Genomic DNA, 56,816 nt, shown 5'->3' on the forward strand with positions numbered 1-56,816 from the left:
CAAGAGGGTGTCGAGGTCTTGCGTCACAACATGATCATCGGCACCCTCCCTTCATGCCCAGACATCGACCCCTGACATCGGAACTACTCGTCTAGACCCGCACCCCAACATGGGTCGACGGGCCCCTCTGACAGCTCTACGAACAGGTGCTCAGCACGCTGGCCGGCTCAGCGTCCGAGCCTGATCCGGACGATCGTCCCCTCGGGGGCGGCCCGCACGGTCACCTCGTCGCAGACCTGCTCGACGATGGCCAGTCCGCGGCCCCGTACGGCGTTGGCGGCGGGCATGTCCCGGCCGAGCGCCCGTGCCGAGCCCTGGTCGACGACGTCGCAGAACACCTGGTCGCCCTCGGCCCAGAGCCGGACCCGGCCACCGTCGACGGTGTGCTGCAAGGTGTTGGTCGCCAGCTCGCTGACCGCGAGCACCAGCAGCTCCACCCGCTCGGCCGACAGGCCCCGCGCGGTGGCGGCGTCCCAGACGAAGGCGCGCAACGCCCGCAGGTCGGATGCCACCTCGTACGTCATCGTGTCGGTGCGCGAGGCGAACGCGGGCTCCTCGGCCACCGCGTGGGTCTCCCGACGGTCGGTCGCCATCAGCCCGCCAGCCACGGGTCGTCGGCGGGCGGACGCAGCAGGTTGCCGATGCCGGTGATGTCGAGGACGGTCGCGACCGGGCCGGACGCGTTGACCGCGTACAGACGACGGCCGGTCGCGCGTGCCGCCTGGTGGGCGGTCACCAGGCCGTGCAGGCCCGTCGAGTCCATGAACCGCAGCCCGCCCACGTCGACCACCACCACCGACGCGGCGCGCACCGCCGCGGACAGCACGGTCATCAGCTCGGGCTGGGCCGCCAGGTCGCACTCACCGGTCAGCGTGACCACGATCCGCCCGGGTGTCGTGGACGTGCGGGCCTCGAAGTGCGCCATCGGACAGCAGCATCCTTCCTCGTAGCGTCAGCCGTTGTCGGGACATCATGTCATCCGACAGCCGCCCAGCCGTGTCCTCCGTTCGGCGGTTGATCAAGAAGGCGCGGCCACTGTGCGGCGGCGGACGGGTCAGGACCCCGCGTCGAACGCGACGGGCGGTCGCTACGGGCGGATGTCCAGGGCGCCGATCAGGCCGTCGCGCAGGGTGAACCGGTACCGCAGCTCGATCGGGCTGCCGGGGAAGTCGCCGGACACCCGCGTGAGGACCAGGTACGAGTCGCCGGCCTGGGGCGTGACCCGCACCGGCTCGGCGGTGTACGAGTACTCCGACATCGACCGTTCCCGCCAGGATCGGATGGAGGGCCGGCCGTCGTACAGGCGGTCCTCGTCGGCCACGCTCGCGGTGTCCGCGAAGCAGGCGACGAAGGCGTCCAGGTCACCGTCGCCGACCGCCCGGAAGTACCTGTCGATCACGTCGGGCAGGTCGACCGTCATCTGCTCCTCCTGCGGCATGGGCCGCCGTCGGGCGGCCGCCGTGGTCCCGGTCCGACCTCACCGTACGAGACGGCGTCGGTGGGACGCGGCGCAACCGACAGAACCACCGGCGGGATGACCCGGGTTTGCCGCCGTCCGGCCCGGGTAGCCACGCGTTCCGGCGACGGAAGGGGCGGGACCATGGCCGAACTGGCGTTCGTCGACAAGGTCGCGGCACGGGCGGGCATCCCGCCGGAAGAGGCACGCCCGCTGACCGAGGCGGTCCTGCGGACACTCACCGAGCGCCTCAGCGGCGGCGAGGCGTCCGCGCTCGCTCCGCACGTGGCCGCCGAGCTGAGCCCGCTGCTGGTGAAGGCCGCCGAACCGGCCGAGACATTCGGGTACGACGAGTTCCTGCGCCGCGTCGCCGACCGTGCCGGCACGGATCGGTCCGGCGCCGAGCGGGGCGCACGGGCGGTTCTCCAGACGATGCACCGGGTGGTCGGCCACCGGGAGTTCACCGACGCCCTGGCGCAACTCCCGGCCGACCTGCGGGCGCTGGCCCAGCCGCTGCCGCACGGCCCCTGACCGACGCGCGCCTGATGCGTCGGTGACCGTTCGGTCCCTGGCGTGCCACCACGACACCGGATCTACTGTGCGTAACCGATCGAACGCGCAGTGGCGGTTGTCCCGCGCCCGTCCGCTGGGTCGTCGCCGCTCCGATCCGGAGGAGCGTCCCCCTTGGCGTCCTTGGTGTTCCCGCGTCCCCTGCTGACCGCAGTGACGACCGTCGTCGCGATGATCACCCTCGCTCCCGCTCCCGCCGTCGCGTCGCCGCACAGCTATCGGGTCGTCGACCTCGGCACCCTGAGCGGGGGTGACGGCGCTGCGACGGCGATGAACGACCGCGGCGACATCGTCGGCTGGAGCACCGTCGCCGGCGGCGCCCGGCACGCCGTGCTCTGGCGACACGGCGTCATCACCGATCTGGGCGTGCTGCCCGGTGACACGGATTCCAGCGCCGTGGACGTCAACGAGTTCGGTGACGTGGCGATCACCTCGTTCGGCTCGGACTACCTGACCCGCGCGGTGCTCTGGCGCGACGGCCACCTCCGTGACCTTGGCACCCTGGGCGGGGAGAACAGTGTGGCGATCGGCGTCAACGACCGGCGGCAGGTGCTCGGCACCAGCGATCCGGCCGACGACATGCGGCACCGTTTCCTGTGGCGTGACGGGGTCTTCACCGACCTGGGTCGGGAGTACTTCTACGAGTTCACCAGCGACTTCAACAACGCGGGCGACGTGGTGGGTGGGTTCAACGTGCCGCCGCAGGACTACCCGTGCACCTGCGTCGGTGGCCGGTTGCGCGACGGCGTCCTCACCCAGATCGGCAGCGAGGCGCTCGGGGTCAACAACCGGGGTCAGGTGGTGGGCGCGGCGAACGGCCGGGCGTTCCGCTGGCAGAACGGGACACTCACCGACCTCGGCACGCTCGGCGGCGACCGGAGCCACGCCACAGCGGTGAACGACCGGGGGGTGGTGGTGGGCCGGAGCGCCACCACCACCGCCGCGTGGCACCCGTTCCTCTGGCGCAACGGTGTGATGACCGACCTGACCACCCGGGGCGTGTGGGAGACCGACTGGATCGAGGACATCAACATCAGCGGCCACCTCGTCGGCGCGCGGGGGAACCGGCCGGTGCTGTTCCGCTGAGCGTCGGTTCCCACACGGCTCACGAGACGGGGCGTGGCCCGACCCGCCGGTCTGACCACGCCCCCTCGTCCGAGGTCAGCCGGTTACCCCGCTGCTGACCACCCACTTCTGGTGTGCGCCGCCCGCGTACGTGCCGAGCTGGATCTGGGTGCCGTCGCCGGTGTTACCGCCGGCGGCCTCCATGATCTTGCCAGACTGCGGGTTGCGGATGGATCCGTCGCTCTGTGGCTGCCAGACCTGCGCGCCGGTGCCGTTGCAGGTCCAGAGCTGGATCTTCGTACCGTTCGTGGTGCCCGCGTTGTCCACGTCCAGGCACTTGCCGAGCACCCGGTACGTGTCGCCGACCCGGGTCCACGACTGGGCGGCGGTGCCGTTGCAGGTCCAGAGCTGGATCTTCGTACCGTCGGCGGTGCCCGAGTTGTCGACGTCCAGGCACTTGCCGCCGACGCCGGTGATGGTGCCGCCGATCGGCGGCGGCGGGCTGCCCGGGATGGAGTTGAGCGTGTACCACGCCTCGGTGCTCCACAGTGACTGGCCGCTGGTGGAGGTGAACGGGCGCGGTGAGCGCAGGTGCACCACCCGACCGGCCTTGCGGCCGGCCACCGCCAGGCTCACCTTCTTTCCGTCCGACGAGAGGGTGGCCGAGGTGACGGTGAGGGTCTCCTCGTCGATCTTCGGCCCGCCGTAGGCCGAGGTTGCCACGTACCGCCATTGCTTGATCTTGTAGTGGGACGCGAGGTTGGCGGCGGTCGCTGCCGAGACGGGCTGGGTGTACTCCACCTCGAAACCGGTGGTGGTGGCACGCATCGCCAGCATCTCGAAGGTGCTGGCGCTGTTCGGGGTGAGCTTCTGCAACCCGTACGTCAGCTTGCCGGTCTGCCCCCAGTTGCCGCCCGCGCCGAGCCCGCCGACGTAGATCGCGCCGTCCGGGCCGAGGTTCACCTCGGAGACGCCCGCCTCCAAACCCTGGGTGAGTCGGAACAGCGCGCCCTGGTACTCGCCGTTGACCTTCTCCACGGAGGCGCGTTGGAGACCGCCGTAGGTGACGTCGCCGATGACGAACTGGCCGGCGTACCGCCCGCTGGTGAGGTAGAGCGGCGTGCTCGGCGAGTTGGCGATCTCGTTCTGCGGCATCCAGAGCACCGGCGGGGTGACCGGGTTGGTGTCGAACGGACCGGCCGGGGTCGTGTAATGGTTGAAGAAGCGGCCCTGCTTGATGTGCACCAGCTTCGACGACGGCAGCCAGCCGCCCTGGTTGTCGGTGACGAAGATGCCGCCCTCCGGCCCCCAACCGATGCCGTGTGGTGTCCGCAGGCCGCCCGCGACGTAACTGACCGCGCCGGTGTCTTTGTTGACCTTGATGGTGGTGCCCCGGTTGGCGGCGGGCTGCGGCACGGTGGTCGCGCCGCCGTAGTCGATCGACACTGACAGGTTCACGTAGAAGAACCCGTCCTGGTAGAGCAGACCGAACGCGAACTCGTGGAACTTGCCGCCGTAAGGCCAGGTGGCGACGGTGTCGAGACGGTCGGCCACCTCGTCGCCGGTGGTGTCCACGAGCCGGGTCAGCCGCTGCTTCTCCGACACGTAGACCACGCCGTCGACGACCTTGAGCCCCATCGGCTCCTTGAGCCCACCGGCGATCTTCTTGGTGGTCACCGCCCCGGGACTTGTCGCGCCGCCGGTGCCGCCCATGATGTACACCTCGCCGTCCTGGGAGGTGCCGGACTGGTCGCTGCCACCCCAGGTGCTGATGACCAGCCGTCCGTCGGGCAGCCAGTCCATCCCGGTGACCTTCGGCTGGAAGCCGCTGGGTCGCAGGTTCGTGAGCGTGTAACCGGGGTGCACACCGGTCAGCGGCAGTCCGTCACCGGGAGTGTCGCTGACGCCCTCGCACTCCTTGCGTCCCGGTGCGGTGACCCGGACGACCCCGGCGTCGGTGCTCAACGCCGAGTTCGGTACGACCACGAAGGACGACGAGCCGGGCGTACGCCACTCCAGGGTGATCTGCTGGTCACCACCGCGCTCGAAGTGGTCGATGCGCAGGGGATGCAGGCCGGCGGCGAGGGTGACAGTGCCCTCCTTGGGTGGGGTGGCGCCGTGCAGACCGTCGTGGTTGACGACGGCTGTGTTGTCGATCGTGAGCTTGGACCCGTCGTCGCTGCTGAGCCGGAAGGTGTAGCTGCCGGCCTGGGTGACGGTGATGTTGCCGAGCACCTGCGAGACGAAGTTGTCGTCGAAGCCGAAGTCGGCCGCCGACGTCCAGTTGATCGTGGACATGAGCTTGTCGACGTTCGGGGTCTGCGCGGGCTTGAGCGTGCAGATCTCGGAGAGCGGCACCTGCACGTCGTAGACGCGCAGGGTGACGCCCGGTTCCTGCTCTGCGGCGGCGTCGGCCGGGTCGGCCCAGAAGCCGACGGTGAGGACGAGCGCGAGCGCGCCCAGGACGGGACTGCGGAATCGGCGAGGCAGCCGTGTACCCATCGTTCCTCCAACGAGGATGGGGAGTGACCGGCGGCCGGCATGCAGCGATGGTGAGGTGGGCGGCCGCCGGCCCGGTCCGTAACGTCCTCGACGCCGACGAGTGACGATCCGGAAACACCGGGTTGATGGGTCGAGACATTAAGGGGTTTCGATCAGGGTGTCCATGCCTTTGCATCGATGCATCAAAAGTTCCCGATGTCCGTGCGAAAGCTCGCGGCACTGATCCCGAATGTCCAGGGATGTGACCGGCCTCAGCGGCGTCCGCGACGAGCCGGCCGGCGGTTCGTTCCGCCGCGTGGACGCGGGACGCTGCCGCCTGTTGGACGTGAGGCGCCGCCGCGCGGGCGGGCAGCCTTACCCGCCGGCCGGGACGCGGGGCGACGGCGGGCCGCCACGACGATGAGCGTGCCCACGACGGCGACGATGGCCGCGGGTACCACCCACGAGGGAAGTCCCCCGTCCTTCGAGGGCGCCGGCGGCGCGGCGGCGGGGGTGATCGCCGGGTCGAGTGTCGCGGCCGGTACGGCCGACGGCGACGTGCCGCCCTCGGCCTGGGCGAGCAGGGCGGGATCGGGACCGTCCGTCGGGGTCGTCCAGCCGGCCGGGGCGGCCGTGCTCGGCCCCTGGTAGTCGAACGTGACGGTGCCGCGCACCGCCTCGCCGTCGGAGGCGACCGTGAGGTAACTGGCGGTGTACCTGCCCTTCGCCGGCCAGTGCGCGACGGCCACCATCGCGGGGAAGCCGGTGTGGTACAGCCGCGGCTCGAAGACGCCGTTGACCATGAAGTACTCCTGGACCGGCTTGTCCAACCGCTTCGGCTCGCCGTGCGACCAGCCGCTGTCCACCCGCGACCCGTTCGGGCCGGTGAGGGTGAAGTGCGCGTTGGCGGCCGGCTTCTCCGTGAAGTACAACCCCAGCTGGGCGAGAGGCTGGCGCACCACGGTGCCGGTCAGCGGGGTGGAGGTCGCCAACTGGCCGTGCGCGGACGCCGGGGCGGCGGGCAGCGCCAGTGACGCCACCAGCAGCGCGGCCAGCACCGCGAGGGTACGACTCACGGTGTTACCGACAGTGGCGAGCCTCGATCGCATTCGTTCATCATGGTCATTTCCCCGTCGCCGAACAAGACGTAGAGTTCACCCTCCGACGATCATCTCGACACCCCGTCCCCCCGCGTCGTTCGGAGTCCGCCGTGCCCGTCCCCGGTTCGCGCCCCACCGCCCGCCCCGTCGCCCTCGTGGTCACCGGTCTGCTCACCGCCCTGCTCGCCACGGGCTGCGGCCAGGATGACGACCCGTCCGTCGCCACACCCTCGACGGCCCCGACGTCGGCCGCCGCGCCGACCACGTCCGCCGCGTCGGCCACGCCGGGCAGCCCCACTCCCGCCGCGACGCCCAGCACGACCGCGGTCGACCGGGAGATCACCGTGACCGTCGCCAAGCGACGGGTCACCCCGCCGACCGGCCGGGTGACGGTGACCAAGGGCCAGTTGGTCCGGATCACGGTCACCTCGGACGTCGCCGACGAACTGCACGTGCACGGCTACGACCTGGGCGCCCGCCTGCCGGCCGGCGCGCCGGGCATGGTCGAGTTCCGGGCCGACAGGACCGGGCTGTTCGAGGTCGAGACGCACGAGACCGAGCTGGTGCTGTTCCAGCTCGTCGTCCGCTGATCTCCGATGTCCGCCGCTCCCACGCTGCTGGCGCACGGCGTCGGCGGCCGCCAGGACCTTCCGATCACGCTGCCCGAACTCGTCGTCGCCGCCGCCCTGACCCTGGTCGTCACGTTCCTCGCGTTGGGCCTGCTCTGGCGCGAACCGCGCCTGGACCGGGACGCCGCCGGTGGCCGGCCCGTGCCGGACCGGCTGGCCCGCCTCCTCGACGCCCCGACGTTCCGGTGGGTGCTGCGCGGACTGGGGTTGCTCGCCACCGGCTGGTTCTGCGTCGGCCTGCTCGCCGGGCCGGACACCCCGGACAATCCCACGGCCGGCGCGCTCTACGTGCTCCTCTGGGTCGGCCTGGTGCCCGTCTCGCTGCTGTTCGGCCCGGTCTGGCGGGTGGTCAACCCGCTGCGTACCGTGCATCTGCTCGGCGCGCTCGCGGCCCGGCGCGATCCGGCGCGCGGCATCCGCGAACTGCCGGGCGGTGTGGGCCTCTGGCCCGGCGCGGTCACCCTCTTCGCATTCGTCTGGCTCGAACTGGTCGCGCCGGACCGGGCCACCCTGCCGGTCATCACCGCGTGGCTGGCCGGGTACGCCGTGGTGATGCTGGCCGGCGCGGTGCTGTTCGGCGCGGAATGGTTCGACCGGGCCGACCCGTTCGAGGTCTACAGCACGCTCGTCGGCCGGCTCGCTCCGATCGGCAGGGCCGCCGACGGTGTACTGGTGTGGCGCAACCCGCTCGACGGGATCGCCGGTCTGCGACCCCGTCCCGGGCTGGTCGCCGTGGTCATCGTGCTGCTCGGCTCGACCATGTTCGACAGCCTCTCCAACGCGCCGGCATGGCTGCGCTTCGCGCAGGAGAACGGGCTGCACCCGGCGGTCACCGGCAGCGCCGGACTGGTCCTGGTCATCGGGGCGGTCGCTGTGGCGTACCTCGCCGCCACCGGGGTCGCGGCCCGCGTCGGTCGCACCGAGCGGGCGGACGCTGGCGCGGTCGCCGCGCGGCGGGTGCCGGGCGAGATCGCGCACTCGATCGTGCCGATCGCGGTGGGCTACGTGGTGGCGCACTACTACTCGCTGCTGATCCTGGAGGGTCAGCGCACCGTCGCCCTGCTCTCCGACCCCCGCGACACCGGAGCGGACGTCTTCGGCACCGCGGGCTGGGAACCGCACACCGCGCTGGTCACGCCGTCCGGGGTGGCCAACCTCCAGATCACCGTCATCATCGTCGGGCACCTGCTCGGCACCCTGCTCGCCCACGACCGCGCCCTGTACCTGTTTCCCCGCGCGCGGGCGGTCGTCGGTCAGCTCCCGCTGCTCGCGCTGATGGTCGCCTACACCGTCGCCGGCCTGCTGCTGCTCTACGCCGGTTAGCTCTGGGTGAGGATGGGGGTGTGGACTCCGCTCTGACGCGCTACCTCGACGATCTCGTGGACGCCGCCCGGGACGTGCTCGGCGACGATCTCGTCGGCGCGTACGCGGCCGGTTCGGTGGGGCTCGGCGCGTACCAGGCCGGACGCAGTGACGTGGACGTCGCGCTGGTCTGCGTCGACCCGCTCCCCGAGACCGTCAAGCGGACGCTCGTGGCACGGCTGCGACACGAGGCGCTGCCCTGTCCGGCGCGCGGGCTGGAACTGGTCGTGTACCGGCGGGCGGTGGCCGCCGCCGGCAGCCCCGAGCCCGGCTTCGAGGTCGAGCTGAACACCGGACGCGCCATGCCGTTCCGCCGCACCCTCGACCCGGCCGACCGCCCGGACGTCGACGGCCGGTTCTGGTACGGGCTGGACCGCAGCATCCTGCACCAGAGCGGACTGCCGCTTGCCGGTCCTCCGGCGGCGGAGGTCTTCGCCGACCTTCCCCCGGACGCTCTGCGTCGGCTGCTGGTGGAGGCGCTTACCTGGTGGCTGGCCCTGCCGACGCCACCGGACGACCGGCCCGCGCCCGGGGCGGAGGACGCGGTGCTCGGCGCATGCCGCTCCCTGGTGCGCCACCGCGACGGCGTCTGGCTGTCCAAGGTGGCCGCTGGTCAGCGACTCGTCGACTCCGGCGACCCGGCCGACGTGATCCACCGGGCGATCGCCGCGCGGCACGGCGGCCCACCGCCCGCCGGAGGTGAGGCCCGTGCCTTCCAGCAACGGGTACGCGCCGAGATCGCCGGCTGACCGCACCCGCTGGGAGGTGCTCAGCGCACCGGCACACCTCGGGTCCGGCGAGCGGCGTGCGGCGGCTGCGGGACCGACGTGCCGTGGATGCTCAGCCCGCCTCGGCCGTGACCAGGTAGAGGGTGCAGCTCGCCAGCAGAGGACCAGCGGTGAGACGCCCCAGCCACGCCTGAGCGTCCGTGTCGGTCAGCTCGCCGGCCGTCACCGCACGCGCGGAGTTGCGCCGCAGACCCAGAATCCGGTCCGCCGTGCCGAAATCCTCGAAGACGACGGCGGTCGCCTCGACCGAGCGCACCCGCAGGCCGGCCCGTACCGACAGCCGGACCAGGTCCCGCCCGACCGTCGGATTCCGCACCCGACCCGCCACGAACCGGGCGAAGCGGCGGCTCGTCTCCACGTCGTCGTCGGCGACGGCCAGGGTGTCCCAATCCGGCTCGGTCACCGCGAGCACACCCCCCGGACGTAACACCCGGCGGACCTGCGCCAACACCGTCGCGGGATCGTCCACGTGCATCAGCACCCGGTCGATCCGGACCCGGTCCATGCTGGCGTCGTCCAGCGGAAGCGCATGGGCATCGCCCGCGCGCAGATCGATCCCCGACCGGCCGGCCACCCGCCGGGCCGCCTCCGCGAGCATCCGCCCGTCCCGATCGACTCCGACCACCAGGCCGTCGGGCCGGACCGCGTCGGCCAGCCGCCCCAGATCGGTGCCCGGGCCGCAGCCGACGTCCACGACGGCGTGCCCCGGCCGCAGGTCGAGAGCGTCGACGGCACGCCTCTTGTAGTCGCGGCCGATCGTGGTGGCGGCGGCCGCGTCCAGGTACGCGATCTGGTCCACACTCGTGCGCTGGCTCATCCGCCCATCCCACCATCGGCTCGGCAACGCGCGGTGCAGACGATGCGCGGATTCGGTGTAGACCGCCCGGTGTCGGTTCTGCGGACCGGGCCGGGACGCACGCGCCCCGGCCCGGTCCGCGCCGGCGGGCTCAGTGTCGGCCGTTGCCGTTGCCGTTGCCGTTGCCGTTGTCGTTGACCGGCTGCCCGAAGGCCAGGAACGGCACGGGCGTCGGGGGCTCGGTCCGGGCGAAGATCGGCTCGGGCTGCGGGGTGGGCGTTACCGACGTGGCCGTCCGTTCGGCAAGCGCCACCGGGTACCGCACGGGCGTCCCCTCCGGGCGGTCACCGCCGGTGTGCTCGGCGTCGGCGTGGGTCTCGTCGGCGTGGGCCCCGTCGTGATCGTCGGCGTGGGCCTCGCTGTGAGCCGCCTCGTCGTCACCGGTCCGGTCCGCGTCGACACGGTCGGTAGGCGCCTGCTCGGTGTCGGTCTCGTCGCCACCGGCACGTTCGTCGGCGTCGACGTCGGTGCGGTGGCTCGCCGGCGGGTCGACGGGGATCAGCTCGACACCCGCACGGGCGGGAGTCGACCGTGGACCGACCATCGGATACTCGGCGGTCTCCGTACCGCCGGCCGCAGCGGCCATCACGGCGGCGGCGGCCAGGTCGGCCACCCGCTTCGCCTCCCGCTGGACCCGGGCGCGGACCTCCTTCGCGTGCCGCTCGGCGGAGTCGCCGGCCCGCCGAGCCTCGTCGAGTCGAGTCGCCTCGGCGGTCAGGTCCCGCCGCACCTCGCTCAGCCGTTGCTGGATGCGGGACAGCTCGTTCTCCAGGGTCTCGCCCTCCTGGCGGACCTCGGCGAGCTGCTGCTGGGCGGTCTCCAACTCGGCGTGCAGTTGGGCCGACTCCTCGCGGCGCTTCTCGATGTCCCGCTGGAGCGCCGTCAGCTGCTCCTGGTGGCTGGCGGCCTGCTCGTCGGCCCGGTTACGCAGCTCGGTCACGTGCTGCTGCGCCTCGGCGAGCAGCGCGGCGATCTGCTGCTCGGTGAAGCTGCGCTGCTCGGCCAGCTCCTCCTGCGCCGCCGCCTGCAACTCGGCGATCTCCTGCTCGGCGGCGCTGCGCCGTTCGGCGACCTCGCGCTCCACACCGGCCTGCCACTGGGCCATCTCCTGCTGGTTCTTGGCCCGGGCCGCCTGGACCTCCTGCTGGATCTGGGTACGCGCCGACTTCATCAGGGCGTCGGCGGCGACCCGCGTCTGGTTGAGCTGCTGCGCGCTCTGCTCGGTGATGCGCTTCGCCTCGTGCTGGGCGCGTTCGTGCGCTGCCTCGCCGTCGGCGCGCAGTTGCTCGGCGCGTTCCCGGATCGCGGTCAGCTCGGCCTCGGCCACGGCGCGCCGCTCCTCGTACGCCTGCTCCTGCTCGCTGCGCCGCGCCGCCACCTCCTCGGACAGGTCCTGGCGTGCCTGCGCGGCCCGCTCGCGGGTGTCGACGAGGATCCTCTCCGCCTCGTTGCGCAGCTCGTTGGCCCGGTCGGTGGCCGACTCGGTGATGAGAGCGGCCTGCTTCTCGGCGAGGGTCAGTATCTCGCCGACCATCGGGCCCAGATCCTGGAACGAGGCGCGGTCGACCTGCACCGGCTGCTCGTGCAGCTGGGCCAGCTCGGCGCGCAGCCGCTGCACCTCGGCGGTCAGCTCCCGCACCCGCACCGCGGACCGGCCGTGCTCGCCGCTGAGCATCGCGATCTGCCCGTCGAGCTGCTCCAGGTGCCGGTCCACCTGGCGTTTGTCGTAACCGCGCAGGGCGAGCTCGAAGCTCGGCCGCGAGGCCGCGTCGTCGCGTGCTGCGAGCGGCTCAGCGCCGATGGACATGCACCATCCTCCGTACAGTCGGGGCGCAAGGGCCGGCGGTCGACCGCCCTGCGGGCCGTGAGTGTGGCGCAACGCTACCGCCGAGCCGCCTCCCGTGCGAAGGCCCGCACCCCTCATTCGTCGATCATGGAGTCGTGGTGCCCGGAAGGCCCTGATCCGCGGCACTTGTCATCCACCACGACTTCATGATCAGCGGTGCGGTTCAGCGACGGCGGGCCACCATGACCGCGTCGTGGTGGACGACGTCGTGTGGGCCGGGGCGGGGACGGGTGTCGGTGGTGAGGACGTCCCAGCGGGTCGGGTCCAGCGCCGCGGCCACGTCCTCGGCGGTGTACATCATGTCCGGCATGTGCATCCGGTGCCCCGACGTCCACAGGTCCATCGGGTGGTGCCCCACGATCAGCAGCACGCCACCCGGGGCCACCGCGGCGGCCAGCCGGGTGAACAACTCCCGCCGCTGCACGGGGGGCAGGTGCATGAACTGTGCCGACACCAGGTCGTACGCCTCCTCGGCGGGCGGCTTGTCGCGCAGGTCGGCGTGCGTGAACTCGATCTGGTGACCGACCCCGGCGGCCTCGGCGTGTTCGGCGGCCCGGGTCAGCGCGGTGGTCGAGATGTCCACCGCCGTCACCCGCCAGCCCCGTTCGGCCAGCCACACCGCGTCGGCGCCCTCACCGCTGCCCACGTCCAGCGCCCGCCCCGGAGTCAGGTCGGCCGCCTCGGTGACCAGCTGCGGGTTCGGGCGGCCACTCCACACCGCCGGCTTCGACAGGTACCGCTCCTCCCACGCCGGCTCCTCGAAGGTCGTGGCGACCAGTTGCCGGTACGCGGTCACCGCGTCCCGGGTGTCCTCGGCGATGAGGTCGGCGTTGATCGCCGCCGCGGCGGTGAGCCCGGCGGCGGCGGACGTGATGACCTGACCGCGCAGGTCGGCCACGTTACCGGCCACCCAGACGCCGGGAACGGTCGTCGCTCCGGTGGCGTCGGCGGGGACCTGGGTGCCGACCACGTGCCCACCCATCGTCACCTCCTCGGGGGCCAGACCCAGCCCGACCAGCAGGTCGGCGCGGGGTGCCGTGCGGGTGGCGACCACGACCACGTCGAGGGCCACCACGCGGCCGTCGGCGAGCCGGACACCGCTGAGCGCGTCCTCGGTCACCTCGATCGCGGCGACCGGGCCGGGCACCACCGCGATGCTTCGGGCGGCGAGCCGTTCGGCGGTCTCCTCGTCGAGGGGCGGCGCGTCGTGCAGCAGGAGGAGCACGTCGGACGTCCACTGCCGCCACATCTCGGCCTGGTGCACAGCCATCGGCCCGGTAGCCAGCACGCCGACGCGGCGGTCGCGCACCTCCCAACCGTGGCAGTACGGGCAGTGCAGCACGTCACGGCCCCACCGCTGCGCCACCCCGGGTACGTCGGGCAGCTCGTCGGTCAGCCCGGTGGCCACCAGCAGTCGACGGGCCCGCACTGCGGCGCCGTCGTCGAGGGCGAGCCGGAAGCCCTCGTCGTCCCGGGTCGCGGCCTGGACCCGGCCGGCCCGGAACTGCCCGCCGTACCCGGCCACCTCGGCGCGCCCGGCGGCGATCAGCTCGGCCGGCGGCGTCCCCTCCCGGCCCAGGTAGTTGTGCACGTGGTCGGCGGGCGCGTTCCGCGGCTCGCCCGAGTCGATCACCAGCACCGACCGCCGCGCGCGGGTCAGCGCCAGAGCGCCGCTGAGCCCGGCCGCGCCACCACCCACCACCACCACGTCGTACGTCTCGTCCACCGGAATGTCCCCCTGTTCGTCGGCTGAGCCCACCATCCGTCGCCGTCGCCGAGATGGCAAGTATCGTTGCTGTTATGGCAAACGACGACAACGCCGCGCTGGCCGCCGTCGGCCCCCGCCTGCGTGCCCTACGCCACCAACGCGGCACCACGTTGACCCAGCTCGCCGATCTGACCGGCATCTCGGTGAGCACCCTGTCCCGGCTCGAGTCCGGCAGCCGCCGGCCCACCCTGGAACTGCTGCTTCCGCTGGCCCGGGCCTACCAGGTGGCGCTGGACGAGCTGGTGGACGCCCCGGCCACCGGCGACCCCCGCGTACGCCCCAAGCCGATCGTGATCCACGGCGTGACCCACCTGCCGCTGACCCGCCGCCCCGGCGGCTTGCAGGCGTTCAAGCAGATCTTCCCGCCGGACCCGACCGCCGGGGGACGAACCCCGCAGGTTCACGAGGGGTACGAGTGGCTGTACGTGCTCTCGGGTCGACTGCGCCTGGTGCTCGGCGACCGCGACCTGATCCTGACGCACGGAGAGGTGGCCGAGTTCGACACCCGCATCCCGCACCTCATCATGAACCCGGGGCCCGGCACGGCCGAGGCGCTCAGTCTCTTCGGGCCGCAGGGGGAGCGGCTGCACGTACGCGCCCGCCCCGCTGGGTCCGACCGCCCCGATTGACCGCCGATCGACACGACATCGGCGATGTCGCGGTATCCAGGCCATCGGACACCCCGACATCGCCGACCTCGTGCCCCGGCTGGCGGTGCTGTGCCGCGGGGGCCGGACCGGTTCCCCTCCGGTCCGACCCCCGCGACGCCCCGCGCTAGGCGCGGAGCCTGCGCTGGCGGACGACCAGCAGCAACGCGGCACCGAGCAGTACCGCCAGCACCCCGGCGGTCATCCAGCCACCGATCGGGAACGACGTACCGGTCACCGGCAGCTTGCCCTTCACCGGAATGGTGATGGTGGACTCCGGCGCCACCGGCGCGGGGCCGTCCGGCGGGGTGCCCGTTGCCGTCGCGGTGTTCCGCACCGAGCCGTGGTGGTAGTCGGCCTTGCTGACCGTGTACGTCGCCGTGCAGGTCACCGCAGCGCCGGCGGCCAGGGTGACCGCGCCGTTGGGTGTCCGGTCCGGCCCACAGGTGATCGGGCCGAGGTTGGCCGGTGACGCCGGCGCCGTGAGGGTGTCGGTGATCGTGACGCCGGTCAGCGTCACCTGCCCGGTGTTGGTGACGACGAACTGGAACGGCACCTGCTGACCGGGCCGACTGATCTTCCCGGTGCTGCTGGACTTCACCACGGTGATCGCCGCGCCCCGGGTGGCGGTGACCTCGGCGGCGACGGGTCCGGAGCGTACCGGGGCGGGTGGTTCCTGGCCCGGGATGGTCGGCGGCGTGCCGACCGCCACGGCCGTGTTGGTGATCCGGCCGGCCTCGATGTCCGCCGTCGTGACGGCGTAGGTCGACGTGCAGGTGGTGCTCGCTCCGGCGAGCAGGGTGACGCTGCCGTTCGGAACGGGCGGGGTGCCGCAGGTGATCGCCCCGGGCGTGCCGGTTCCGGAGAACTCCGTCTCGTCGACGGTCACCGACGTGAGCGGGGTGTTGCCGGTGTTGCTCACCACGAACCGGTACGTGACCACGTCACCGGCCGCCGACACCACGCTGGGTGTGGCCGACTTGGTGATGGCGATCGCCGGGTGTGGGATCGGGATGTCCAACGGGGACGGCGGCGAGACCGTCGGCGGCCCGAACGGCGGCGTGCCGGTCGCGGTGGCGACGTTGCGCAGCGACGAGCCGGTGAAGTCCTCCTCGGTCACGGTGTAGGTCGTCCGGCACTGGATGGACGCGCCCGGTTCCAGGGTCACCTGGCCGTTCGGGATGTTCTGCGGGCCGCAGGTGATGTCGCCGAGCTCGGCGCGCGGGGACGGCGGCAGCACGGTGTCGTTCACGGTCACCCCGGTGAGGGTCAGGCCGCCGGTGTTGACCACCAGGAAGGTGTACGGCACCTGCTGGCCCGGCGCGGTGACCGCCACCGTGGTCGACGATTTGATCACGTCGATGCCGGGGACGAGCCCTGCCTGGGGAATGGTCAGCGTCGAGGGTGGCGAGTCCACCGGCGCGCCCCCGGGTGGGGTGCCGTGTGCGGTGGCGGTGTCGGTGACCCCGTCGTTGTCCAGGTCGGCCTGGGTGACGGTGTAGGTGGCCGTGCAGGCGGTCGTCTCACCCGGCGCGAGGGTGGTCACCGCGCAGGTGATCGGGCCGAGGTTCGCGTTGGACGAGGGCGGTGCCTGGACGTCGGTGACGGTGACGGTGGTCAGGGTGAGTCCGCCGGTGTTGACCACGTGGAAGCGGTACGGCACCTGCTGGCCGACCATGCTGATCGTGGTGACCTCGGACGTCTTCACTACCGAGATCGCCGCCACCAGCCCGGATTCGGGGATCGTCAGTGTGGACGGCGGTGAGTCCACCGGCGTCTCGCTGTTCGGCGGTGTGCCGTGCGCGGTGGCGGTGTCGGCGACGGCGTTGTTGTCGAGGTCGGCCTGGGTGACGGTGTAGGTGGCCGTGCAAGCCGTCGCCTCACCGGGTGCGAGGGTGGTCTGCGGGCAGGTGATCGGGCCGAGGTTCGCGTTCGACGACGGCGGTGTCTGCACGTCCGTGACGGTGACGGTGGTCAGCGTGACGCCACCGGTGTTGGTCACGAGGAACTGGTAGGGCACCTGCTGGCCGACCGCGGTGATCGCCACCGTGGTCGACGACTTGATGACCGCGATCGACGGCGTGACGTCGGCCGCCGGAATGGTCAGCACGGACTGGTCCGAGTCGACCGGCTGCTCGGTGCCCGTCGGGGTGCCGTGCGCGGTCGCGACGTCGGTGACCTCGTCGTTGTCCAGGTCGGCCTGGGTCACTGTGTAGGTGGCCGTGCAGGTGGTGGTCTCGCCGGGCGCGAGGGTGGTCTGCGGGCAGGTGATCGGGCCGAGGTTCGCGTTCGACGACGGCGGTGTCTGCACGTCGGTGACGTTGACGTTGACGAGTGTGACGCCGCCCGTGTTGGCGACCAGGAAGTGGTAGGGCACCTGCTGGCCGACGGCGCTGATGGTCGCGCTGGTGGACGACTTCACCAGCGCAATCGCCGGGGCGGGCGCGTCACCGGGGATCGTCAACGTGGACGGCGGCGACTGTACCGGCGGCCCGCCGCCGGGCGGGGTGCCCCGCGCGGTAGCGGTGTCGCGGACGGCACCGAAGTCCAGGTCGGCCTGGGTGACCGTGTAGGTGGCGGTGCAGTCCGTCTGCGCCCCGGGGGCGAGGGTGGTGGCGGCGCAGGTGATCGGGCCGAGGTTGTCGTTCGACGACGGCGGGGTCTGTACGTCGGTGACGGTGACGTTGGTCAGGGTGAGCCCGCCGGTGTTGACCACGTGGAAGGCGTACGGCACCTGCTGCCCGGCGGTCTCGATCGAGACGGTGGTGGACGTCTTCACGACCGCGATCGCGGCGACCAGGCCGGTCTCCGGAATGGTCAGCGTGGCCGGTGGCGAGTCGATCGGCGTACCCCCGGGTGGGGTGCCGTGTGCGGTGGCGGTGTCGGTGACGCCGTCGTTGTCGAGATCGGCCTGGGTCACGGTGTAGGTGGCGGTGCAGGTGGTCCGCGCGCCGGGGGCGAGGGTGGTGGCGGCGCAGGTGATCGGGCCGAGGTTGGCGTTGGACGACGGTGGTGCCTGGACGTCGGTGACGTTCACGCTGGTCAGCGTCAGTCCGCCGGTGTTGACCACGTGGAACGCGTACGGCACCTGCTGGCCGACCGTCGTGATCGAGGCGGCGGTGGAGGTCTTCGTGACCGCGATCGACGGGGTCAGACCGGCCGCCGGAATGGTCAGCGTGGACGGCGGCGAGGTCACCGGTGCGCCGGTGGGTGGCGTACCCCGCGCGGTGGCGGTGTCGCGTACGCCGTCGTTGTCCAGGTCGGCCTGCGTGACCGTGTAGGTGGCGGTGCAGGTGGTGGTCTGTCCGGGTGCGAGGGTGGTCTGTGGGCAGGTGATCGGGCCGAGGTTGGCGTTCGACGACGGCGAGGTCTGCACGTCGGTGATGGCGATGGCGGTGAGCGTGACGCCGCCGGTGTTGGTGACCAGGTACCGGTAGGGCACCTGCTGACCGACAGTGGTGATCGAGGCGGTGGTGGACGACTTGATGACGGCGACGGCGGCGGTGAGCACCTGCGCCGGGATGGTCAGGGTGTCCGGGTCGGAGACGACGGGCTGACCGACGGGTGGGGTGCCCCGGGCGGTGGCCGCGTTGGTCACCCCGCCGTTGTCGAGGTCGGCCTGGGTGACGGTGTACGTGGCGGTGCAGGCGGTGCGCTCGCCGGGCGCGAGGGTGGTGGCGGCGCAGGTGATCGGGCCGAGGTTGGCGTTCGACGACGGCGGGGTCTGCGTGTCGGCCACCGAGATGCCGGTCAGCGTGACGCCGCCGGTGTTGACCACGTGGAACGAGTACGGCACCTGCTGCCCGACGGTGGTGATCAACGTCGTCGTCGACGACTTGATCAGCGAGATGTCGGCCGGGGTGGCGCCCTCGCAGGAGAGCGTGGTGCTGAACGGGAAGTAGTGGATCTCGCCGCCGCGGTGGTCGAGCGTGCGGGTGATGACGCTGCCCTCAGTGTCGCTGGCCGAGAGGTCGGTGAGGCTGGCGTTGGGGGCGTAGATGGTCCCCTCCACCATGGCGGCCTGCGGGGTGAGAGTCAGCGTGGTCGCGGTCGGGAAGTTGAACAGGATGTAGCGAGCCTGCTCGCCGCCGATACCGGCGAAGTTCGGGGCGGTCCAGTCGAACGTGTTGCCGATGCCCGTCGTGTCCACGTTGACCAGCAGCGGGGTGGTCGCGGTGGGCTGGCTGGCGAAGGTCAGGATCTGGATGTTGGCGAGGTCGGCGGCGGTCAGGTTGAGCACGTTTGTCACGCCCGGGGTGAGGGTGACCACGGCGTTGCTGCCCGGCGGGATCGGTCGGGGCAGCACGTCGCCGTTCGGCGTCCGGAGCACCACCGTGTTGTCGCAGGTGGCCAGGCCGGCGGTGGTGTCGCGGAAGGCGGCGAACGCCGCGGCGAAGTTGATCGGCGAGGTGGGCCCGACGCTGGGGACGGGCTGCCGGGTGACCAACTCGACCCGGGGGACGCGTCGTAGTTGTCCGACGGCAGGATTCGCGTGTTGACCTGCGCGCCGTTGTTGTCGGTGTCGCGCACGACCGTGCCGGTCAGGTTGCCGACCTTCGCGTACCCGTTGGAGAGCACCTGGAGGCGCGTGCCACCGACACTGCCGGCGAAGTTCACGCGTCCGCCGACGACGAGGGCGCTCGGGCGGGCGTCGCCCGGTACGACGAACGAACCGGCCGTCGCCCCGGCGAGCTGGTAGTTGCCGAAGGTGAGGTCACCGCCGACGGCGAGGGTGCCCTCGTTCTCGTCGTTGACCACGTTGGCGTTGCCCTCGGTCATCACCCCGAAGCTCAGCGCCTCGGCGACCGGGTCCACCGGACCGATCGCCTCGTCGACCGCGGCCAGCACCGGGTTGGCCCGGGTGGGCGCGGCGGACGCCGGCAACAGGCCGGTGACCGCCAGCATCCCGCCGACGGCAAGCAGCGCCGTCGTCCGCGACCCGCGACTGCCCCAGGCAAACATCCTCATCACGCCCCCGTTGCTCGATGTGCGAGCGAAGCGTAGCGAGGCAATTGTGGCGAATAGGTTATTTGTCCGAATTGCTGGAGCGATCAGCGCGGGGCAGCCAGCGGCGGTGAGGACGATCCGAAGGCGGTCAGGAACCGGTCGCGGAAGGAGTCCATCGGCCACACCGGCGCCTGCGGGCCGGGCCGCAGACCGTCCTGCCAGCCCCACCCGGCGACCCGGTCCAGCACCCTCGGGTCCCGGGCGACGATGGTGATCGGCACGTCGCGGCTCGCGCCCTCGCCGGTCACCACCGGGGCGGGCTGGTGGTCGCCGAGGAAGACCAGCACCAGATCGTCGTCACCGTAGGTCTCGACGTAGGAGATCAGCGCCGACAGGGAGTAGGCGACGGCCTGCCGGTAGCCGGCCCGCACCCGACCGGTGTCCCGGTCGTCGGCGTCGCCGTCCTCCTTGGCGCCGGCGTCGCCGTGGTAGATCGAGCCGTCGCCCACCGCGTCCCAGCCGATCATGCGGGGCACGGCCGTCCAGGGGGAGTGGCTGGAGATCAGCGGGATCTCCGCCATGATCGGACGGTCCGCGCCGGCGCGGACCCGCCGCTGAAAGAACGACAGCGTGTACTGGTCGGGCATCGGCGCATAGCTGAACTTCGGGCCACGGTAGCCGAGCGCGGCGGTGTCGTAGTAACGGTCGTACGAGAAGAAGTCCTTCTCCGGCCAGGGCTGCGTCGCCGCGGGCAGCACGCCGACGGTCTGCCAGCCGGCCCGGCGGAACGCGCCGTTGAGCGTGAGCCGGTCACTGGCCAACAAGCTGCGGTGCCGTTGCTCGTTGTCCGTCCACAGACCCGACAGCAGGGTGTCGTGTGCCAACCAACTGCCGCCGCCGAACGTGGGCGAGGTGAGGAAGCCGCTGCGCGAGCCGTACCCGGCCGCGCGGAGCCGCTCGCTCCCGGCGTCCAGCACCGCGTTGACCTGCGGCGCCAACTCCGGATCCTCGACGGCGTCGCGCCCGTAGCTCTCCACGAAGGCGAGGACGACGTCCTTGCCGCGCAGCCCGGTCAGCAACTGCTCGCCCGGGGCGTCCTGGAACGGGTCGGCGTCGATCTGGGCGGTGAACCGGCTCCGGTCGTGCAGCCGCGCGTCCACCTGCTCGGCGTGCGCGCCCACCAGCGCGGTGGTGCCAGCGTCGGCCACCGGCACGCCCGGGACGATCCGCACCCCGGTGACGGCGCAGACCACCCAGGCGACCGTCAGCACGGCCACCGCCCGGGTCGCCGTCCGCTCGTGGTCGACCAGCAGCGACGCCAGTCGCCGCAGCGCCACGGTCACCACGACCAGCAGCAGGACGACCAGCAGCACGACACCGACCACCGCGGCGACCGCGCCCGTCCGCCCCACCGAGTCCCGGACGAAACCGAACGCGTCGTCCAGCAGCAGCCAGTCCAGCACCAGATCGAACGGCCGGTCGAGGGCCGTGCGGAACCCCAGGTCGGCGAGCCTGACGATGGCCAGCAGGCCGAGCAGCGGCCCGACCACGGCCACCAGCACCCGCCGTGGGCGCGGTGGCAACGCCAGCAGCAGCGCCGCGACCAGCAGACCCTCCAACGGGATGCGCACCAACGCGCCCGGGGCCAGCTCGCCGAGCCGGTCCGGGCCGACCAGGACGGCGTACACCAGCAGGACCGCCAGCGCCGTGCCCGCCCACCGCAACGCCCGCCGCGCCGGGCCGCCCGACACGGACGACACCACGGGAGTACGCGCCGAAGCGTCACCGGTTCGCGCCGAGCGCCCGCGCAGCCGGTCGGCCAGCCGGCGTCGCCGGGTGGGAAGGGTCATCGGGGCCTCCAGTCCGAGTGGACCGTACCGCCCGAGCGCGCCACCAGCGCCGGCCTGGGCACCCGAAGGTGCGAAGCGGGCACCGGCAGCAGCGGGTTGGCCCGCCGGGGCGCCGGACGGCGACGCCACAACCAGGCCACGTCCCGGCCGAACGACTCGACCAGCAGCCCCAACGCCGTCACCAGCACCACAGTCGTCCACGGGTCCGGAAGCACCCGCGCGGCGGCCACCGTCAACAGCACCCCCTGCGCGGCGGCCACCACCTTGCGCCAGAAGCGCGGCGGCAGCGTTCCCCGCAGCCAGGGCAGCACCGCGCTCGCCGCGACGAAGACGTACCGCATCGCGCCGATGGCCAGCACCCAGTTGCCGGCCGCCGGGGCCACGTACACGCTGAGGACCAGGATGAGGAACGCGTCGACCTCCATGTCGAAGCGGGCCCCCAGGGCGCTGGCCGTGCCGGTGCGCCGGGCGACCTGGCCGTCCACCGCGTCCAGTGTCAGGGCCACCGCGCTCAGCGCGACCAGCAGACCCACCGGCGTCGGGCGCTCGAACGAGTCCACCACCAGCGCGGTGATCGCGCCGACCAGGATTCCCCGGGCCAACGTCACCCGGTCGGCGGGGCCGAGGCGGGACGCGCCAGACAGGTAGAGCCCCCGGCTCAACATGAGGCAGGTGACCGCCGCGTAGCCGGCGCCGGCCAACCAGCCCGCCGTGCCCAGACCCACGGTGGCGACCAGCGCCGCCAGCACGACGAGCTGTGCAGTAAGCCCGATCACCGGACCGCTTCGAACTGTGGGCACCGTACCTCCGTGTTTATGATCGACGACCCCGACAGAGAACACGGAAATCAGGGCCGTTCGGTTCGACCGGGACAAAAGGTGAGGTGTGCGAGGGTGATCCGCGAGGCGTACGCCTGCTGGGTGCGCGAGCCCGGCGCGGCGGAGATCCGGCCGGTGTCGCTGCCCGTTCCGGGCCCCGACGAGGTGCTGGTCCGGGCCCGCTACTCCGGGGTCAGCCGGGGCACCGAGACGCTGGTGTTCGCCGGCCGGGTGCCCCCCGACCAGTACGCGGCGATGCGCGCCCCGTTCCAGGAGGGTGACTTCCCCGGCCCGGTGAAGTACGGCTACCTCAGCGTCGGGGTGGTCGAAGAGGGCCCGCCGGAGCTGCTCGGGCGTACGGTGTTCTGCCTGCACCCCCACCAGAGCGCGTACGTCGTGCCGGCGACCGCCGTCGTGCCGGTGCCGGACGACGTGCCGCCCGCCCGTGCCGTGCTCGCCGGCACGGTGGAGACCGCCGTGAACGCCCTGTGGGACGCCGCGCCCCTGCTCGGCGACCGGGTCAGCGTGATCGGCGCGGGCATGGTGGGCTGCTGCGTCGCGGCGCTGGTGGCGCGGTTCCCCGGTGTGGACGTCGAACTGGTCGACACCGACGCCCGCCGGGCCGGGGTGGCCGGAGCGCTCGGCGTCCGATTCGCGCGATCCGCCGACGCGACCGGCGACCGGGACCTGGTCGTGCACGCCAGCGCCACGTCCGCAGGCCTGCAACAGGCGCTGGACCTGCTCGCACCCGAGGGCACGGTGATCGAACTGAGCTGGTACGGCGACCGCCAGGTGCAGGTGTCCCTCGGCGGGGCGTTCCACTCCGGACGGCTGACCGTGCGCAGCAGCCAGGTCGGCATGGTCGCGCCGGCGCGGCGTGGCCGCCGCAGCTACACCGACCGGTTGGCGCTGGCCCTGGACCTGCTCGACGACCCGGCGTTCGACGCGCTGATCACCGGCGCGTCCCGGTTCACGGAGCTGCCCGACGTACTCGCCCGACTGAGCACGGGCGACCTGCCCGCGCTCTGCCACCTCATCACCTACGACGACGGGGAGTGACCGTGTTCAGCGTGACCGTTCGGGATCACATGATGATCGCCCACAGTTTCCGGGGCGAGGTGTTCGGCCCGGCCCAGCGCCTGCACGGCGCGACGTTCGTGGTGGACGCGACGTTCCGCAGGCCCGACCTGGACGACGACGGCATCGTCGTGGACATCGGCCTCGCCACCGAGCAGCTGCGGGCCGTGGTCGGGGAGCTGTCGTACCGCAACCTGGACGACGAGCCCGCGTTCGCCGGGATGAACACCACGACCGAGGTGCTGGCCCGTACCGTCGCCGACCGCCTGGCCGAGCGGGTGCACGCCGGCGAGCTGGGCGCCGGTGCCCGTGAGCTGGCCGGCATCACCGTCACCCTGCACGAGTCACACGTCGCCTGGGCCAGCTACGAGCGGTCGCTGTGACCGACGCGGGCCGGTCGACGCCGGCCCACGCCGCCGTCGGGATCGACGGCCCGCGTCCACGTACGGTGCACGTCGTCCTACCCGGCGACATCGACGACCCGGCCGCGCCCAGCGGCGGCAACACGTACGACCGCAGGGTCTGCTCCGGGCTCGGCGAGCGCGGATGGCTGGTGCACGAGCACCAGGTGCCCGGCACCTGGCCGCATCCCGACGCCGGGGCGTGTGCCGCGCTGGCCCGGTTGCTCGCCGCCGCGCCGGACGACGCGGTGGTGCTCGTCGACGGCCTGGTCGCCTCGGCCGTGCCGGACCTGCTCGCCCCGCACGCGACACGGCTGCGCCTCGTCCTGCTGGTGCACATGCCGCTCGACGACGAGGCCGAGGGTCGGGCGCTGGCCACCGCGCGGGCCGTCGTCACCACCAGTGCGTGGACGCGCCGTCGCCTGCTGGCCCGCCACCGGTTGCCGGCCGATCGCGTCCACGTCGCGCCGCCCGGGGTGACGCCCGCACCACCGGCGCCGCCCGGCAGCGCAGCCGGTGAGCGGCTGCTCTGCGTCGCCGCGGTCACCCGCCACAAGGGCCACGACGTGCTGGTCGACGCCCTGTGTGTGCTGGCCGAGACGCCCTGGACGCTGGTCTGCGCCGGCACGCTCGCCCGGGAACCCGAGCTGGTGCACCGACTGCGCGACCGGCTCGCCGGCGCCGGCCTGTCGGAACGGGTCCGGATGGCCGGCCCGCTGACCGGCCCGGCGCTCGACGCCGCGTACGCCGCCACCGACCTGCTGATCCTGCCGTCGCGGGGCGAGACGTACGGGATGGTCGTCACCGAGGCCCTCGCGCGTGGCGTGCCGGTGCTGGGCACCGAGGTCGGGGGTCTGCCGGAGGCGCTCGGCCGTGCCCCCGACGGCGTCGTACCCGGTCTGCTGGTCCCGCCGGACGACCCGGCCGCCCTGGCCGGCGCGCTGAGTTGGTGGCTGGGCGACGACGAGCTGCGATCCCGGCTGCGGCGCGCCGCGCTCGCCCGCCGCGACACCCTGACCGGCTGGCCGACGACGACCGCACGGCTGACCACCGTGCTCGAGGAGGTGGCGGGGTGACCGTCGAGGAGACCCTGCCGTTCGCCGACTGGCTGCGTCTGCGCGAACCGGCCGACGCGGCGGCCCGCGCCGAGGACCTGGTGGACGCCGTCCGGCCCCGGCTGAGCGGCCACGACCCGATCCTGATCCACGACCTGGGCAGCGGCACCGGCTCGATGAGCCGCTGGCTCGCCGCCCGGCTGAGCGGACCGCAGCACTGGGTGCTGCACGACCGGGACGCCGACCTGCTGGCTCGTGCCGCCGACGGTATGGCCGGGCTGACCGCCGCCGACGGAGCGCCGGTCACCGTCGACACCCGCTGCGGCGACCTGACCCGGCTGAGCGCCGCCGACCTGTCCGACGGCGCGCTGGTCACCGCGTCCGCGCTGCTGGACATGTTGACCGCCGAGGAGGTCGAACGGGTGGTCGCGGCCTGCGTCGACGCCGGCCGTCCCGCCCTGTTCGCGGTGTCGGTGACCGGTCGGGTCCGGCTCACCCCGGCCGACCCGCTCGACGCCGCCGTCGAGGAGGCGTTCAACGAGCACCAGCGGCGTACCGTCGACGGCCGCCGGTTGCTCGGCCCGGACGCCGCCGCCGTCACCGCCGCCGCGTTCGCCCGACGGGGTGTACCCGTGCGGGAGCGGCCGAGTCCGTGGCTGCTCGGCCCCGGGCAGGCCGACCTGGCCGCCGAGTGGTTCCGGGGCTGGCTGGGCGCGGCGTGCGAGCAACGTCCCGAACTGGGCGGCCCGGCCCGCGCGTACGCCGATCGTCGACTGTCCGAGGCGGCCTCCGGCGGGCTGGGCGTACTGGTCGAACACCTGGACCTTCTGGCGGGTGGATGAACCATCGACACCCTGGGTACGTGCACTAGAGGGAGTGGACGATCTTCAGGGAGGACCGGCGTCGATGGTGTGGGCCTGGGCACGAGCGGTCGGCGGGGCGGGCCTGCTCGCCGTCCTGCTGTGGCAGGTGGGCGGCGGCGCGTTCCTCGCCGGCGTACGGCTGATCGACGCGCCGGCGCTGGCCGCGGCCCTGCTCATCGGCGTGCTCACCACTGTCTGCGCCGCCTGGCGGTGGAGCCTCGTCGCCGGTGGACTCGGCGTGCGGCTGCCGCTGGCGACCGCGGTGGCGCACTGCTACCGAGCGGTGTTCCTCAACGCCACACTGCCCGGCGGTGTGCTCGGCGACGTCCACCGGGCGGTGCGTCACGGCCGCGACGCCGGCGACGTCAGCCGGGGCATCCGGGCGGTGGTCTGGGAGCGTACCGCCGGTCAGGTGGTCCTGGTGGGTGTCGCCCTGGTGGTGCTCGCGGCGTTCCCGTCCCCGGTGCGGCAGTACCTGCCGGCCGCCGCCGCCCTGCTGGCCGTGGCCGGCCTGGCCGTCGTGCTGCTGGCGTGCCTCCTGCCCGGCACCGGCCGGTCCCGGTGGGCACGCGGCGTACGCACCGCCGTCGCCGACGTGCGGGCCGGGCTGCTGGCCCGGCGGACCTGGCTGGGCGTGCTGGTCGCCTCCGCCGTGATGGTCGCCGGTCACCTGGCGACCTTCCTGGTGGCGGCGCGGACCGCCGGGTCGGACGCTCCACTGGCACGGCTGCTGCCACTGACCCTGCTCGCCCTGCTGGCGATGGGTCTGCCCCTGAACGTCGCGGGCTTCGGCCCTCGCGAGGGCGTGGCCGCCTGGGTGTTCGGCGCGGCCGGCCTCAGCGCGGCCGAGGGCGTCGCCACCGCCACCGTCTACGGCGCCCTCGTGCTGGTGGCCAGCCTGCCCGGCGCGGCCGTGCTGCTCGCCCGGCGAGCCCGCAATCCCACCACCGCTCGGGAAGCCGCCTTGCGCGGTGACTGTTGAGTCAGTGGTGAGACGGTACGCGTCGCCGTTCGAGGACGGCGCCGGACAAAGGAGCCCCATGCCCGAAGCACTGCCCGTCGCCACGGTCCGTACGCAGGTCACGGTGCCCCTGGCGTTCCCCGACGGCTACACCACCACCGTCCGGGTCTTCACGTTCAAGGGGCTGGTGGACGGTCGGGAACACCTCGCCCTCGGCCTGGGTGACTGGGCCGGCGCGCTGGACCGGCTCGCCGCCGGTGGTGAGCCGCCGCTGGTCCGCCCGCACAGCGAGTGCCTGACCGGGGACGTGTTCGGCAGTCAACGCTGCGACTGCGGACCGCAGTTGCGCGAGGCGGTCCAGCGCATTACCGAGACCGGCGGCTTCCTGCTCTACCTGCGGCAGGAGGGCCGGGGCATCGGCCTGTACGCCAAGCTCGACGCGTACGCGCTGCAGGACGCCGGACTGGACACCTACCAGGCCAACGTGGCGCTGGGCCGGGGCGAGGACGAGCGCGACTACAGTGCCGCCGCGCAGATGCTGGCCACCCTGGGCGTGCCGCGCGTACGTCTGCTCAGCAGCAACCCGGACAAGGCCGAGCAGTTGACCCGGTTGGGCGTGGACGTCGTCGAACGCGTACCCACAAGCGTCTTCCTCTCCCCGGCGAACGCCGAGTACCTCGCGGCGAAGGCCGCCAAGGCGGCGGAGACGGAGGCGGCGGAGGCGCAGGCGGACCGTACCCCCGACCGGCCCGTCTCCCGGTGAGCTGCCCAACGGCGTCGCCGCGGCCGTACGTGCTGCTGAGCTGCGCCACCTCCATCGACGGGTACATCGACGACGCCTCCGACCAGCGCCTGCTGCTGTCCAACGAAGACGACCTCGACCGCGTCGACGCGGTCCGGGCGGGCTGCGACGCGATCCTGGTCGGCGCCGCCACCGTCCGCCGCGACGACCCGCGCCTGCTGGTGCGGTCCGCGTCGCGGCGGACCGAACGGTTGGCGCGCGGCCGGCCCGCCTCGCCCACGAAGGTGACGCTGACCGCGCGCGGGGACCTCGACCCGACCGCCCGGTTCTTCACCGCCGGCGACTCCACCCGGCTCGTCTACTGCGCCAGCGGAGCGCTGGACAAGACCCGGGAACGGGTCGGCGCGCTGGCCACCGTGGTCGACGGGGGAGAGCCTGTCGACCTCGGATGGATCCTCGCCGACCTGGCGGCGCGGGGTGTGCGCCGCCTGATGGTCGAAGGTGGTGGAACGGTGCACGCCCAGTTCCTCACCGCCGGCCTCGCCGACGAGCTGCACCTGGTCGTCGCCCCGTTCTTCGTCGGCGACCGCCGGGCGCCCCGCTTCGTCGGCGAGGGGACCTTCCCCTGGCACCCGGGCCGCCGCGCCCGACTGGCCGAGGCCCGTCCGATCGGCGACGTGGTGCTGCTGCGTTACGCGCTCTCCGACCGCTGCCCCGACGACTGACCACGATGTCGCAGCGCGTACGCGAGCGCGCTGAGCAGGAACAGCGCCGCGCTGAGCGCCAGCCAGCGCAGCAGGTACGGCCGTTGGGTCTGGCCGGTGGCCGCCTCGTGGGTCGTCTCGCCCCAGCGCAGGATGCCCGGGGCGTAGACCACGAACAGCAGCGCCGTGCCGAGCGCCGGCACCCGCAGGTGGTTGAGCAGGGCGACCCGGCCGCGTACCACCGCGCCCAGCACGCGGTCGACGCTCGCGTACACCGGAAACAGCACCAGGTCGTGGGCGATGACCGCGCCGACGAACCAGAGCAGCATCCGGCCGAACGTCGCCTCCTGGGCGAGCCGCAACGCCACCCAGCCGGCGAGGACGATGACCGCAGTCACCAGGACGAGGTGCCAGGGCGCGGCGCCGTAGGCGGCCCGCAGTCGCGCGGCCCGCCCGGCCGGCTCCTGCGTCGGCCCGGCCCGCTCAGTCATCGGTCCGCCCCCGGAAGTCGATCTCGGCGACCCACTTGGTGCAGTGCACGCCCGGCAGGGCGGGCACGATGATCCGGGCCGGGTAGCCGTGGTCGGGGGCGAGGTCGACGCCGTTGACCCGCAGGGCCAGCAGCGAATCCGGATCGAGCACCTGGTTGGCCGCGAGCACCGCGGTGCGGAACAGCCCGGCCTGCTCCAGCGACGACACCCGCGCCGAGGCCGGGTCGGGCACCCCGGCGAGGGCGGCCAGGTCCCGAAGACGGACGCCGGTCCAGGTCTGCCGGGTCGACCAGCCCTCGACGCAGGAGATGGGCAGCGCGGCGGTGTGCTGTGCCAGGGCCAACAGGGCCGGCCGGTCCAGGCTCACGCTCCGGCCACCACCGCGCAGCGTCAGCCGCCAGCTCGCGTCGGTCTGCTCGGGGCGTACGCCGGCGGCGGCGACGGTGCGGTTGACCGGGAAGCCGTTCGGCCCGGTGCCGGGCTGTCGCCCCCGGGGCAGCAGCAGCGCCGTGCGCCGCAGCGGGCCGTCCAGGCTCTGCCCGATGGTCAGAACCGCCAACAGCAGCGCCCCACCGCCCACCAGGCCCAGCGCTCCGCGCCGGCTCACGGTGGCCGGGCCGGGCTCGGCGGCGACCAGGCCGTCCGGGTCGGGCGGCTCGGGTCGCGTCGCGGCACGTGGGGTGCGCAGCTCCGCGCCCAGCGGACGGGACCGCAGGGCGGGCACCAACCGGGGGAACTTGATGATCACGTGCGCCACGAAGGCCGCGGTGAAGATCCAGGCGCCGAAGTAGTGGGCGGTGTAGAAGTCGAAGCCGAACACGTACGAGTACTGGATGTTGAGCAGGCCGGTGGCGATCTGGAACAGGATCCCGCCGACCAGCAGCAGCAGGGTCAGCCTCTCCAGCACCTGCGCCAGGGAGCGGGCCGGCGGCCAGTCGAACAGCTTCGGCAGCACCGACCACAGCTTGCCCAGCACCACCGGGACGAGCACGATCCCGAGCGTCACGTGCAGCCCCTGCGTGAGGCGGAACAGCCAGGACGGCCGGGTCGGCCAGTCGAAGACCGGCAGCCGCAGCCACCCCACGCCCTGTGGGAACGCCTGGTCGAACCCGGGGCCGTAGGCGGCGTAGTCGAGCAGCCCGGTGATGACCACCAGTGGTAGCGCCACCAGCAGCGCCGAGCCGTAGACGGCGGTGAGCCAGGGACCGCGCAACGGACTGCGCCAGGCACGCTCGGCCGCGTCCACACCGGGTGGGCGGTGCCGGGCCAGCCCCCGCCACAGCCGGCGCGGTGCGCCATAGCCGGCCACGTCCGACGCCCGGTCGCCGTCGACGAGCGGGCCGGATCTGCCTACGGGCACTCGCTGCTCCCTCCTCGTGCACTGTCGGCAGGTTAGACGCCAGACGTACGACGGGTCCGGGTTTACTCCATTACCGAACGCTTACCGCGCCGCAGCCGCCCGCCGAGCTGTTGCGAACTCCTTACGGCTCCGCCGAACCGGCCCGCCGGGCGTCCGGACGGCCCTACCGTGGCCGACATGCGCGTACTGGTCACCGGCGCGGCCGGGTTCATCGGGTCGCAGGTCGTCGACCTGCTCGTCGAGCAGGGCCACGAGGTGGTGGCGCTGGACGCGCTGCTGCCCCAGGCGCACGGCGGGGAACTGCCCGCCTGGTCCCGCGGGCACCAAGTGGTCCACGGCGACGTCCGCGACGGCGCCCTGCTGGACCGGCTGCTGTCAGGTGTGGACGCGGTCTGCCACCAGGCGGCGATGGTCGGTCACGGCCTCGACCCCTCGGACGCCCCCGACTACGTCACGCACAACGACTACGGCACGGCCGTTCTGCTGGCCGCGCTGCACCGGGCGGGGATCGGCCGTCTGGTGCTGGCCAGCTCCATGGTGGTGTACGGCGAAGGGCGCTACGCCTGCCCCGAGCACGCCACGGTGCGGCCCGCGCCACGGCGGCCCGAGGACGTGGCGGCCGGCCGGTACGACCCGACCTGTCCCCACTGCGACCGAGGGCTCGACCCGGTGCTCGTACCCGAGGACGCGCCGCTGGAGCCCCGCAGCACGTACGCCGCCAGCAAGCTCGCGCAGGAACACCTGGCCGCCGCCTGGGCCCGGCAGACCGGCGGGACGGTGTGGGCGCTGCGGTACCACAACGTCTACGGCCCCCGGATGCCCCGCGACACCCCGTACGCCGGAGTGGCGTCGATCTTCCGGTCGGCGCTGGCGGCCGGCGTGGCCCCTCGCGTGTTGGAGGACGGCCGGCAGCGGCGAGACTTCGTGCACGTCACCGACGTGGCGCGGGCGAACCTGCTGGCGCTCACCAACGGCCTGCCGCCGGCCACCCTGATACCGGTGAACGTCTGTTCGGGCGAGCCGCACACAGTTGGTGAGCTGGCGGTCGCCCTGGCCGAGGCGATGGGCGGGCCGGCCCCGCAGGTGGTCGGAGGTGCTCGCGCCGCCGACGTGCGCCACGTCGTGGCCGACCCACGCCGGGCCGCCGAACTGCTCGGCTACACCGCCCGGGTCGGCTTCGCCGAAGGCGTGGCCGGCTTCGCCACCGACCCGCTACGGGAACCAGCCGCCATAGCAGGCTGACCCTGCCGCCCGCCGGGACGGCGGCGGGGTGGTCAGGAGACCGTCCAGAGCAGGTGGTTGGCGGCCAGCGCGGTGAGCGCCTGCGCGGCCAGCCACCAGCGCTGCGAAGCCGCCGGCAGGTGGGCCGTGGACACCAGCAGCCAGACGACGAACGGCAGCCAGATCCGCTCCACCTCCGCCTTGCTCAGCCCGGACAGGTCCGCGCCGAGCACCGCCACCAGGGCCGCCAGCGGTAACAGCACCGTGGGCCCGGCTGCGCGTACCGCTGCTGCCGCAGGCAAGCCCAGCCGACCGCCGGCCCGCCAGCCGGGCGCGGCCGTCAGCGCGCGGCGCAGCGCCGGCCCCAGGACCGGGCCGGCGCTGAGCAGCAGCGCGGCCAGGTTGGCCCACACCCAGTAGGCGTAGGGGCGGTCGGCGGCCCAGCCCTGGTAGTACCGCTGGACGACGAGGTGGTAGCCGTCCCACCAGGAAAAACCTGCGGCGACGAACACCGCCGTGACGGCCGCGACGCCGATGGCGGCGGCGAGCAGCGCGCTCAGACGGTGGGTACGGCGCAGCGCCACCACGGTCAGCGCGAGCACACCGACGAGGAGGAAGCCGTACGACAGGTGCAGCGCGAAACCGAGCACCGCACCACCGGCCAGTGCGGCGACGCGGCCACGGACGGCCAGCAGTGCCAGGCCGGCCGCGACCACGGCCGCGAAGATGCCGTCGGCGGAGGCGCCCACCCAGACCGCCCCGGGCAGCAGCACGAGGAACGGGATCACCGCGCGGGCCGCGTCGGGCGCGCCGAGCGCGCGCAGGGTGACCGGCACCGACACCGCGATCGTGGTGCCGAGCAGTACGCAGGCCAGCGCGGCCGCTGTGCCTCCGCCCAAGCCGACGCGGTCCAACCAGACGAAGACGAGCAACGCGCCCGGCGGGTGACCGGCGGTGTGGGTGGACCACGAGTCGGGTTGGAAGTCCGCGATCCGGCTGGCGAAACCGGCCAGCATCGCCGGGATGTCGGTCACCCCGGGGACCTCGTGCAGGTACTCGGCCTGCGGGGTGAGCCGCCGGGTCAGCCCCGCCGACCAGCCGTCCACCAGTGCCAACGACAGCGTCCAGGCCACCGCCGCCAGCCACGCGGCAGCGAACAGGGCACCCCAGCGGGCCGTGCGGGCCCACCGCGCGCCCCACCCCACCACCACGACCGCCACCACCAGCGCCGCCGGGCTGCCCCAGCCGACGTGTGGCCGCCACGTCGCGTAGAGCGGAGCGGCGTCCGCGTGCAGCCCGGCGTCGCGGGCGTTGAGCAGGGCTCCCACCAGCACGGCGACGCCGAGCAGCGCCGCTTCGATGCCCAGGACCAGGAGGTCCCCGGCGTGGCGGCGAGGTGGGGTCCGCCCGGGGGCGGCGGCGAGAGCGGTGGTCGAGGCCATGACCAACGGACGGTACGGCGGCAGCCCGTCCGCGCGCTCGCCAATCGGCGGCCTGTCACCGGACGGTAAGAAATGCCCGAGTGGTAAGGGTTCGGTAAGCACATTTCGGCCTCCGCCGCGAGGGTGCCGTCCTAGCGTCGGCGGTATGCCGACTGAGATCGACGTGGTGCTGCCGTGCCTGGACGAGGCAGCTGCCCTGCCGGGCGTGCTCACCGCGCTGCCGCCCGGCTACCGGGCAATCGTGGTGGACAACGGCTCGCGGGACGGCTCGCCCGAGGTGGCCGTCCGGCACGGCGCCCGGGTGGTGCACGAACCGCGGCGCGGCTACGGCGCGGCGGTGCACGCCGGTCTGGAGGCCGCCGACGCGGAGGTGGTGTGCGTCCTCGACGCCGACGGGTCGTTCGACCCCGCCGAGCTGCCGGCCCTGGTCGCGCCGGTGTCCGCCGGTACGGCCGACCTCAGCGTGGGCCGGCGTCGACCGGTCGGGGCGGGGGTGTGGCCGTGGCACGCCCGCGCCGGCACGGCGCTGGTCGCCGCGCTGCTGCGCCGTCGGGGCGTACCGCTGCGGGACCTCAGCCCCATCCGGGTGGCCCGCCGCCAGGCGCTGCTCGACCTCGGCGTCACCGACCGGGCCTTCGGCTACCCCCTCGAACTGCTGATCCGCGCCGCCGCCGCCGGCTGGCGCATCCACGAGATGGACGTCACCTACGCGCCCCGGGCCGCCGGCACCCGGTCCAAGGTGTCCGGTTCGGTGCGGGGCACCCTGCGCGCCACCCGTGACTTCGCCGGCGTGTTGCGGACCGTGGACGGGCCCCGGTGACCGTTCTGCTGGTGGTCGCCAAGGCGCCGGTCGCCGGGGCGGTGAAGACGCGGCTCTGCCCACCTGTCACGCCGGCCCAGGCGGCCCGGATCGCCGCCGCCGCGCTGCGCGACACCCTCGACGCCGTCCGCGCCACCCCCGGCGTCACTCCCGTCCTGGCCTGGTCGGGTCGTCTGGCCGAGGCCGAGGCCGAGGACGCCGACGCGTTGACCGCCGCGCTGGCCGGCTGGTCGGTGCTGAACCAGCGCGGCGTCGGGCTCGGCGACCGGCTCGCCAACGCGTACGCGGAGGTCGCGGCGGCGTACCCCGGGCAGCCGGTCGTGCAGATCGGCATGGACACCCCGCAGGTGACACCCGCCCGGCTGGCGGCGGCGGTGGCGGGGCTGCGCGCCGCCGACGCGGTGCTCGGCCGGGCGCACGACGGCGGCTGGTGGTCGTTGGGGCTGCGCGACCCGAGGCACGCCCGGGTGTTGCGCGACGTGTCCATGTCGACCCCGAACACCGGTCACGACACGTGGGCGGCCCTCACGGGACACGGTCTGCGTACCGCGCCGTTGCCGGTGCTGCGCGACGTCGACGAGTGGCCGGACGCCCTCGCGGTGGCCGTCGAGGTGCCCGAGGGGCGCTTCGCCCGACAGGTCGCGGCGGTCCGCCTCACCCTGCTGCCGGAGGGCCGGCGGTGAACCCCGTCGACACCGCCCCGTTCGCCACCGCGCTCGCCACCGACCGTGTCACGTCGCGACGGTGGCTGGTGCACGGCGATGGTGTCCGCAGCCGACTTCCCGTGGACCGCTGGCACGGCGCGGCCGAACCGGCGGTCGCCGGTCTCGTCGCCCGCTGTGGCGGCCCGACGCTCGACCTCGGGTGTGGGCCGGGGCGGCTCACCGTGGCGCTCACCCGGGCCGGCCTGACCGCCGTCGGCGTCGACGTCTCCGCGACGGCGGTACGACTCACGCGTGCCCGTGGCGCGGTGGCGGTGCACGGCGACCTGTTCGGACCGCTGCCGGCCGAGGGCCGGTGGGCACACGTGGTGCTGATCGACGGGAACATCGGGATCGGCGGCGAGCCGGTCGCGCTGCTGCGCCGCTGCCGGGAGCTGCTCGCTCCGGGTGGCACGGTCCTGGTCGAGCTGGAGCCGCCCGGCGCGGGTTTGTGGCAGGGCCAGGCCCAGGTGGCCGCCGAGCAGGGGGCCGGCCGGGTGCTGCTCGGTCCGGCGTTCCGCTGGGCCCGGCTGGACGCGCACGCGGTGCACCCGGTCGCCGACGCCGCCGCGATGGTGGTGCGGGACGTCTTCCGGCAGGGGCGGCGTTGGTTCGGTGAGCTGCGGGCGAGCCGCTGAGGGCGCGGGTGTCAGGCCGTTGGCAGGCGTACCACGAATCGGCAGCCACCGACGACGTTCTGCACGTCCACCCGGCCGCCGTGCGCCTCGACCAGCCCGCGCACGATCGCCAACCCCAGTCCGCCGGAGCCCTCCCCACCGGCGCGCGGCGTCCGGGCCGGCTCGCCCCGGAACGCCACGTCGAACAGTCGGGGCAGGTCGTCCTCGGGGATGCCGCCGCAGGTGTCCGCGACCGCCAGCCAGGCGGCGTCGCGTTCACACCCGGCGTCCACCCGCACCGTGCCGTCGCTCGGCGTGTAGTGCACGGCGTTGAGCAGCAGGTTTCCCACCACCCGGGCCAGTTCGGGTTCGCTGGCCAGCACCGTGGGCCAACCCGACTCGGCGGCCACCAGGCGGATGCGGCGGGCCTTCGCCAGCGGCGCGGTGCCGGCCAACGCGTCGGAGACCACCTCGCCGAGCGGCACCGCCGACAGGGTCAGGCGCAGCGCCCCGGCGTTGATCCGGGACAGCTCGAACAGGTCGTCGACGAGGCGGGTCATCCGGTCGGTCTGCACGCGGATGCGCCGGTGGTACTCGGCGACCGTCGCCTGGTCGTCGACCACCCGGTCCTCCAGCGCCTCGGCCATCGCGCGCAGGCCGGCCAGCGGTGTGCGCAGGTCGTGCGACACCCAGGCCACCAGGTCCCGGCGGCCCTTCTCGACCCGGCGTTCCCGCTCCCGGGCCTGGGCCGCCCACACCGCGGCGGCCGCCAGCCGACGCCCGAAGTACCAGCCCACACCCAGGCTCACGACCGCCGCCGCGGCGACCGTGAGCAGGACGACCTGGAGGTCGTGGGGGGACAGGAACATCGCCTGGGCGACGACCACCACCCCCGCGACCACGGCGACCACGGTGATGGTGAGCAGGACGCACACGTGCACGGTGATCGAGCGGTGGCGTAGCAGCCGCAGGGTCAGCGCGCCGAGCAGGCCCACGCCGAGCGCGGCCGCGAGCGCAGCCGCGAAGATCAGCGCCAGGTCACGCATCGGTCGGCTCGTACCGGTAGCCGACACCCCAGACCGTGACGATCCGTCGCGGCTCGGCCGGGTCGTCCTCGATCTTCTCCCGCAGTCGCCGGACGTGCACCGTCACCGTGGACTGGTCGCCGAAGTTCCAGCCCCACACGCGTTCCAGCAGCTCGGTGCGCTTGAACGCCCGCGTCGGATGCCGCATCAGGTGCGCCAGCAGGTCGAACTCGCGCAGCGTCAGGGCCAGCTCCCGGCCGTGCAGCCGGGCGATCCGCGGCCCGGTGTCCACCTCCAACCCCGCGTCGGTGAGCAGCTCGGCCGCCGGCGCGGCCGGCTCGCCGACCCGGCGCAGCACCGAACCGACCCGCAGCACCAGCTCGCGCGGCGAGAACGGCTTGCCCAGGTAGTCGTCGGCGCCCAGTTGCAGCCCGAGCACGCGGTCCGCCTCGTCGCCGCGGGCGGTCAGCATGATGATGGGTACGTCGTCCGGCCGCTCCCGCAGTCGCCGGCACACCTGCAACCCGTCCAGCCCCGGCAGCATCAGGTCCAGGACGACCAGGTGCGGCGGCCGGTCCCGGACGGCCTCGAGCGCGGCCAGACCGTCACCGACGTGGCTCACCTCGTACCCGGCGTGTTCCAGGTAGCGGCAGACCACGTCACTGACGGTCCGGTCGTCGTCGACCACGAGCACCCGCTGCGCCACCGGCCACCTCCCGCAACCAGCCTAGCCAGCACGGATGCGATCGGCGATTGCCCAGATCTTGCGGTTTGCTTACCGCCGAGGTCGAGGTTCGATGGCGCTCAACCCCTGGTATTGCCTGCGCGATCGCTGGACACCGCTCAGTTTTTGCGAGCCCGATCGTCGCGACAACGGCGGCGCACGTTCGGGACCGTCCCGAACGTGACGGACGCCCGTCCACCCGCCACCGATCGCAGGCTGACCGACCGATCAGGCCGTCGGCGTGGGCTGCGTACGATGCGGGGCTGGGTTTCCCGTGTCCCGGCGGAGGTAGCGGCAGATGGCAGGCCAGCACGAGGGTTTCGCCCTCGGTGTCGACCTCGGCACGTCCAACACGATCGCCGTGCTGCGGTGGCCGGACGGTCGGACGCGTCCGTTGCTGATGGACGGTCAGCCGGTCAGCCCGTCCGCCGTGTACGCCGACCCGGACGGCACCCTGCACGTCGGGTGGGACGCCCGCCGGCTGGCGCAGGCCGACCCGGCCCGGTTCGAGGCGAACCCGAAGCGACGGGTGGACGAGCCGGGCGTGCGGCTGGGCGACCGCGTGTACCTTCCGGCGGAACTGCTCGCCGACGCGTTGCTGCGGGCGGGCTGGCCGCAGGCGGCCGAGCACACCCTCGCCGGGCCGACGCCGCCGGGGACCCGGCTGCTGCGCGAGCCGGTGGCCGCCGCCCGCTACTACGCGCAGGTGCTGCACCGGCCGGTGCCGGTCGGCGGCGCGCTTGCGGTGTTCGACTTCGGCGGTGGGACGCTCGACGTCGCGGTGCTGCGCAACGAGGGCGCCGACCCGTGGGACGACTCGGGCTTCCGCGTGGTCGCCGACGGCGGGCTACCCGACCTGGGCGGTCTGGACCTAGACGCGGCGCTGGTGGGGCGGGTCGGCGAGCTGCTCGGCGAGCGGCACGCCCGACGGTGGGCCCGGCTGGTCCGGCCGGCGGACCCGGCGCAGCGCCGCGACCAGGTCCGGCTGTGGGACGAGGTACGCGGCGCGAAGGAGACGCTGTCCCGTTCGACGGTGGCCCCGGTCGCGGTGCCGGGGGTGGCCGAGGCGGTGCGGTTGACCCGGGAGGACGTCGAGCGGGTGCTCACGCCGCTGCTGCGTCGGGCGGTGGAGCGGGCCCAACCCGCGTGACGAGTACGGCGGTGTGCGTACCGTCGTGCGGCCGGTGGGCACCGACGCGGCGGCGGGCGGGCCGGCCTTCCTCGACGGGGCTGCCCGCGACCCGTGGACGGGCAAGGGCCGGCGACTCGTGCAGCTCGGGGCGGACCGGTCGGCGCGGCTGCTCGACATGGGCTCCGGCGACGTGCTGCGCGAGTGGGGCAACGTCGCCGACCTCGACGACCTGGTGGTGGCGTACGAGGATCGGCTCTACGTGACCCCCACCGACGGCGGGTACCAACTGCTGGCGTACGACCTGACGTCCGATGCCGCGCCGGTGGTCCTGTACCGGGCCGGGAACGCGGAGTACCGGCCGAAGGCGCTTGTCGCCTGCGGCGAGCGGAGGGCGTGTCTGGTGCAGGTGCGCAACGGCGACGCCGAGCGCACCGAGGTGGTGGCGGCGACCGAGGGCAAGGCCCCGGTGTCGTGGTCGGCGCCGGGCGTGACCGGCCTGGTGGCGGTCGGTGAGCAGGTGCTCGCCCAGCGGGAGTACCCGAAGCCGACGGTCAGCCTCTTCGGTCCCGCCGGCACGGCGGTGCTGGCCGAACGTCCCGGCGTGGCGGCCCGGCTGGACGGCGGCAACCTCCTCGTCTTCGCCGAGCCGACCAGCACGGTGGCGGACAGCCGCAGCGTCGCCGGGGTGTGGGCGGAGTCGGGCGAGGTCGACGAGCTGGGTCAGCTCGTCGACGTACGCAGCGCGTCCTGCTCGTGGAACACCCGCGTCATCGCCTGCGGGGCGGACCGGGACTTCGTGCTGTACCGGTTCGCCGACGATTGAGCGCCGGCCGGGCCGTCGGCTGTCGGGTGTACGCAGGGGCCGCCGGCCGCCGCTCGTAGGATGCTGCGGTGATTCTCCGAGGTGTGGTCCGCGCCGATCGTCCGCTGGTGGTGCTCGCCGTCGGTGAGGAGGCCCGCTACCTGCCGGACGAGCTGCCGGTGCTGCTCACCGGCATGGGCAAGGTCAACGCCGCCAGCGCGGTCGCGGCGGTGCTGGCCGCCGGGCCGCGCCCCAGCCTGCTGCTCAACCTGGGCACGGCCGGCGCGCTGCGCCCCGGCTGGACGGGCATCCACGAGGTCGCCACGGTGCTCCAGCACGACCTGGACACCGCCCTGCTGCGCACCCTCACCGGTCAGACCTACGGCGCGCCGCTCTCGCTGGCCGCCGAGGGTGCGGTGCTGGCCACCGGTGACACGTTCGTGGCGGACGACGACGCGCGGGACCGGCTGGCGCAGCGCGCCGACCTGGTGGACATGGAGGGGTACGCGGTGGCCTGGGCAGCCGCGCAGGCTGGTGTGCCGTGCCGGCTGGTCAAGCAGGTCAGTGACGAGGCCGGGGAGGGCGCGGCCCGGACGTGGCGCGAGTCGGTGGACGCCTGCGCACGGGACCTCGCCGAGTGGGTCGGGCGACACCTCACCTGACCGTCGAGGTCATCCGGCGAGCTTGCGCGGTCTGAGACCCCGCGTGGTCTCCCGGTCACCGGCGCCGGGGACCACGACGTGCCCGGCCAGCGCGAGGGCCACGATCGCGGTGACCAGCACCGGTGGCCAGCCGCCCGCCCAGGGCAGCCGGTGGTCCGGTCGTACCGGTCCAGAGGCACCCGACCCAGCCCCGGTGCGGGGTAGCGCGCCGCCGCGGAGAGCAGGTCGATCGCGATCGCGGTGGTCCAGATCCACCACCGTGCCGCGTCGAACAGCACGCCGGTTGTCCAGAGGACGCCGGACAGCAGGAACCAGAACAGGAATCGGGTGGCTCGCGCGGTGCCGCTGCCGATACAGGGTGCTGACCAGGATGATGCCGCGCACCACGTGGGTGCCGACGTAGGCCAGCGCGAAGGTCGCGGCCTGCCCTCTGGTGATCATCGGCAGCGCCGCCGCCATCCCGACCGACCCGACCATGGCGATCATGAGAATGCCCTGGATCGGACGCTGTTGGGGATCGTAGAACTCGGTCGTGGTCGTGGTGACCGACCACGTCCACCAGATCGCGGTCAGCATCAGCGCCACCGCCGCGCTGCGGGCCCAGGACTGCTGGTCGGCGAGCAGCTTCGAGGTCTGCGCGAGCGCGGCCACGAAGACCACGTCGAAGAGCAGTTCGAGCAGCGTCGCCCGGGTCGACCCGTCCGGTCGGCGTACCAGCGCCGCGGTGCCTCCGGTGGTCATGCCCGGCCTCCCGCCGTGTCTTGGCGATTATCGGCGGCGGCGGCGCGGTCCGTCCCCGGATCGGCGATTCCCGCGGAGCGGGGAAGAGGGCGATCGGAGGTTGCCACGGCGCTGCGCTCGGGCGACGCTTGTCGACATCCATCGATCTCGATCTCCGTCGGAGGTTCGGATGCGCCGTTCCCCGCTCGTCGTCCTCGTCCTGACCGCCCTGCTGCTCGTCGCGCCGGGCGCGGCGCAGGCCGCCCTCCCCGACCGTGCCGGGTCCGATCCGGTCGGCGTCCTGTCCGGGGTACGCACGCCGGGCACCGCCTGGGGGCTCGACCCGGCCAGTGGCCGGATGATCGTCACCGTCGACGACACGGTGGCGCCCGCCGACGTGGCGAGGCTGCGGACGGTGGCCGACCGCGCCGGCGCGCTGTTGCGCCGGGAGCCCGGCACGCTGCGTACCCTGATCGCCGCCGGTCAGGGCATCTACGGTGGCGGCGGCCGCTGCTCACTCGGCGCGAACGCGCGCAGCGGCAGCACCTACTACGTGATCACCGCGGGCCACTGCACCACCACCGCGGCCACCTGGTACACCGACAGTGCGCAGACGACAGTCCTGGGCACCCGGACCGCCACCAACTACCCGGGCGACGACTACGGGCTGATCCGCTACACCGGCCGGATCGCCCACCCGAGCGCCGTCTACACCTACCCCGGCCTGCTCGCCATCAACGGCCCCGGTACCGCGTACGTCGGTCAGGCGGTGTGCCGCAGTGGCGTCACGACCGGGGTTCGCTGCGGCACCGTCACCGGTCTCAACCAGACCGTCAACTACGCCACCGGGGTGATCTACGGGCTGATCCGCACCAACATCTGCGCCGAGCCGGGGGACAGTGGCGGGCCGCTGTACGTGGCGTCCACCGGCACCATCCTCGGCATCCTCTCCGGGGGCAGCGGCAACTGCACCTCCGGCGGCACCACCTACTACCAGCCGATCGCGGAGGTGCTGGCCGCGTACGGACTGACCCTGCCCTGACCATCGTTGCGCTCTCCGCAACGGGTTGCTCGCGTGGCACAACGCGCCTAGGCTCGGCGAGACCCCGGACCCCTCACCGAGGACGTGCGCCGCGATGCCGAGCGAACCCCGACCCGACCGCGCGGCCACCCCGGCCGGTCCACCGCCGGCCGAGGTGGTCACGGTGGGGGAGACCATGGTGATGCTCTGCCCACCCGTGGGTGAGCGGCTGGAGCACGCCGAGCGGGTCGACCTCTCGGTCGGCGGCGCGGAGTCCAACGTGGCCGGCTACCTGGCGCGGCTCGGCCACCGGGTGACCTGGGTGAGCCGCGTCGGCGACGACCCCTTCGGCCGGGTGGTCGTCCGGCACGTCGCCGACGCCGGCGTCCACGTCGACCTCGTGACGGTGGACCCGAGCGCCCCCACCGGCCTGTACGTCAAGGACCCCGGCCCCACGGCCACCGCCGTGCACTACTACCGGGCCGGCTCGGCCGCGTCCCGGATGGACTCCGGCGCGTTGGCCGACCCGCGGCTGGCCGGCGCGCGGGTGCTGCACCTGTCCGGCATCACCCCGGCGCTCTCGGCCTCCTGCCGGGCGTTGGTCGAGCAGGCGGTGACCGACCGGCCGCTGACGGGCGCGCTGGTCAGCTTCGACATCAACCACCGGGCCCGGCTCTGGCCCGCCGAACGGGCCGCGCCCGTGCTGCGCGACCTCGCCGACCGCAGCGACGTCGTGTTCGTCGGCCAGGACGAGGCGTACGCCCTCTGGGGGGCCACCGACCCGGCGGCGGTACGCCGACTGCTGCCCGGTCCGCAGACGGTGATCGTCAAGGACGGCGCGGTCGACGCCACCGCCCTGCTCCGGGACGCAGAGCCGGTCGTCGTCCCGGCTCCCCGTGTGTCCGTCGTGGAGCCGGTCGGGGCCGGTGACGCGTTCGCCGCCGGCTACCTGGCCGGGTTGCTGCGTGACCTCGACCCGACACGACGGCTGCGCCTCGGTCACCTCGTCGCCGCGCAGGCGCTGGGCAGCACCGGCGACAGCGCGCCGCTGCCGCCGCCGTCGTGGTTCGACCGGCTGCTCGACGGCCCCTGGTCGCCACCCGACCTGACCGGCGTACGGGTCGAGGGCTGAGCGGTGTCCGAGGGCGTCGACCGGGCCATGCGCGTGCTCGAATTCCTGGCGCGCGAGCCGGCGCAGCTCGGCGGGGTGGCCGCCCACCTGGGCGTGCACAAGTCCACCGCGCTGCGGCTGTTGCAGACCCTCGAGGCGGGCGGCTTCGCACGTCGTACCGACGGCGGCTGGACGGTGGGCCTGCGGCTGATCGACCTCGCCCAGCAGGCACTGGACTCCCTGGACGTCCGAGCGGTGGCCCGTGGGCACCTGGCGGCGTTGGGCCGCGACTGCGGGCACACCATCCACCTGGCACAGATGGTCGACGACGACCTCGTCTACGTCGACAAGATCGAGGCGCGGGGTCAGGTACGCATGTACTCCCGGATCGGCCGTACCGCGCCCCTGCACGCCAGCGGCGTGGGCAAGGTGGTGCTCGCGTACAGCCCGCCGTCGCGGTTGGCGCACCTGGTCGAGGGCGGCGCGCTGCCCGCGTACACCCGGGCCACCATCTGCGACCCGGCAGCTCTGCGCGCGGAGCTGACGGCCATCGCCGAGCGGGGTTGGGCCGCCGACGACGGTGAGTTCGAGCCACTGATCACCTGCGTGGCCGCGCCGGTCCGGCAGGCCGACGGCGCGGTCACGGCCGCGGTGTCGGTGACCGCGCCGACCGTGGTGGCCACCCTCGCCGACCTGCGCGCCGTGCTACCCCGACTGCTGGCCACCACCCGGCAGATCTCCCACGACCTCGGATGGAGTGGACCATGACCACAACGGACTTCGCGCACATCTTCGGCAGCGCCCGGGTGATGGCGATCCTGCGCGGCCTGCCGGTCGCCGAGACCGTCCGGCTCGCGGAGCGCGCCTGGGACCTGGGCATCGACGTCGTGGAGGTGCCGGTCGCGACCGCCGACGCGGTACCCGCACTGCGCGCCGCCGTCGAGGCGGGCGCGGCGCGCGACCGGATCGTCGGGGCCGGCACGGTGCTCGACGCCGACACGGTCGCGGCGGCGGCCGACGCGGGTGCCGCGTTCACGGTCGCGCCCGGTCTGGACCTCGCGGTTGCCGACGCCGCCGCCGCGCTCGGCCTGCCGCACCTGCCCGGCGTGGCCACCCCCACCGAGGCGCAGCAGGCCCTGCGGCACGGCCTCACGTGGCTCAAGGCGTTCCCCGCGATCTCCCTCGGGCCGGCCTGGTTCAAGGCCATCGCCGGACCGCTGCCGCAGCTCCGCTTCGTCGCCACGGGCGGCCTCGACGCGACGAACGCCGAGGCCTTCCTCGACGCGGGCGTACGGGTGGTCGCGGTCGGCTCAGCCCTGACCGACCCCACCCAGCTCACCCACCTGGCCAAGCTGACAACCCAGAACCCCTAACCCACCCCCACCCCACCCGCGTCGATCTTGCACTTACTGCGCCGACGAAAGCCGTGAATCGGGATGCATCGACAACAGTAAGTGCAAGATCGGCGCGGGGAGGGGAGGGGGCGTGGGGAGGGGCGCAGGGTGGGGCGCGGGGTGGGGGTGGCGGGTTTGTGCCATGGCACGAACGCGCCGGGGTACGGCGGGGTACGAGGGGTGCTTGTTACGCCGATGCTGTGCTGCGTACCGCTCCTCGACACAATGAGGTCATCGTGGCTCTGTCTCCCAGGCGCCGCCGATCCGGGTTGATCGCCCTCGGCACCGCCCTCGCTCTGACCGCCGGGTTCACCCCGCCCGGCACGGGGGCGTCCGCCGCCCCGCCCGGCAACCCATCGCAGCCGGCCGGCCATCCGCCGGCCGCCCCGGGTCGGGCGTCGACCGTCACCCTGATCACCGGCGACCTCGTCACCATCACCACCGCAGCCGACGGCAGCACCGTCTCGACCGTCCGCCGCCCGGACGGCAGCACACCGACGTTCCACCGCACCGTGCTCGACGGCGACACCTACGTCTACCCGGACGCCGCGCTGCCGTACGTCAGCAGCGGCCTGTTGGACAAGAGGCTGTTCAACGTCACCGACCTCGTCGCCGACGGGTACGACGACGCGCACACGGACGCGCTGCCGCTGATCGTCACCCTCACCGACGCCGCCGCCCGGGCCCGCACCCGCCCCACTGTGGACGGCGCGAAGCTGGTCCGGCCGTTGGACAGCGTGGGGGGCGCGGCACTCAGCCGCCCGCGTGACAGCGCCGACCGGTTCTGGGGTGCGCTGACCGCCGGCACCGCCCGCCGTACCGGCGACACTCCGACCCTCACCGGCGGCATCGCCAAGGTCTGGCTGGACGGCCGGGTGCACGGCGACCTCGCCGAGTCCACCGCGCAGATCGGCGCGCCGAAGCTGTGGGCCGAGGGCAACACCGCCGCCGGCGTCGACGTCGCCGTGCTCGACACGGGAGCGGACGCCGAGCACCCGGACCTGGCCGGCCAGATCGCCGAGTCCACCAGCTTCGTGCCGGACGAGCCCGACATCCTCGACTACCAGGGACACGGCACGCACACCGCCTCGACGATCGCCGGCACCGGCGCCGCGTCCGGCGGCGTCGAGCGGGGTGTCGCCCCCGGCGCGCGGCTGCACGTCGGCAAGGTGCTCAACAGCGAGGGCGGCGGACAGGACTCCTGGATCATCGCCGGCATGGAGTGGGCGGCCCGGGAGCAGAAGGCCCGGATCATCAGCATGAGCCTGGGCGGTGAGGCCACCGATGGCAGCGACCCGATGAGTCAGGCCGTCGACCGGCTCAGCGCCGAGACGGGCGCACTCTTCGTGATCGCTGGCGGCAACAGTGGCCCGGCGAGCATCGCCAGCCCCGGCGCGGCGAACTCCGCGCTCACCGTGGGCGCCGTCGATTCCACCGACCACCTCGCGGAATTCTCCAGCCAGGGCCCGCGCTCCGGCGACGGTGGGCTCAAGCCTGAGATCACCGCACCCGGCGTGGACATCCTGGCCGCCCGCTCCCACTACGTGCGTGGCTCCGGCGACTACACCCTGATGAGCGGCACGTCGATGGCGACACCGCACGTGGCCGGCACAGCGGCGCTGGTCGCCGCCGCGCACCCCGACTGGACCGGTCAGCGCATCAAGGAGGCGCTGGTCAGCACCGTCAAGGCCACGCCGAGCTATACCCCGTACCAGGCCGGTGCCGGTCGGGTGGACGCGGTCGCCGCCGTACACGCCACGGTCTTCGCCACCCCGAGCGCCTACTCCGGCTTCCAGGGCTGGCCGCAGCAGCCAGGCAGGACAGTCGACCGGACGGTGACCTACACCAACGTGGCCGGCGCGCCGGCCACCCTGAGGCTGTCCCTCGACGCGCCGAGCGCCCCGGCCGGCCTCTTCGCGCTGTCCGCCGACACGGTCACCGTGCCCGCGAACGGCACGGCCACCGTCACCCTCACCGCCGCGTACGACAAGCTGCCGGTCGAGAAGCAGGTCAGTGGCACGATCGTCGCCACCGACGACGCGGGCACGGTGCGCGGTCGCACCCTGATCGGGGCGGCCAAGGAGGGTCAGCGGCAGAATCTGACGCTCGTCGCGAAGGACCGGGACGGCAAGCCGCTCACCGGCCAGGTCATCCTCAGCGCCGACGGCCTGTTCACCGCCGTGGACCTGCCCGCGAGCGGCACCGCGACACTGCGGCTGCCGGTGGCGAGCTGGTCCGGTTGGATCTCCGCCGCGGTGCGCGGCGTGCACGGGCCGCGCTCGAAGGGCATGGCCATGCTCAGCTTCGTCGACGTCGACCTGAACGCCGACCGCACCGTCGTCCTGGACGCGCGCAAGGCCCGCCAGGTGCGGGCCGAGGTGCCGCAGGAGGCCGCCGCCACGTCGTTGCGGATGGACATCCACCGCTCCACCGCCGGCAGCCTCACCGAGAGTCAGGTGCTGCCCGACGACTCGTACGACAGCCTGTGGGCGCTGCCGACGAGCCGCAAGGTCACCGACGGCGAGTTCGATTTCGGCGCCCGGTGGCGGCTGGAACAGCCGGCGCTGACGGTGTCGGCCGGCGGCCGGTCGTACGACGATCTGCTGGTCAAGCGCGCGACCCCGGCGTTGCCGGAGGGTCGTCGTCAGCTCGACGCGGTCTACGTCGCCGACGCGTCGGCGGCCGGGCTGGCCAAGCGGCCGGTCCGGGACCGTGCGGTGGTGGTCCGGCGTAGCGACACGGTGGACATCGCCACCCAGGCGCAGGCCGCCGCGGCGGCCGGGGCCAAGCTGCTGCTGGTGGTCAACGACGGCGTCGGGCGACTCCAGCCGTGGGACGAGGCGCCGTGGAGCCCGGAGAGCCCGGCCCCGGTGACCGTGGCGACCCTCAGCGCCGACGAGGGCGACCAGCTCGTCGCGGCGCTGGAGCGCGGTCCGGTACGGCTGAGCGTCGAATCGCACCCGGAGACCACCTACCTGTACGACGTGGCGCACCACTGGTCGGGCGCGGTCCCGGCCGACCCCACCTACCGGCCGACGAAGCGTCAGCTGGCCCGGGTGGACGTGGAGTTCCGCAACTACCGGCAGGGCAAGGCGCTGGAGTTCCGCACCGACATCTGGCGGGGTTGGGCGTCCAGCAACCAGGAACCCGTCCCGGCGCAGGGCCGGCGCACCGACTGGGTGAGCGCCGACCAGCGGTGGGTCGACGACGCGTACATCGCCGGGGAGACCGGCCAGCACCTGATGGCGGTGGCCACCTACCCGGCGGACCGGTCGAGCCGGGTCGAGTGGTTCGGGCCGATCCAGCGCCCTCGAATGGGCGGGAGTTACGTACCCGTGCGGTACCTGGACACGCTCTACCTGCCCGCGCCCGGCTGGGGTGACGGGGGTGGGCACATCGGTGAGGCGTACGCCAACTTCGACATGGTCAACCGGACCACCCTCTACCAGGGCGACAGGGAGCTGAACTGGGGCAACGCCGAGCACCTCCAGGTGGGTGGCCTGCCCGCGCAGCGGCTGCCGTACCGGCTGGTGGTGGAGAACGACCGGGCGGCCTGGACCAACCCGTACTCCCGGCAGACCCGCACCGAGTGGGGCTTCAGCTCGGCGGCCACCGGGGAGGAGTCGGCGGAGGTGCTGCCGATGATCCAGCTCGACTACCAGGTGGCCATCGACCGTGACGGTACGGCGAAGCGGCGGACGCCGCTCACCGTGGTCGCCTCCCAGCTGCCCGGTGTCTCGGGCACGGTGGGCCCGGTGACCGTCGAGGTCTCGTACGACGACGGCACGACCTGGCACCGGCAGCAGCTGAGCCGGCACGGCGACGAATGGCGTACCTCGCTGGACGCCCCGACGAAGGCCCGTTTCGTGAGCCTGCGGACGACCGCGCGCGACGCGGCCGGCAACACCGTGAGCCAGAGCATCACGAGGGCGTTCGGTCTGCGCTAGGGGAACGACCGGCCGCCGGTCGAGGTGCGCGCGCCCCTCGACCGGCTGCCGGCACGGTTCAGTTGGGCCTCTCCGGGCGGTCCAGGAAGTGCAGCCGCGCACGCTTGTCCGGCAGCTCGACCACCGGGCCGGTCCGGAACCCGCTGCGCCGCAGCCGGCGGAGCATCGGGTCGTTGCGCACGTCCGGCTCCATCACGACGCGCCGCCGCCCCGGGTCGGTGAAGACGAACTCCAGGACCGCCCCGAACAACGCGCCGGTGAATCCCGGCTCGGCGGTGACCGTGGGCCCGACGAGCAGGTGGACGCCGACGTCGCCGGGGCGCACCTCGTAGCAGCCGCCGACCGGATCGGCCCCGGGCTCGTACGTCTGCGTCAGCGCCACCGGCACACCGTCGCGGTGCACCAGGTACGCGTGGTGGGTGGTCAACGAGTCCAGGTACGCGTAGATCTCGTGCACCCGCTCGCGGCTGGCGTCGCGCATTCCCCAGAACCGGGCCCGGTCCATCGTGACCCAGCCGTGCAGCAGGTCGGCGTCCTCGTCGGGGCGTACCGGCCGGATGGTGACCACCCCGAACCCGGGGACGTCGCGCCGATGGTGCTGTCCGTCAGTGCTCATCCCGCTCCTCGGTGAGGCGGTCCCAGTCCGTGGTCACCGGCAGCAGCTCACCGGTCAGCCACGCGGACTGCTGGTCGTCGTGGTGCTCGTCGCCGGGCACCCCACTGGCACCCAACGGGACCACCCACCGGCTGTCCTGCCGCCGGGCCAGGTCCCAGACGAAACGCGCGGCCGGCCCTCGGAAGCATCCGTGGGTGACCCCGGGAACGCTCGACGTGGCCAGCACGCAGTCGTGGTCGCCGTCGAGCCGTGGGCCGGGGGTGGCGTCCGGGTCGGGTAGGGCCCGCCACGCCGCCAGCCGGTGCAGGTCACCCCAGCGCATCGTGCGGTCCGCCGTGCCGGCGACCTCCTCGGCCGCCGCGCGTACCACCGCCGCCGTGTCGACGCCGGGCAGCGGGGCCGCGCCGAGCAGGTGCTCCAGTGCGTGGCCGACCCGCGGGGTCAGCGCCAACCAGGGCGCGAACACCTCGGGGTACGCGGGCGGCTCGGCCAGCGCCGCCAGGGCCGGGTGTGTGGCGATCCGGCGTACGACGGCGGCCCGCAGGAGGGCGAAGTCGGCGGCGTCGGTGCTGTCCGCGTCCATCCGCCGGTTCCAGCGCAGCAGCCGGTCCCGGAGCGCGGTGGCGGCCGGACCGAGCCCGGCAGCCCTGTCGAGCACCGCCAGCAGCGCGTCCGCCGAGCCGAGGTACGTGTCGGTGTGGATCGTGGCCATGTCCCGGACCGTGAAGTTCCGGCCGGCGTCGAGCAGTTCGGCGATCCGGCGAGCGCGGTGCGGCGGTGCGAACTCGACGCCGAGCGGTGCCGCCAGGGCGCGCTCGTTGGCCATCACCGCCTGGTCGGTCACCTCGGCGCGGGGCGTCGGCGCGTACCAGCCACGCCAGGCGTACGCGGCCTCCCAGGCGGGGACCGGACGCAGGCCGTTGTCCGGGTGCCGCAGCGGCACCGCGCCGGCGACCCGGTGCAGCAGGCCGCCGGCGGTGTCCGCCGCCTGCACCACGTTCACGGGTTCCACCCAGCGCCGCAGTGCCCCGTCCACATCGGACACCGTGCGGGCCCGCAGCAGCTCCGGTAACGCCGCGAAGCCCAACTCGCCACCGACCCGGGGCGGGTAGCGCAGGCTCAGTGCGGTGTCGTCGTCCGGCCCGCCGGCGATCACCGGCCCCCGTTCGGTCTCCACCACCTCGACCGGGACCGGGTCCGCGCCGGCCACCTCGATCGTCTCGACGTGGACGGACGCCTCCCGCCAGCCGTCCGGGCCGAGGGCCAGGACACCGGCGTCGTGCCGGCGCAGCCGCTCGACGTAGAGATCCTGGTAGTCGGCCATCGCGTTGGTGATCGCCCACGCCACCGCCCCGGTGTGGCCGAAGTGCGCGATGCCCGGCACGCCCGGCACCGCCAGCCCCACCACGTCGTACTCCGGGCAGGCCAGCCGGATCTGCTGGTAGACGCCCGGGTCCTCGAGGAACCGGTGCGGGTCGCCGGCGAGCAGCGCGGCCCCGCTGGCGGTGCGCGAACCGGCGAGCAGCCACCCGTTGCTGCCGGCGACGGCCGGTCCGTCGGTGGCGAAGACCTCGGCCGCCGCCGGACCGAGGCGCTGCGCGACGTGCTCACGCCAGAGCTTGCTCGGGAACCCCGCGAAGAGGATGTGGTGCCCCAGCCACACGGCGAGCGGCGTCCACGGCTCCCACCGGCCCGGGGTCAACCCGGTGGCGGCGAACTCCGGCGCACGGGCCGCGCCGGCGGCGAGACCGGCGTTGACCCCGGCCACGTACGCGCCCACCCACTCGGCGGTCGCCGGGTCGAGGTTGGCGTGACAGCGGCGGGCGGTGTCGTCCAGCCGCACCTGCCGGGCGAAGCGGTCCCAACCGAGCGCGTCGACGCCGAGGAAGGCCGCGCTGGTGCCCTGCGACCGGTGCCGCTCCACCTCGATCTGCCACGCCCGGTCGTACGCGGTCACCCGGCCCTGCGCCGTCGCGAGGGCGAGCGGGTCGTCCGCGCGTACGTGCGGCACGCCCCACGGGTCGCGGAACAGCCGCGTCGTCATGCGGGCTCGGTCGCTCGCCGGCGGGCGGCCGGGACGACGAGCGGAGTGCCGGTCTCCGGGTCGTCGATCACTCGGCAGGGCAGCCCGAACACCTCGGCGACCAGGTCGGCGGTCACCACGTCGCGCGGGTCGCCGGCGGCCACCACCCGACCGTCGCGCATGGCGATGAGATGGGTGGCGTACCGGGCGGCGTGGTTGAGGTCGTGCAGCACCGCGACCAGCGTGCGGCCCTGCTCCTCGTGCAGCCGGGCGCACAGGTCCAGGATCTCGATCTGGTGGGCGATGTCGAGGTACGTGGTCGGCTCGTCGAGCAGCAGCAGCGGTGTCTGCTGGGCCAGCGCCATCGCGATCCAGACGCGCTGCCGCTGGCCGCCGGACAGCTCGTCCACCGGCCGGTCGGCGAGGTCGGCGACCCCGGTGGCGGCCATCGACTCGTCGACGATCCGCTCGTCCTCGCGCGACCACTGCCGCAGCAGACCCTGGTGGGGGTAGCGACCCCGGGCGACCAGCTCGGCGACGCCGATCCCGTCCGGCGCGATCGACGTCTGCGGCAGCAGGCCGAGGGTGCGGGCGACCTTGCGGGCGGGCTGGTCATGGATGTCCCGGCCGTCCAGCAGCACCGCTCCGGCGCTCGGGCGCAGCATCCGCGACAGCGCGCGCAGGAGCGTCGACTTGCCGCACGCGTTCGGACCGATGATCACTGTGAACGAGCGGTCGGGCACCGCCACGGTCAGGTCCTCGGAGATGGTGCGCCGGTCGTAGGCGAGGGTCAGCGCGGTGCCGCCGAGGCGGGAGGTCATGGGTGCTCCTTGTCCAGGGGTGTTCACAGCCGGCCCGCCCGGCGTTCGACGGCCAGCAGCCAGACCAGGTAGCCGCCGCCGAGCACGCCGGTCACCACGCCGACCGGGAGTTGATGCCCGGTGAACGCGCGCTGGGCCACCAGGTCGGCGCAGACCAGCAGCGCCGCGCCGACCGCCATCGAGGGCAGCAGGTTCGGCCCGGGCGCGCGGGTCAGCCGCTTGGCGACGTGCGGCGCGACGAGCGCGACGAACGACACGGGACCGGCCGCCGCCGCCGCGAACGACACCAGCAGCACCGCCGCGGCGAGCAGCACCAGGCGCATCCCGCGTACCGGCACACCGAGCGCGCTCGCCGTGTCGTCGCCCAGCTCCATCATCCGCAGCGCCGGGGCGCAGCCGACGAGCACCAGCGGCGTCAGCACGGCGGTGACGGCCAGCAGCGGCCCGGCGTTGGCCCAGCCCCGCCCGTCCAGGCTGCCGGTGAGCCACAGCACCGCCCGGGCGGCGTCCATCAGCGGGGCCCGGGTCAGCAGGTAGCCGTTGACGCCGGTGAGGATCGCGGCGACGCCGATGCCGACCAGGACGAGCCGGTAGCCGTGCACGCCGCGACGCCACGCGAGCGCGTAGATCACCAGGCCGGTGCCGAGCCCGCCGACGACCGCCGCGCCGGCCAGGGCCAGGCTGCCGCCGCCCAGGACGACCACCACCAGCGCGCCGGTCGACGCGCCCTGGGTGAAGCCGAGGATGTCCGGGCTGCCCAGCGGGTTGCGGACCAGCGACTGGAACAGCGTGCCGCCCAGCGCCAGCGCCGCGCCGACCAGCAGGGCCGTGACCAACCGCGGCAGGCGCAGCTCGGTCACGATGAACTGCTCCGCCACGCTCCCGCCGCCGGTCAGGGTGCGCAGCACGTCGGTCGGGCCCATCGGGTAGTCGCCGCTGCCCATCGCGACCAGGGAGAGCCCGGCGGCGAGCAGCGTCGCGCCGACACCGACGGCCAGGGCCCGGGGGCGGAACCGCACCGACAACCCGCCGGGGGTACGGATGACCGCGCTCACGGGTGAGCCACCCGTGAACGGCTGACCAACCAGAGGAACAGCGGACCGCCCAGCACGGCGGTGACCATGCCGACCTGGAGTTCACCCGGGCGGCCGAGCACCCGGCCCAGCACGTCGGCGCCGAGCAGCAGGACCGGCGCGAGCACCGCGCAGTACGGCAGCAGCCAGCGCAGGTCGGGCCCGGTGAGCGCGCGTACCAGATGCGGCACGAGAAGACCGACGAAGACGATGGGACCACAGGCGGCGGTCGCCGCGCCGCAGAGCAGGGTGACCGCGACGATCACGGCGGCCCGGATCACGGCCGGGCGGGCACCCAGGGCCCGGGCCGCGTCGTCGCCGAGCGCGAGGGCGTTCAGCGGACGGGCCGCGCCGAGGGCGACCAGCAGGCCGACCAGGATGAACGGCGTCACCCGGGCCACCGTCGCGGCGTCGGCGCTGGCCAGCGAGCCGATCGTCCAGAACCGCAACCGGTCCAGCGAGGCGGTGTCCAGCAGCATGACCGCGCTGACGAACGAGTAGAGGGTGGCGTTGAGCGCCGCGCCGGCCAGCGCGAGGCGGGCCGGGGTGGCGCCCCGTCCGCCGCCCACGGCGTAGACCAGCGCGGTGACCAGGGCCGCGCCGAGCAGCGCGAACCAGACGTACCCGCCGATGGCCGTGACGCCCAGGAAGGCGGCGGCGGTGGCCACGGCGGCGGACGCCCCGGCGTTGATGCCGAGCAGGCCGGGGTCGGCGAGGGGATTGCGGGTGAGGGCCTGCATCACGGCGCCGGCCACGCCGAGGGCCGTGCCGGCGAGCAGCCCGAGCAGGGTGCGGGGCAGGCGCATCCGGTGCACCACGGCGTACTCGGTGGCGTCGCGGTGCAGCAGCCCGGACCAGACGTCGGCGAGCGGCAACGACTTCGCGCCCACCGCGATGCTGAGCACCAGGATGACGCCGAGCAGCGCCACGGCGGCGAGCAGTCCGGCGGCGCGGGCCGCATGGCGTCGCTTCGGAACGGGTGCCGTCGGCGCGTCGGGTACCGAGGGTGCTGGTGCGGTGACGGTGGGTGTGGCGTCCAGTGTGGGCTCCGGGAGTGTGGCGACACGGCGAACCGCTGTTGACAATGACCGAGGTTAGGCTAACCTAACCCCGCTGTCCCGGTCGACCCCGGCCTTCCCTTGATCGAAAGACGACACCATGCCCGATGCTCTGCCCGTCCGTCGCCTCTCCCGTCGTGGCCTGCTGGCCGCTGGCGGCGCCGCCACGCTGGCCGCGCTGCTCGCCGGCTGCGGCAAGGACGATGCCGCCAAACCTGCTGGTGGCGAAAAGTCTGGCGGCCCCTGGTCGTTCACCGACGACCGCACCAAGAAGGTCGAGTCGGCGGCCCGTCCGACGCGCGTGGTGGCCTTCACCGGCGTGGCGGCAGCCCTGGTCGATTTCGGTCTCGACAAGCAGCTCGTCGGCGTGTTCGGCGAGACCAAGCGCGCCGACGGCACGAAGGACCCGCAGGCCGGCGACCTGAACGTCGAGACCGTCGAGATCCTCGGCAACACCTGGGGCGAGTTCAGCCTGGAGAAGTACGCGGCCCTGCGTCCCGAGCTGCTGGTCACGCACATGTACGACCCGGACGCCTTGTGGTACGTGCCGGACGAGAGCAAGGACAAGATCCTGCCGCTCGCGCCCAGCGTGGCGATCACCACCGCCCGCGTGCCGATGACCAAGCCGATCGAGCGGTACGCCGCGCTGGCGGAGTCGCTCGGGGCCGACCTGTCGGCCAAGAAGGTCACCGACGCGAAGACCCGCTTCGACGCCGCCTCCGACGCCGTCCGCCAGGCCGTCAAGGCCAACCCGGGCATCAGGGTGATGGCCTGCTCCGGCAGCCCCGACCTGTTCTACGTCTCCAATCCCAAGGTCAGCACCGATCTCATGTACTTCGCCGAGCTGGGTGTCGACATCGTGGTGCCGACCAAGCTGGAGGCCGGCGACTACTTCGAGGCGCTGAGCTGGGAGAACGCCGGCAAGTTCCCCGCCGACCTGATCCTGCTGGACAACCGCAGCACCGCCCTGCAACCCAAGGACCTCACCGCCAAGCCGACCTGGACGCAGCTGCCCGCCGTGCGGGCCAACCAGGTGACCCCGTGGGACGCGGTGCCCCGCTTCTCGTACGCCGGTGCCGCGCCACTGCTGGAGAACCTCGCCACCGCCATCCGGAACGCGAAGAAGGTCGGCTGACACCATGAGCACGAGCACCGTCGAACCCGTCGCCCTGCAGTACCGCTTCTTCGCCGCGCACGTCGTGCGGGCCCGTCAGGTCGGCGCCTCGCTGATCCGGGTCACCTTCGGCGGCGCGGAGCTTGTCGACTTCGCCGGCGGCGGCCGGGACCAGAGCGTCTCGCTGTTCCTGCCGCACCCGGGTCAGGACGCCCCGGTCGTGCCGGTCGAGCGCGGCGAGGACTGGTTCGGCGCCTGGCGGGCCCTGCCGCCGCATGTCCGCGCGGTCATGCGCTCGTACACCATCAGGGAACACCGCCCGGCTGCCGGCGAGGTGGACATCGACTTCGTCGGCCACGGCGGCACCGGTCCCGCCTCGCGGTGGGCCAGCCTGGCGGTGTCCGGTGACCAGGTGCTGCTGCTCGGCCCGGCGGTGTACGACAACCGCAGCGTCTGCTTCCGCCCGCCGGACGACACCGACCTCGTGGTGCTGGCCGCCGACGAGACGGCGCTGCCGGCCACCGCCGGAATCCTTGCCTGGCTGCCCGCCGGCACCCGGGTCCGCGCCTGGATCGAGGTCCCGGACGCCGCCGACATCACCGAGCTGCCCACCGACGCCGACGCCGAGATCCGCTGGATCGTGCGCGGCAGCACCGCCCCCGGCAGCGATCTGCTGGTCAGTGCGCTGCGCGCCGCTCGGCTTCCCGCCGCCACGCCGTACGCCTGGATCGCCGGCGAGTCCGGTGTGGTGCGGTCGCTGCGCCGGCACCTGGTCGGGGAGCGCGGTTTCGACCGTCGGCGGGTGACCTTCGCCGGCTACTGGCGGCGCGGGCTCTCCGAGGAGGACCTGCGCGCCGAGGCGCTGGCCGGCGCCACCGCCTGACCGGCGACACCACCCAACGCAGCACGGCCCCCGGCGCGCGGACGCGCCGGGGGAGGGTTCCGGCTGCCCATCGTCACAACGTGGAAGGACATCCCGTGACTGTGCCGACGTACCCCGGCGAGACCGACAGGCCCTCGCCGACCGGAGCGCAGGCCGCTCCACCACCGACCGGAGCGTCGGCCGCCGCGCGGGCGCACCTGCTGCACGACGGTTCCGTCGAGCAGTACCGGCGGGTCATCGCCGACGGCATCGACCGGGTCGCCCGCCGGGTGGCCACGGTGGACCGGCCCGCGACGGGCGTCACCCCGGCCGAGCTGGCTCCGCTCGTCGACGGCGTCGACCTGGACCGGCCCCTGGGCGACGCCGGCGCGGCCCTGGACGAGCTGGAGAGCGTCTACCTGCGCGACGCGGTCTGGTTCCACCACCCCCGCTACCTGGCGCACCTCAACTGCCCGGTGGTCATCCCGGCGCTGCTCGGCGAAGCGGTGCTCAGCGCCGTGAACTCCTCCCTGGACACCTGGGACCAGAGCGCCGGCGCGACCCTCATCGAGCGTCGGCTGATCGACTGGACCGCCGACCGGATCGGCCTCGGCCCGGACGCCGACGGCGTGTTCACCAGCGGAGGCAGCCAGTCCAACCTCCAGGCGCTGCTGCTGGCGCGGGAGGAGGCGTGCGCCGAGGCAACCCCGGCGGCGCGTCCGGAGCTGCTGCCCCGGTTGCGTGTGCTCACCTCCGTCGCCGGGCACTTCAGCGTCCAGAAGTCCGCCAAGCTCCTCGGTCTCGCCCCGGACGCGGTGATCGCGGTGCCCGCCGACGCGCGGCGGCGCATCCAGCCCGCCGCCGTCCGCGAGGAGATCGCCCGGTGCCGGGCGGCCGGACTGGTTCCGATGGCCGTCGTCGGCACCGCCGGCACCACCGACTTCGGTTCCATCGACCCGCTGGCCGAGTTGGCCGAGGTCTGCGCGGAGACCGGCGTCTGGCTGCACGTCGACGCCGCGTACGGCTGCGGGCTGCTCGTCTCGCCGACGCGCCGGCACCTGCTCGACGGCATCGGGCGGGCCGACTCGGTGACCGTCGACTACCACAAGTCGTTCTTCCAGCCGGTCAGCGCCAGCGCGCTGCTGGTCCGCGACCGGCGGACGCTGCGGCACGCCACCTACCACGCCGACTACCTCAACCCGGCGCGGATGGTGGAGCAGCAGATCCCCAACCAGGTCGACAAGAGCCTGCAGACGACCCGCCGTTTCGACGCGCTCAAGCTGTGGCTGACGCTGCGGGTGATGGGCCCGGACGCGCTCGGCGTGCTCTTCGACGAGGTGGTCGACCGGGCGGCGGACGCCTGGCAGCTCGTCAGCGAGGACCCACGCTTCGAGGTGGTGACCCGGTCGCAGTTGAGCACCGTGGTCTTCCGCTACCTGCCCACCGGTCCGGGCCGCGACCTGGCCGACGCCGCGAACCTGCACGCCCGGGAGGCGCTGGCCGCGTCCGGCCTCGCCGTGGTCGCCGGCACTCGCGTGGACGGCCGGCACTTCCTCAAGTTCACCCTGCTCAACCCCGCCACGACCGTCGACGACATCGGCTACGTGCTCGAACTGATCGCCGGCCACGCCGGGCGGTACGTGCGGGACACCATCGCGGCCGACCTGACCTGTCCCGTCGGCTGACCCCGAACCCGCGCCTGGAGAACAAGATGTCCACCCACGACTTCGTCGCCATCGGGCTCGGCCCGTACAACCTGGGCCTGGCCTGTCTCACCGCGCCGATCGACGAGCTGGACGGGGTGTTCCTGGAGGCTCGGGCCAGCCTCGCCTGGCACCCCGGCATGCTGCTGGAGTCGGCCCGGTTGCAGACCCCGTTCATCGCCGACCTGGTCAGCCTCGCCGACCCCACGTCGCCGTACTCGTTCCTCAACTACCTCAAGGAGATCGGCCGGCTCTACCCGTTCTACATCCGGGAGAGCTTCTACCCGCTGCGCAGTGAGTACGACGCGTACTGCCGGTGGGCGGCGGCGAAGCTGCCGAACGTGCGCTTCGGCCAGACGGTGACCACCGT

51 protein-coding genes and 1 pseudogene (1 of these 52 running past the window's edge) are annotated in these 56,816 nt (G+C 73.5%); 29 read left to right on the top strand and 23 right to left on the bottom strand.

Annotation, left to right across the window (positions count from 1 at the left end):
• Positions 1-167: 167 nt before the first annotated feature.
• The 3 genes from ACGFH9_RS19430 to ACGFH9_RS19440 form a co-directional block, all read right to left on the bottom strand.
• On the bottom strand, positions 168-593 hold the full coding sequence (locus ACGFH9_RS19430) for an ATP-binding protein (protein WP_393221048.1): 426 nt from the start codon (positions 591-593) through the stop codon (positions 168-170).
• Positions 593-925: an STAS domain-containing protein gene (locus tag ACGFH9_RS19435; RefSeq protein WP_393221051.1), complete on the bottom strand. Its 333-nt coding sequence runs from the start codon at positions 923-925 to the stop codon at positions 593-595. The genes ACGFH9_RS19430 and ACGFH9_RS19435 overlap by 1 nt, the downstream gene beginning before the upstream one ends.
• 162 nt (positions 926-1,087) lie before the next feature.
• On the bottom strand, positions 1,088-1,420 hold the full coding sequence (locus ACGFH9_RS19440) for a nuclear transport factor 2 family protein (RefSeq protein ID WP_393221053.1): 333 nt from the start codon (positions 1,418-1,420) through the stop codon (positions 1,088-1,090).
• A gap of 180 nt (positions 1,421-1,600) precedes the next feature.
• On the opposite strand from ACGFH9_RS19440, the gene ACGFH9_RS19445 reads away from it, so the two are divergent.
• Both ACGFH9_RS19445 and ACGFH9_RS19450 read left to right on the top strand, forming a co-directional pair.
• Positions 1,601-1,987 (top strand): DUF2267 domain-containing protein, encoded by a 387-nt coding sequence (locus ACGFH9_RS19445; protein WP_393221056.1) that lies wholly within the window; start codon positions 1,601-1,603, stop codon positions 1,985-1,987.
• A 153-nt stretch (positions 1,988-2,140) separates the two neighbouring features.
• Entirely contained in the window at positions 2,141-3,112 is a 972-nt protein-coding gene (locus ACGFH9_RS19450) for a hypothetical protein (RefSeq protein WP_393221058.1), read from the top strand.
• 75 nt (positions 3,113-3,187) lie between these two features.
• On the opposite strand, the gene ACGFH9_RS19455 is transcribed toward ACGFH9_RS19450, so the two are convergent.
• Positions 3,188-5,593 (bottom strand): RICIN domain-containing protein, encoded by a 2,406-nt coding sequence (locus ACGFH9_RS19455; protein ID WP_393221060.1) that lies wholly within the window; start codon positions 5,591-5,593, stop codon positions 3,188-3,190.
• Between the two features lie 251 nt (positions 5,594-5,844).
• Positions 5,845-6,681, bottom strand: coding sequence for a copper resistance protein CopC (locus ACGFH9_RS19460; RefSeq protein ID WP_393221063.1), 837 nt, complete (start codon positions 6,679-6,681; stop codon positions 5,845-5,847).
• Between the two features lie 101 nt (positions 6,682-6,782).
• Between ACGFH9_RS19460 and ACGFH9_RS19465 the strand changes: the two genes are divergently transcribed.
• Genes ACGFH9_RS19465 through ACGFH9_RS19475 form a run of 3 tightly spaced genes read left to right on the top strand, consistent with a single transcriptional unit; the run spans position 6,783 to position 9,412 of the window.
• A complete protein-coding gene (locus ACGFH9_RS19465) occupies positions 6,783-7,262 on the top strand; it encodes a hypothetical protein (RefSeq protein WP_393221066.1) in 480 nt (159 codons plus the stop codon).
• A gap of 6 nt (positions 7,263-7,268) precedes the next feature.
• Positions 7,269-8,624, top strand: a complete 1,356-nt coding sequence (locus ACGFH9_RS19470; RefSeq protein ID WP_393221069.1) for a hypothetical protein — start codon at positions 7,269-7,271, stop codon at positions 8,622-8,624.
• Between the two features lie 20 nt (positions 8,625-8,644).
• Positions 8,645-9,412 (top strand): nucleotidyltransferase domain-containing protein, encoded by a 768-nt coding sequence (locus ACGFH9_RS19475; protein WP_393221072.1) that lies wholly within the window; start codon positions 8,645-8,647, stop codon positions 9,410-9,412.
• A 91-nt stretch (positions 9,413-9,503) separates the two neighbouring features.
• On the opposite strand, the gene ACGFH9_RS19480 is transcribed toward ACGFH9_RS19475, so the two are convergent.
• The 3 genes from ACGFH9_RS19480 to ACGFH9_RS19490 all read right to left on the bottom strand — a co-directional run bounded on the left by ACGFH9_RS19480 (position 9,504) and on the right by ACGFH9_RS19490 (position 13,879).
• Entirely contained in the window at positions 9,504-10,268 is a 765-nt protein-coding gene (locus ACGFH9_RS19480; RefSeq protein WP_393221073.1) for a methyltransferase domain-containing protein, read from the bottom strand.
• A gap of 130 nt (positions 10,269-10,398) precedes the next feature.
• Complete coding sequence (locus ACGFH9_RS19485) at positions 10,399-12,114, bottom strand: hypothetical protein (RefSeq protein WP_393221076.1); 1,716 nt, start codon at positions 12,112-12,114, stop codon at positions 10,399-10,401.
• A 202-nt stretch (positions 12,115-12,316) separates the two neighbouring features.
• On the bottom strand, positions 12,317-13,879 hold the full coding sequence (locus ACGFH9_RS19490) for an FAD-dependent oxidoreductase (protein ID WP_393221080.1): 1,563 nt from the start codon (positions 13,877-13,879) through the stop codon (positions 12,317-12,319).
• A 74-nt stretch (positions 13,880-13,953) separates the two neighbouring features.
• Between ACGFH9_RS19490 and ACGFH9_RS19495 the strand changes: the two genes are divergently transcribed.
• Positions 13,954-14,550: a helix-turn-helix domain-containing protein gene (locus ACGFH9_RS19495; protein WP_393221083.1), complete on the top strand. Its 597-nt coding sequence runs from the start codon at positions 13,954-13,956 to the stop codon at positions 14,548-14,550.
• Between the two features lie 145 nt (positions 14,551-14,695).
• On the opposite strand, the gene ACGFH9_RS19500 is transcribed toward ACGFH9_RS19495, so the two are convergent.
• From ACGFH9_RS19500 to ACGFH9_RS19515, 4 genes and pseudogenes are all read right to left on the bottom strand, one after another.
• Positions 14,696-16,246: a hypothetical protein gene (locus ACGFH9_RS19500; protein ID WP_393221290.1), complete on the bottom strand. Its 1,551-nt coding sequence runs from the start codon at positions 16,244-16,246 to the stop codon at positions 14,696-14,698.
• 2,178 nt (positions 16,247-18,424) lie between these two features.
• Positions 18,425-19,473 (bottom strand): annotated as a pseudogene (locus tag ACGFH9_RS19505) (choice-of-anchor A family protein); the annotation flags it as partial.
• A 146-nt stretch (positions 19,474-19,619) separates the two neighbouring features.
• A complete protein-coding gene (locus ACGFH9_RS19510) occupies positions 19,620-21,365 on the bottom strand; it encodes a sulfatase-like hydrolase/transferase (RefSeq protein ID WP_393221085.1) in 1,746 nt (581 codons plus the stop codon).
• Complete coding sequence (locus ACGFH9_RS19515; protein ID WP_393221087.1) at positions 21,362-22,165, bottom strand: CDP-alcohol phosphatidyltransferase family protein; 804 nt, start codon at positions 22,163-22,165, stop codon at positions 21,362-21,364. Before ACGFH9_RS19515 ends, ACGFH9_RS19510 begins: the two co-directional genes overlap by 4 nt.
• A 93-nt stretch (positions 22,166-22,258) precedes the next feature.
• Between ACGFH9_RS19515 and ACGFH9_RS19520 the strand changes: the two genes are divergently transcribed.
• The 7 genes from ACGFH9_RS19520 (at position 22,259) to ACGFH9_RS19550 (ending at position 28,007) form a co-directional block, all read left to right on the top strand.
• A complete protein-coding gene (locus ACGFH9_RS19520) occupies positions 22,259-23,242 on the top strand; it encodes a dehydrogenase (RefSeq protein ID WP_393221090.1) in 984 nt (327 codons plus the stop codon).
• Positions 23,243-23,244: 2 nt separating this feature from the next.
• Positions 23,245-23,643: a 6-carboxytetrahydropterin synthase gene (locus tag ACGFH9_RS19525; RefSeq protein ID WP_355245317.1), complete on the top strand. Its 399-nt coding sequence runs from the start codon at positions 23,245-23,247 to the stop codon at positions 23,641-23,643.
• 41 nt (positions 23,644-23,684) lie between these two features.
• A complete protein-coding gene (locus tag ACGFH9_RS19530) occupies positions 23,685-24,737 on the top strand; it encodes a glycosyltransferase family 4 protein (RefSeq protein WP_393221293.1) in 1,053 nt (350 codons plus the stop codon).
• Complete coding sequence (locus ACGFH9_RS19535) at positions 24,734-25,558, top strand: class I SAM-dependent methyltransferase (protein ID WP_393221093.1); 825 nt, start codon at positions 24,734-24,736, stop codon at positions 25,556-25,558. The genes ACGFH9_RS19530 and ACGFH9_RS19535 overlap by 4 nt, the downstream gene beginning before the upstream one ends.
• 64 nt (positions 25,559-25,622) lie before the next feature.
• Positions 25,623-26,561: a lysylphosphatidylglycerol synthase transmembrane domain-containing protein gene (locus ACGFH9_RS19540; protein ID WP_393221296.1), complete on the top strand. Its 939-nt coding sequence runs from the start codon at positions 25,623-25,625 to the stop codon at positions 26,559-26,561.
• A 58-nt stretch (positions 26,562-26,619) separates the two neighbouring features.
• Positions 26,620-27,303 (top strand): GTP cyclohydrolase II, encoded by a 684-nt coding sequence (gene ribA, locus ACGFH9_RS19545; RefSeq protein WP_393221096.1) that lies wholly within the window; start codon positions 26,620-26,622, stop codon positions 27,301-27,303.
• Positions 27,300-28,007: a RibD family protein gene (locus tag ACGFH9_RS19550; RefSeq protein WP_393221099.1), complete on the top strand. Its 708-nt coding sequence runs from the start codon at positions 27,300-27,302 to the stop codon at positions 28,005-28,007. The genes ribA and ACGFH9_RS19550 overlap by 4 nt, the downstream gene beginning before the upstream one ends.
• Here ACGFH9_RS19550 and ACGFH9_RS19555 read toward each other — a convergent pair.
• Both ACGFH9_RS19555 and ACGFH9_RS19560 read right to left on the bottom strand, forming a co-directional pair.
• Complete coding sequence (locus tag ACGFH9_RS19555; protein ID WP_393221101.1) at positions 27,974-28,477, bottom strand: hypothetical protein; 504 nt, start codon at positions 28,475-28,477, stop codon at positions 27,974-27,976. The two genes, ACGFH9_RS19550 and ACGFH9_RS19555, sit on opposite strands and share 34 nt — an antisense overlap.
• A complete protein-coding gene (locus tag ACGFH9_RS19560) occupies positions 28,470-29,837 on the bottom strand; it encodes a molybdopterin-dependent oxidoreductase (RefSeq protein ID WP_393221104.1) in 1,368 nt (455 codons plus the stop codon). Before ACGFH9_RS19560 ends, ACGFH9_RS19555 begins: the two co-directional genes overlap by 8 nt.
• A gap of 177 nt (positions 29,838-30,014) precedes the next feature.
• Between ACGFH9_RS19560 and ACGFH9_RS19565 the strand changes: the two genes are divergently transcribed.
• Positions 30,015-31,079 carry an NAD-dependent epimerase/dehydratase family protein gene (locus tag ACGFH9_RS19565; RefSeq protein ID WP_393221107.1) on the top strand — a complete coding sequence of 355 codons (1,065 nt, stop codon included), beginning with the start codon at positions 30,015-30,017 and terminating at the stop codon, positions 31,077-31,079.
• A gap of 32 nt (positions 31,080-31,111) precedes the next feature.
• Here ACGFH9_RS19565 and ACGFH9_RS19570 read toward each other — a convergent pair whose 3' ends face one another.
• Complete coding sequence (locus ACGFH9_RS19570) at positions 31,112-32,500, bottom strand: hypothetical protein (RefSeq protein WP_393221109.1); 1,389 nt, start codon at positions 32,498-32,500, stop codon at positions 31,112-31,114.
• A gap of 145 nt (positions 32,501-32,645) precedes the next feature.
• Here ACGFH9_RS19570 and ACGFH9_RS19575 point away from each other — a divergent pair, with 145 nt between their 5' ends.
• Genes ACGFH9_RS19575 through ACGFH9_RS19585 form a run of 3 tightly spaced genes read left to right on the top strand, consistent with a single transcriptional unit; the run spans position 32,646 to position 34,659 of the window.
• Positions 32,646-33,320, top strand: coding sequence for a glycosyltransferase family 2 protein (locus ACGFH9_RS19575; protein WP_355245341.1), 675 nt, complete (start codon positions 32,646-32,648; stop codon positions 33,318-33,320).
• Entirely contained in the window at positions 33,317-34,003 is a 687-nt protein-coding gene (locus ACGFH9_RS19580) for a DUF2064 domain-containing protein (RefSeq protein ID WP_393221112.1), read from the top strand. The genes ACGFH9_RS19575 and ACGFH9_RS19580 overlap by 4 nt, the downstream gene beginning before the upstream one ends.
• Positions 34,000-34,659, top strand: a complete 660-nt coding sequence (locus ACGFH9_RS19585) for a class I SAM-dependent methyltransferase (RefSeq protein WP_393221115.1) — start codon at positions 34,000-34,002, stop codon at positions 34,657-34,659. The genes ACGFH9_RS19580 and ACGFH9_RS19585 overlap by 4 nt, the downstream gene beginning before the upstream one ends.
• Positions 34,660-34,670: 11 nt before the next feature.
• Here ACGFH9_RS19585 and ACGFH9_RS19590 read toward each other — a convergent pair whose 3' ends face one another.
• Both ACGFH9_RS19590 and ACGFH9_RS19595 read right to left on the bottom strand, forming a co-directional pair.
• A complete protein-coding gene (locus ACGFH9_RS19590; protein WP_393221118.1) occupies positions 34,671-35,684 on the bottom strand; it encodes a sensor histidine kinase in 1,014 nt (337 codons plus the stop codon).
• On the bottom strand, positions 35,677-36,369 hold the full coding sequence (locus tag ACGFH9_RS19595; protein ID WP_393221121.1) for a response regulator transcription factor: 693 nt from the start codon (positions 36,367-36,369) through the stop codon (positions 35,677-35,679). The genes ACGFH9_RS19590 and ACGFH9_RS19595 overlap by 8 nt, the downstream gene beginning before the upstream one ends.
• Positions 36,370-36,685: 316 nt before the next feature.
• Between ACGFH9_RS19595 and ACGFH9_RS19600 the strand changes: the two genes are divergently transcribed.
• The 3 genes from ACGFH9_RS19600 (at position 36,686) to ACGFH9_RS19610 (ending at position 38,983) form a co-directional block, all read left to right on the top strand.
• Complete coding sequence (locus ACGFH9_RS19600) at positions 36,686-37,537, top strand: Hsp70 family protein (protein ID WP_393221124.1); 852 nt, start codon at positions 36,686-36,688, stop codon at positions 37,535-37,537.
• A gap of 13 nt (positions 37,538-37,550) precedes the next feature.
• On the top strand, positions 37,551-38,342 hold the full coding sequence (locus ACGFH9_RS19605; protein ID WP_393221127.1) for a hypothetical protein: 792 nt from the start codon (positions 37,551-37,553) through the stop codon (positions 38,340-38,342).
• 68 nt (positions 38,343-38,410) lie between these two features.
• On the top strand, positions 38,411-38,983 hold the full coding sequence (locus tag ACGFH9_RS19610) for a nucleosidase (RefSeq protein ID WP_393221130.1): 573 nt from the start codon (positions 38,411-38,413) through the stop codon (positions 38,981-38,983).
• A gap of 9 nt (positions 38,984-38,992) precedes the next feature.
• Here the strand turns inward: ACGFH9_RS19610 and ACGFH9_RS19615 are convergent, their stop codons facing one another.
• A complete protein-coding gene (locus ACGFH9_RS19615) occupies positions 38,993-39,724 on the bottom strand; it encodes a low temperature requirement protein A (RefSeq protein ID WP_393221132.1) in 732 nt (243 codons plus the stop codon).
• Between the two features lie 169 nt (positions 39,725-39,893).
• Between ACGFH9_RS19615 and ACGFH9_RS19620 the strand changes: the two genes are divergently transcribed.
• From ACGFH9_RS19620 to ACGFH9_RS19640, 5 genes are all read left to right on the top strand, one after another.
• Entirely contained in the window at positions 39,894-40,745 is an 852-nt protein-coding gene (locus ACGFH9_RS19620) for a S1 family peptidase (protein ID WP_393221135.1), read from the top strand.
• Positions 40,746-40,839: 94 nt separating this feature from the next.
• Positions 40,840-41,856, top strand: a complete 1,017-nt coding sequence (locus tag ACGFH9_RS19625; protein WP_393221138.1) for a sugar kinase — start codon at positions 40,840-40,842, stop codon at positions 41,854-41,856.
• Between the two features lie 3 nt (positions 41,857-41,859).
• Entirely contained in the window at positions 41,860-42,603 is a 744-nt protein-coding gene (locus ACGFH9_RS19630; RefSeq protein ID WP_393221141.1) for an IclR family transcriptional regulator, read from the top strand.
• Positions 42,600-43,208 carry a bifunctional 4-hydroxy-2-oxoglutarate aldolase/2-dehydro-3-deoxy-phosphogluconate aldolase gene (locus ACGFH9_RS19635; protein ID WP_393221144.1) on the top strand — a complete coding sequence of 203 codons (609 nt, stop codon included), beginning with the start codon at positions 42,600-42,602 and terminating at the stop codon, positions 43,206-43,208. Before ACGFH9_RS19630 ends, ACGFH9_RS19635 begins: the two co-directional genes overlap by 4 nt.
• Before the next feature lie 257 nt (positions 43,209-43,465).
• Positions 43,466-47,176, top strand: a complete 3,711-nt coding sequence (locus ACGFH9_RS19640) for a S8 family serine peptidase (RefSeq protein WP_393221147.1) — start codon at positions 43,466-43,468, stop codon at positions 47,174-47,176.
• A gap of 58 nt (positions 47,177-47,234) precedes the next feature.
• On the opposite strand, the gene ACGFH9_RS19645 is transcribed toward ACGFH9_RS19640, so the two are convergent.
• The 5 genes from ACGFH9_RS19645 to ACGFH9_RS19665 are packed head-to-tail and all read right to left on the bottom strand — an operon-like array spanning position 47,235 to position 52,794.
• Entirely contained in the window at positions 47,235-47,792 is a 558-nt protein-coding gene (locus tag ACGFH9_RS19645; RefSeq protein WP_393221150.1) for a GNAT family N-acetyltransferase, read from the bottom strand.
• A complete protein-coding gene (locus ACGFH9_RS19650; RefSeq protein ID WP_393221153.1) occupies positions 47,782-49,836 on the bottom strand; it encodes a penicillin acylase family protein in 2,055 nt (684 codons plus the stop codon). Before ACGFH9_RS19650 ends, ACGFH9_RS19645 begins: the two co-directional genes overlap by 11 nt.
• Positions 49,833-50,636 carry an ABC transporter ATP-binding protein gene (locus tag ACGFH9_RS19655; RefSeq protein ID WP_393221157.1) on the bottom strand — a complete coding sequence of 268 codons (804 nt, stop codon included), beginning with the start codon at positions 50,634-50,636 and terminating at the stop codon, positions 49,833-49,835. The genes ACGFH9_RS19650 and ACGFH9_RS19655 overlap by 4 nt, the downstream gene beginning before the upstream one ends.
• Positions 50,637-50,659: 23 nt before the next feature.
• Positions 50,660-51,691, bottom strand: a complete 1,032-nt coding sequence (locus ACGFH9_RS19660) for a FecCD family ABC transporter permease (protein ID WP_393221160.1) — start codon at positions 51,689-51,691, stop codon at positions 50,660-50,662.
• Positions 51,688-52,794: a FecCD family ABC transporter permease gene (locus tag ACGFH9_RS19665; protein ID WP_393221163.1), complete on the bottom strand. Its 1,107-nt coding sequence runs from the start codon at positions 52,792-52,794 to the stop codon at positions 51,688-51,690. The genes ACGFH9_RS19660 and ACGFH9_RS19665 overlap by 4 nt, the downstream gene beginning before the upstream one ends.
• A gap of 73 nt (positions 52,795-52,867) precedes the next feature.
• Between ACGFH9_RS19665 and ACGFH9_RS19670 the strand changes: the two genes are divergently transcribed.
• The 4 genes from ACGFH9_RS19670 to ACGFH9_RS19685 form a co-directional block, all read left to right on the top strand.
• The gene (locus ACGFH9_RS19670; RefSeq protein WP_393221165.1) at positions 52,868-53,902 is read left to right on the top strand and encodes an ABC transporter substrate-binding protein; all 1,035 of its coding nucleotides are present in this window, start codon (positions 52,868-52,870) and stop codon (positions 53,900-53,902) included.
• A 4-nt stretch (positions 53,903-53,906) separates the two neighbouring features.
• Positions 53,907-54,764 carry a siderophore-interacting protein gene (locus tag ACGFH9_RS19675; protein ID WP_393221168.1) on the top strand — a complete coding sequence of 286 codons (858 nt, stop codon included), beginning with the start codon at positions 53,907-53,909 and terminating at the stop codon, positions 54,762-54,764.
• Positions 54,765-54,859: 95 nt separating this feature from the next.
• A complete protein-coding gene (locus tag ACGFH9_RS19680; RefSeq protein WP_393221171.1) occupies positions 54,860-56,428 on the top strand; it encodes a pyridoxal phosphate-dependent decarboxylase family protein in 1,569 nt (522 codons plus the stop codon).
• 26 nt (positions 56,429-56,454) lie between these two features.
• Positions 56,455-56,816 carry the 5' end (the start) of a lysine N(6)-hydroxylase/L-ornithine N(5)-oxygenase family protein gene (locus ACGFH9_RS19685; protein WP_393221174.1) on the top strand. 916 nt of this gene lie beyond the right edge of the window, so only the first 362 of its 1,278 coding nucleotides appear in the window; it begins with the start codon at positions 56,455-56,457; its stop codon lies off the right edge, out of view.

This window comes from Micromonospora sp. NPDC049102, from assembly GCF_043197485.1.
GTDB lineage: Bacteria > Actinomycetota > Actinomycetes > Mycobacteriales > Micromonosporaceae > Micromonospora.

Bases quoted from the DNA above. Each gene is read 5' to 3' on its own strand.
- ACGFH9_RS19430 (WP_393221048.1), bottom strand. From the start codon at position 593: ATGGCGACCGACCGTCGGGAGACCCACGCGGTGGCCGAGGAGCCCGCG.
- ACGFH9_RS19435 (WP_393221051.1), bottom strand. From the start codon at position 925: ATGGCGCACTTCGAGGCCCGCACGTCCACGACACCCGGGCGGATCGTG.
- ACGFH9_RS19440 (WP_393221053.1), bottom strand. From the start codon at position 1,420: ATGACGGTCGACCTGCCCGACGTGATCGACAGGTACTTCCGGGCGGTC.
- ACGFH9_RS19445 (WP_393221056.1), top strand. From the start codon at position 1,601: ATGGCCGAACTGGCGTTCGTCGACAAGGTCGCGGCACGGGCGGGCATC.
- ACGFH9_RS19455 (WP_393221060.1), bottom strand. From the start codon at position 5,593: ATGGGTACACGGCTGCCTCGCCGATTCCGCAGTCCCGTCCTGGGCGCG.
- ACGFH9_RS19460 (WP_393221063.1), bottom strand. From the start codon at position 6,681: ATGCGATCGAGGCTCGCCACTGTCGGTAACACCGTGAGTCGTACCCTC.
- ACGFH9_RS19470 (WP_393221069.1), top strand. From the start codon at position 7,269: ATGTCCGCCGCTCCCACGCTGCTGGCGCACGGCGTCGGCGGCCGCCAG.
- ACGFH9_RS19480 (WP_393221073.1), bottom strand. From the start codon at position 10,268: ATGAGCCAGCGCACGAGTGTGGACCAGATCGCGTACCTGGACGCGGCC.
- ACGFH9_RS19485 (WP_393221076.1), bottom strand. From the start codon at position 12,114: ATGTCCATCGGCGCTGAGCCGCTCGCAGCACGCGACGACGCGGCCTCG.
- ACGFH9_RS19495 (WP_393221083.1), top strand. From the start codon at position 13,954: ATGGCAAACGACGACAACGCCGCGCTGGCCGCCGTCGGCCCCCGCCTG.
- ACGFH9_RS19500 (WP_393221290.1), bottom strand. From the start codon at position 16,246: ATGGTCGGCCAGCAGGTGCCGTACCGCTTCCACGTGGTCAACACCGGC.
- ACGFH9_RS19510 (WP_393221085.1), bottom strand. From the start codon at position 21,365: ATGACCCTTCCCACCCGGCGACGCCGGCTGGCCGACCGGCTGCGCGGG.
- ACGFH9_RS19540 (WP_393221296.1), top strand. From the start codon at position 25,623: ATGGTGTGGGCCTGGGCACGAGCGGTCGGCGGGGCGGGCCTGCTCGCC.
- ribA (WP_393221096.1), top strand. From the start codon at position 26,620: ATGCCCGAAGCACTGCCCGTCGCCACGGTCCGTACGCAGGTCACGGTG.
- ACGFH9_RS19555 (WP_393221101.1), bottom strand. From the start codon at position 28,477: ATGACTGAGCGGGCCGGGCCGACGCAGGAGCCGGCCGGGCGGGCCGCG.
- ACGFH9_RS19565 (WP_393221107.1), top strand. From the start codon at position 30,015: ATGCGCGTACTGGTCACCGGCGCGGCCGGGTTCATCGGGTCGCAGGTC.
- ACGFH9_RS19570 (WP_393221109.1), bottom strand. From the start codon at position 32,500: ATGGCCTCGACCACCGCTCTCGCCGCCGCCCCCGGGCGGACCCCACCT.
- ACGFH9_RS19575 (WP_355245341.1), top strand. From the start codon at position 32,646: ATGCCGACTGAGATCGACGTGGTGCTGCCGTGCCTGGACGAGGCAGCT.
- ACGFH9_RS19590 (WP_393221118.1), bottom strand. From the start codon at position 35,684: ATGCGTGACCTGGCGCTGATCTTCGCGGCTGCGCTCGCGGCCGCGCTC.
- ACGFH9_RS19600 (WP_393221124.1), top strand. From the start codon at position 36,686: ATGGCAGGCCAGCACGAGGGTTTCGCCCTCGGTGTCGACCTCGGCACG.
- ACGFH9_RS19615 (WP_393221132.1), bottom strand. From the start codon at position 39,724: ATGACCACCGGAGGCACCGCGGCGCTGGTACGCCGACCGGACGGGTCG.
- ACGFH9_RS19620 (WP_393221135.1), top strand. From the start codon at position 39,894: ATGCGCCGTTCCCCGCTCGTCGTCCTCGTCCTGACCGCCCTGCTGCTC.
- ACGFH9_RS19625 (WP_393221138.1), top strand. From the start codon at position 40,840: ATGCCGAGCGAACCCCGACCCGACCGCGCGGCCACCCCGGCCGGTCCA.
- ACGFH9_RS19635 (WP_393221144.1), top strand. From the start codon at position 42,600: ATGACCACAACGGACTTCGCGCACATCTTCGGCAGCGCCCGGGTGATG.
- ACGFH9_RS19645 (WP_393221150.1), bottom strand. From the start codon at position 47,792: ATGAGCACTGACGGACAGCACCATCGGCGCGACGTCCCCGGGTTCGGG.
- ACGFH9_RS19650 (WP_393221153.1), bottom strand. From the start codon at position 49,836: ATGACGACGCGGCTGTTCCGCGACCCGTGGGGCGTGCCGCACGTACGC.
- ACGFH9_RS19655 (WP_393221157.1), bottom strand. From the start codon at position 50,636: ATGACCTCCCGCCTCGGCGGCACCGCGCTGACCCTCGCCTACGACCGG.
- ACGFH9_RS19670 (WP_393221165.1), top strand. From the start codon at position 52,868: ATGCCCGATGCTCTGCCCGTCCGTCGCCTCTCCCGTCGTGGCCTGCTG.
- ACGFH9_RS19675 (WP_393221168.1), top strand. From the start codon at position 53,907: ATGAGCACGAGCACCGTCGAACCCGTCGCCCTGCAGTACCGCTTCTTC.